Here is a 57,671-nt window from a genome sequence, read left to right on the forward strand (position 1 = left end):
GGAGCAAAACTGGTGGATATTCGCTACAACGAGCAGTACAGCTGGATTACTCCTTTGCAAAAGGATGCCGTAAAAATGTGGAGTGCGCCTACGAACAAAAAGAAAATGCCGCCCGTTACTCCATCTCCTGAAGAAAGCACCAAGTACTCATCGGTTATGAATGATATCAGAACGTATACCGATGAAATGCTGAATAAATTTATTATGGGTGCCGAGCCTATGGATAATTACGACAACTTTGTGAAAAAGCTGAAATCACTCAATATTGATGAGGCTATCAAAATTCAACAGGCAGCTTTGGATCGGTATAATAAAAGGTAACAGACGATCACATTAGTGAGCTATACAAATAACCGTCGGACGATTCCGACGGTTATTTGTTTTAAACAGCATAGCTGTTTCATTGCAGTTGTTTCAAGGACGAGCCGCACATGCAGTAAATACGGATAGGAAAACACTAACGTAGGCTTAAAGGAACCCGGGCAAACTAAGCTGTTCGGTTTTTGTCATCTGCAAAAGAACACTGGGTGCAAGGCGTTAATTGTATGGTTAAGTGAAATATTGTAGGTAAGCTGAACCCGCATTTAGATGGTCGTAAAGACGTTATTTTGAGGGCTGAAACGACGATTGTACTATATAGCGATTGTGATTAATTTTATAAGATGGGGTATGTAAACTACTTATTTGAAAAGGGGATGTAAAAATGAAAAAAACAGATTCCAGAAAAATGACGGTCACTTTCACAGTATTTTTGATAACGGTTTCATTAATTAATGCTTGCAGTAGTCCTGGAGGGAATGCGAGCACAGCTCAGCCTGCAGCAGAAAAGGAAGCAGAGAAAAAACCAGCGAAGCTGACTTACTTTATGGAAATGAGCGATGCTACTGCTGCTGTTGTGAAAAATCAAAGTGAAACCTTAGCATATCAGGAAATGGAAAAAATAACTGGGATCAAGATGGAATTTCAGCATCCTCCTAAAGGACAGGGCCAATCCGTACAAGCTTTAAATCTTATGATTGCATCTAATAATCTCACAGATATTATTCATACCAATTGGCTTAGCTTTAACGGCGGGCCGGAGAAAGCGATTAATGATGGCGTCATCATCGATCTAAAGGATCTCATTGAGAAACATGCTCCGAACCTAAGTAAGATACTAAAGGAAAATCCGGATGTTCGAAAGCAAATATCCACAGATACCGGAAAAATTTATGCATTTCCTGATTTGACCTTAAAAAAAGAGCAATTAACTTACTGGGGTCTAGGTATACGTCAAGATTGGCTTGAGAAATTAGGCTTGCAAGCGCCTACAACGATAGATGAATGGTACACGGTCATGAAGGCTTTTAAGGAAAATGACCCTAATGGAAATGGAAAACGGGATGAAATTCCGATGAATATTAACTTGAATCAGATTCGTACAGGTAATGCTGAAGATACCCTGGTAGGAGCTTGGGGCATTGGGTTTGATTTCTATCAGGAAGATGGTAAAGTCAAGTACGGAATGCTGGATCCTAAATTCAAGGAGTTTATAGCAACTCTTCAAAAATGGTATAAGGAGGGCCTACTGGATCAGGAATACGCGACTACAGATACGAAGCTGTTCGATGCCAAAATGACAGGCGACAGAATTGGTTCCAGTGTATTCCTTGCCGGAGGAGGAATAGGTAAATATAATCAATTGATGGAGACAAAAAATCCCAATTTTAAATTGGCTGGCACTGCTTATCCTACCCTGAAAAAAGGTGATGTGCCTGAGCTCGGTCACAAAATTAATTATTTTACCGGAGTGGGTGACGCTGTTTCCAAGTCGAATAAAAATCCGATCGAAACCGTCAAATGGCTTGATTATAAGTATGGACCTGAAGGTCATATGCTCTTCAACTTTGGTATAGAAGGCAAAACCTACAAGATGGAAAATGGATATCCAAAATATACGGATGAGGTAATGAAGAATCCACAAGGACTGCCGGTATCTCAGGCATTAGCGAAAATTTACGGTTTCACAGCGAAGGTTATAGATATTCGCTATAACGAGCAATACAGCTGGATAACTCCTTTGCAAAAGAATGCAGTAAAGTTGTGGAGTGAGCCGTTGAACAAGAAGAAAATGCCCCCGGTCACACCATCTCCGGAGGAAAGCACCAAGTATGCCTCCGTTATGAATGATGTAAAGACTTATACTGATGAAATGCTGAATAAATTTATTATGGGTGCAGAACCTATCGAAAATTACGACAATTTTGTCAATAAGTTGAAATCGCTTCATATTGATGAGGCTATAAAGATTCAGCAAACCGCTTTGGACCGCTACAACAAGCGTCCTTAATTGGGTAACGGTAGGACCGTCCGAGTAGTACTTAGGATAACGTTCAATCCGAAGATATGCACACTTTTAAAGAGGATAAGTTGAGCGTGGATCGTCTGTATTCCTTATACTTTAGATGTAGACCACCATATAGATAAGGAAGTGTTAACTATGTCAAAAATTTCTGAACTGGATTCCAAGAAGTACCATGAGCAAGGTTATCTGATTTACAATAAGCCTGTATTTTCCGAAGATAAGCTAAATCGTCTTCAAGCTATTTTTGAGGAGCAGCTGTTGGAGAAGGGGGACAAGTTGTCAGATGAATTGGATCGGCCGCATATCCGTGATCCCCGACTGCTCGAATTTTTGTTGAGTGATGAGGTGCTTGACCTGGTGGAACCGTTAATTGGTCCGAATATCGGATTATGGTCCAGCCATTTTATTTGTAAGGAGCCTTATAAAGGCAGAGCTACACCTTGGCATGAGGATTCTGCTTATTGGAAAGGCAGGGCGGACTCCTTTGATAATATTGTCACGTTATGGCTGGCAATCGACCGCAGTACAAAAGTAAATGGCTGCATGAGAGTCATTCCCGGAACTCACACCAACGGCTTCTCGGAGTACATTCCGGTGGATCGCACAACGAATACGTTTGCAACTCAGGTTAAAGAAGTGGATGAATCTCAAGCCGTATACTTTGAGCTAGAGCGTGGAGAATGCTCCTTGCATGATTCGAGAATTATCCACGGAGCAGAACCAAATACGAGCGCCTACCGCAGATGCGGTTACACGATGAGATATTTTGCTACAGATATAAAGGTATTAAATGAAAGAGAAGTATGGCTTGCCCGAGGCAAGGATTTGGCGGGCAACACCTACCAGAAACGCTAGGCTTGCTGCTCAGCAAAGAAAGATTCACATCGGCCATTCTGTAGGTTATGCTGAAGAAGAGAAGACAACCTGTCCTGCATACCGGAATAGGGGCGTCGCAAGGTTAAAGGAGTTGGATAAGGTATGACCTACACGAATGAGCCGACCCGATTAATGATGGATGACTTGGCTGGTAATTCCGCATCCTTTCATATGGTATTAAGCGTTTTGACGAAAGCAGTTCCGATTCACTGGCATGATTTTAATGAGCTCAGCATCATTCTCGCGGGTGAAGGCATACACCGAATTAATGGCGTGGAGCACAAGCTGGAACGTGGACATTTGATGCTTCAGACGCCGGCCGACTTTCACGAGATCATACCGAAGCCAGGAACTGTGCTGGAAAAATATAATGTGCTGTTTTCCAATGAGTTTTTGAGTACGGAGTTGTTTCAGCTTTTGTTCCAGGATGTTTATAATCATACGGCTTTTTTGCAGGAACCGGATTTAAGTGTAATAGAGGCTGATTTTCATCGGTTATGGAGAGAGTATCATTCGGATCAAGAGGGAAGAATGATCGGCATACGGAGCACATTGAATCGTATTTTACTTGATCTGCACCGCAAATGCCCGAGTATTCGTACGAATGAAGCTTCTGGATCCAATCCGTTTATTCAAAATGTACTGATCTATATTCATCATCATTTCAGAGAACAACTCACTTTAGAGGCCGTCGCCACCAAGGCTAAGCTTTCCTCCAACTATTTCAGCGAATGCTTTCACAGAGAAACAGGGATTTCCTTTCAGCAATATGTGCTGGATGTAAGACTGCAATTTGGTAGATCCTTATTGGTGTCTACGGATTTACCGATAACCGAGGTATGTCTGGCGTCCGGGTTTAATACCTTAAATTATTTTGAAAGAGCCTTTAAGAAAAAGTATGAATATACGCCAAGCAGCTTTCGGCGATTTTCAAGGAACAATACCAGATGACATTGATTCAATACTAGAATGAATCAAGATTAAAATGAGATGAAGCATTATTCAAATTGGGTTAAAATAAGTATATAGGTTATTAATGTAAGTAAGCGCATTCAAATCATGGAATATGCGGGAAACATTAAACTACAGAGGGAGTGTTTATCATGAAGGAAAACCTGCAAAAGTATGTGGACGAAAGAGGCCAAGGGGGATTGGATGTAGGCAAATCGGTAGAACTATTTCGTCGTTATGCCTATATGGAACAAAGCTGTGTGAGAGCTCTTGCCGGCTGGTTTTTAAAAATACCTGATTGGGAGATGAAGATTGAGCTTGGTTATCATCTGTATGCCCACGCCGAACGCGTGAATGAGCTAGGTACTAGATTGGAGGAGTTGCGGGGAGGCCGCCATCGCGATGCCAATATTGAACCGGGACTTGCTCGTATAGGTGAAGAACTGATCCATGCTCCGGACGAACAATGCTTTCTTGCTGGATTGTCTTGGATGCTTCATAATCTTGCGGATATATATCGGGAACATACACTCGTTGCAGATTCCAGTGCGAATGCTTTGGAAATCCGAATCCTGCTCAGATTATTGTCCGATGTTGAGAGGGAAGCCGAATCCGTAAAGAAACTTCAATTGAAATTACAAGATTCTGAAGGAGCGGCTCAGTGGTCGGCATATTTGGATGAACTTTTGCAAGAAATAGGGGGTATCGGAGGTTTAAGCTCCAGAAATGCAAGACAAATAGTCCGGCCCGAGAAAGCTATTTTTGAATGGCCGACACCAATGATATTCGACAGTCGTATCAGGGAAGCTGATCTGGGCAGCTACGAATCCAAGCTTTCACTTCCGCTGAAAGAGCGTTCAATCGGGGAGTTTCAAGTGTACTTCAACGAGTTTTATGCTGCTGCTTTACTAGCGACAATCATATATGATTCATGGAAGCTGGATGCTCCACGGCAATATTTTATGGACATTGCCCATCATTTCTGGGATGAAGTTCGCCACGCTGAGTTTGGTGCAATCCGTCTTCGCGAGCTTGGAACGGAGCCTTCAATTGTAAATATGGTGCTGTTCGAGCAGTCGCAAGGGATACCTTTACTGCATCGTCTTTGCTATCTGACTCTTGGGTTGGAGGTTTATTTTATGCCTCGCAAAAGCGTGCGGGTACGTTTCTATGAGCAGCAAGGCGACCCTCGTTCCCAGCTATTCGCGGATGTGGACTGGTCTGATGAATCCAATCATGTCCGTTATGGGAAACGGTGGGTGGACTATATGCTTAAGGACGACGCTCGCAGCATAGAAGACCTGCAAGAAGAGATCACTAAGTATTTGGAGGCTTACGCAAACAATTCTTCTGCTGGAAAAGTTCCTTGGTAATCAATCTTCCCGCTGAACAAAGAAAGCCTGGCTTCCCTGATGGGAAACCGGGCTTTGCTGCTGGTTGCTGTCAAGTGACTACCCGTTTACAGTCATCAGCTTGAACTGTCTGTAGGGAATTTCATGCTGCAGTGGTTCTTGCCGGATGAAACGTTGAATCTCCTCCAGCATCCCTGATGTATAACCAAGATAGTCGGTATCTCCCGCACAATGCGGTTGTATAATAGCATGGGTTGTGGCACGCAATGGGCTGTTCTGCGGTAATGGCTCCATTTCGAACACATCAAGTACCGCCTTGAATCTACCTGAAGCCAGCTCCTGTGCAAGGGCTTGTTCATCGATAAGCGCTCCTCTGGCGGTATTGATCAATAGAGCACCGTCCTGAATGAGAGCAAGCGAGGCGGAGTTCAGCATGTGAAAGGTTTGCTCCGTTTTCGAAGCATGCAGCGAGATGATGTCTCCCCAGGACAATGCTTCCTCCAGAGAAGGTTCGAGCTCGACCCCTTTTTCCAATGGAATTGTTTCCCGGGTAAGGTAAGGATCATAGATTTTCACAGTGACCTCAAAAGGCTTGAGAAAATCCAGCAGGAATCGGCCTACTGTACCGAGTCCGATCAAAGCTACCTTTTTTCCAATAAGGCTGCCTATAGGCCCTTTGTTCCAAAGCCCATTTTTCATGTCTCGATCATATTGGGGAATTTGTCGCAGCGAGCTGAGGATATAGGCTAGTGTTCCTTCTGCAACATACCGGGCCATAATCCGATTAGCGCTGCATACCTTAATGCCTTTGTCGTATACATGATCGGTAATAAATGGGGCCACCGAACCGGCAACGTGAGCGATCAATTGAAGCTGATCCGCTTGATGAAGTACCTTTTCACTGAATTGTGAGATTCCAGTCCAGCTGTGGGTCAAGCACACATCGATTCCAATGAGGTGCTCAGCCAGCTCATCCTCGGTTAATGTTCGTCCGGTTTCATTGAATCGCACGCTGCCGATTTGGCTGAGCTGCTTGAGAACCCCAGCCGGGAAAAATTGTTCCCGAAGTGTTCCTTCTTGAAGAGTAATTAAGATATTCATCATGGGGCCGCCTTTTTATTATTATTTATCGATTTCAGTCTAGTCTAACGGATAAGAACATATAAAGCTTGCGTATTTATGTTTATCAATTACGTTTTTTTATGATAGGATACCTGTAAACAATTTGACCCGAACGGAGGGGCACATATGCCTGAAGAACATCAGAAAACACAAGCTGCTCCTTTAATTTTGTATGAACATGCTGAATTTTTAAAGGAACCGTTTCCTTTTACACTGACTTACAGGAACGAGCAAAATTTGCCATCTAAAACCCACGCACATGATTTTTTTCAATTATGTTATGTCATTAGAGGTTCATGCCTGCATTGTATTCAGGACACGGAGGTTGTACTGTGTAAAGGCGATATCTTTTCGATTCCGCCTCATATGTACCATAGTTTGAAGACGTACCTTGATCAGGACATCGTGATTGCGCAGATTGATTTTATGCCCAGTCTCATCAATGAAAACGTTAAAAATGTGGAGCAGATGAAGCATTTGGTTGACTTTGCCTATCTTCAGCCCTGGTTAACCTCACCGGATCAGGTGCTTTCCAAGCTCAATCTTCCCATAGAAGCCCAGCTTGCCGTTGAAGGGGTGATCGAATCAATTCGACAAGAGCTTGCAGAGCAGCAGCCGTTAAATCAATTGGCTGTAAGAGCGGATTTGCTTAAGCTGCTGGTTTTGGCAGGTAGGGAGTTTGCCCGTTATTATGATGGCAGAGCCGATCACCAGATGTTTGAGCAAAGAAAACAAGCCATGTATGACTCTATCCATTTCATTGAGGAGCATTATGCCAACGATATTACGTTGAAGGAAGCGGCGAATACAGCCTTTATGTCTCCAAGCCACTTTAGTAATGTATTTAAATCGATGACGGGTAAAACATTTGTTCAATTTCTGAATGAGCAGCGTATCATCAAAGCGCAGGAACTGTTAAGAAACACGGATAAAAAAATAACGGAAATTTATTCAATAACCGGCTTTAATCATGCTGGTCATTTTATTCATATTTTCAAGCGTACAACAGGGGTTTCTCCCTCTGATTATCGCAAGTATGCAAAAAAATAAACGAACGCCCCGTATATGGAAATTCGGGGCATTTGTTTTCTTATAACGGGAACAGCAATTTTTAACATTCCGCCCCGGATAATTCGTTTGTAAACATTCTTTTGTATTCATGCGGACCGACCCGTACCGAGGATGCCGGCGCATAATGGAATTGCAGCGCTCTGCGCCGATCCGTTGAGAAATTATACGGTGTTCCGTGGTACAGCATGCCGTGAAAAAACAAAACACCACCCGGTTTCAGCGGAACAATAACGTCCCTTTCCACAGGTACCTGAATGTCACAGAGCTGCCAGTCGCGAATCGCATAATGAGGTGTAGCACCTTCCTGATGAGACCTTGGAATGACATGCATGCAGCCATTGTTGACGGTTGCCTCGTCCAAAGCAATCCACACTCCGATAACAGCCTTTGTATACGTTAAATTTCCGTAAGCCATATCCTGATGCCAGGGCTTCTCCCCGCCGCCGTGAGGAGGCTTCAAAAGAGCCATATCCTGAATGAGCACAGGCTCTTCGCCGAAAATCTGCCGAATCACGTTAATAATATCCGGATGGTAAGCAACTGCTTTAAGCCGCTCCTCTTCATTCACAAATTCAGAAACCTTACGAATGGCAAGCTCCCGTTCTTCTAGGGTATGAAGCTCCTTCTCCGGTTTTGAAAATTGCAGCTTGGCACCTTTGCGGTCAACAAAAGCAAGATCCATAATTCCATCAATGGCAGTTTTCACAACAGCCTGGTCGAGCAGAGGATCAATGGAAAGAAATCCATCTCTTTTATATTCCTGAATATGCTTATCCAGAAGCTCGTCTTTTCCCTTTAGACTTACATGCACCTTATCGTATCGATATAATTCGTTGTTAATTTGTTCAGGGGTTAATTCTACCTTACTCATTTTTCATTCCTCCTATAGAATTTATAGTAATTTCTTAATTCAAAGATATCATAAAGAGAGGCTTGAGCAGAATGGAGGCAGTGTCATATTTTTTGTACTCAAATGCTATTAGTTTTGGTATGCTATAGCTATCGCATCAAATTGCTAATAAGGAGTAATAGCTGCATGTCTGAATATAGCCCATTGCTGAACAGGTTTAACGAGGTGTATTTTACAGTGAGCGGGTCTTTTGGCAAATATCGCTGTGAGCCGACCTGGTCATGGCAGCCACCTTCTTTTCATGATTATGATGTGTGGTATGCCGTATCAGGACAAGGCCATATGCACATTAATGAAGTGGGGTACGACATTCAGCCTGGCTCCTGCTTTGTTATTCGACCTGGCGACCGAGTTACGGCAGTACAGAACCCGAATCATATGCTTACTGTACTATTTTGCCATTTCATTGTGAAGGATATCACCAAAGAGACTGTAGAAACCTTAATCCTGCCGGATAAGCGCTGTGTGAACTTTCGTGAAATGTCAGCAGTTGAGCCGCTGCTTCAGCAGTTAATTGAATTGGCGCATCGTCAGGCAGAGGATGACCCCTTTGAAATTAACCTTCTGCTCAAGCTGATTCTTACCCGTTGGAATCGGGAGTCCGAACGGCAGAGCATGCCGCATCAGAGCTATTATCATAAGCAGATTATATTGAAAATCCAAGATTCCATCCGGCTCTCTCTTACTGAAACGGTGAATTATGAATCACTGGCCAAATCGGTCGGCTTCACAGCTCGTTATGTGAGCAAGCTGATGAAGGAGTACACTGGAATTACATTAAAAGAAACGGTTACCAAGCTGCGAATGGAGCGCGCGGTTCATCTGCTTACCGAAACGACGATGTCTGTGACCGAGATCTCGAGTGCGCTTGGCTACACGGACATTTATACCTTTAGTAAGCTTTTCAAACGACATTTCGGTTATGCACCATCCAGACTCCGTTCGCTGCATCCTGCAGATACGGGTAACGACGAGTGAAAGGAGCTGCCTCATTGAACGAAATTTATATGCATGCCGCACGATTGCCTCTAATCCGAGATGTAGGGTCTACGTTAACAGGAAATGGCTGGATTCATCCGGATCGGGTGGCGGATTATCATGTTCTCATCTTTGTGATTGAGGGCGAGATGCAAGTGTTTGAAGCGGGTAAGGAATACAGAATAAGAGAAGGAGAGGTTCTCTTTCTGAAAAGCGGAATTCATCATTGGGGAGAGAACGGGACCCGTCCTGGCACTACTACACTCTGGATTCATTTCTATGATAATCTGGGTGACCCCGGGCAGGCTGAAGAGACGGAGCCTATGAACCATCAGCCCATGCTGATGCCCGCCTCTACCTTGTATTCACCTGAGCAGTATGATTTCAGCTTTGCACTTCCCAAGATGATAAAGGTGAAGAACGCTCCCTATATGAATAGAAAGCTGAAGGAGCTATACGATTTGTACAACGCTCCCCGACATTTTCACCATCTCTATTTAAGTATGGGGTCTTTGGACATTTTTCTGGATCTTGTCCGGCAATCCCAAGAGAATCAAATGCTTAGTAAATCGGATACGGTTGTACGCAGGCTGGTCAAATATTTGGATGAGCATAGTCATATGGAGTTGGATACCGATCGCATACATAACGATTTTCAATTAAACTACCAATACCTGAGCACGCTGTTCAAAACCAAAATGGGTACAAGCATGTTCAAATACCATGAAAGACTAAGAATTCACCATGCAGCGGAATTGCTGAAGAATACTTCCATGAATATTTCGGAGGTTAGCGACAAAATGGGTTATGCCAGCCCCTATTACTTCAGCCGGGTATTCAAAAAGGTGATGGGGGAATCACCCTCCGAGTATATTAAAAATATATACCGGATGTAATAATTGAAGCGAGGCAAAGCCAAATAGCCGCCTGCATAACAGGCGGTATTTATGTGCGCCTCACAGTCGCACAATCTAAGTGGTTCAAATCCACCTGGTAACTTTACCCTTTAAAGTGCCGTAGCCAAAGTAGAAGTCCTACCCCAGTAGGTGAGGATTGGCAGGGTGTCTCTCGTGAGAGGGAATCCGAAGGGCCTGCAGGCAAAGTCCAGCCCGGAATGCGGTGAACCAGAGGTGGCGGCGATGTCGGGTGACCCGCCGTAAAAACGGGGAAACCTAGAGTAGCGGTAAAGGTAGTGAAACCCCAATGAAACCGAAACGGCGATACTACTCCTTGATCGACAAAGTATACCAAACGGACAATCTGTACGAAGCATGGCTGTCGGTAAAGAAGAACCAAGGAAGCGGCGGAATCGATGGCGTGAGCATCGAGAGGTTCGAGAAGAACGTGGGTGCAAACCTGAGAGAATTACAAAGGTTACTCCAGCAGGGACGTTACAAGCCCGACCCTGTTTTGCGACACTACATTGAAAAGGATAATGGGAAATTAAGACCGCTAGGCATACCCACGATCCGGGATCGTGTATGCCAGCAAGCCGTACGCCAAGTCATTGAGCCGATCTTTGAGCAAGACTTCTACGATTACAGCTTTGGCTTTCGTCCCGGATATTCCGCGCACCAAGCGATACACACGATCAGGCGAGCCAAGCGCGGCGGATACGACTATGTGGTAGACCTTGACATCATGTCCTTTTTCGATGAAATCCCGCATGACCTGCTGATGGAAAAGGTGCATGAACGAATAACCGACGGGAAAGTGCTGACGCTCATTCGCGGATGGCTTACGGCAGGAGTCATGGAAGATGATCAGTTCCATGAAACGGAAGTCGGTTCTCCACAGGGCGGCGTCATCAGTCCGCTGCTTGCAAATCTGTACTTGAATCATTTTGACTGGGGAATGAAGGAAAAGGGCTTTGCGGTGGTTAGATATGCGGATGATGCCGTCATCCTTTGCAAAACGAAGGAGCAGGCAGAAGAAGCGTACATAGCGGCAAAGACGATACTGGAAGAAGAATTGCGGCTTCGAATGCATCCGGAGAAAACGAAAGTGGTGCATTTTGACGAAGGATTCCGTTTTCTAGGGTTTACTTCTGGAAGAGTTATCTCATCTTACCGGACGCCAAAGTGAAGAAGTACAAAGACAAAGTCCGTAAGATGACCCGCAGGCAGCAAGGAAACAACCTCCACGAAATGATCAAGAAGCTAAATGAAGTGTCGCGAGGGTTTGGGAATTACTTTGGGATTGGGAATGTGAAGAGCAAGTTTCAGCGACTAGACGAGTGGATGCGGATGAGAGTAAGAGCGTTCATGCGCAAGAAGAAGTCTACGGTTTCTAACCGGATCATTCCAAACAAAACGTTGGAAGAAGCCGGAATGGTATTTCTAACGAACCTGCTCATCACATGTTTCTAATTCAGGACTGAAATATGCAGCCCGGTGACGGGTGAAGAGGACTCACTCCTGAAGATGGGGAACTGACGAAGGAAAGCCGTGTGCGGGAAATCCGCATGCACGGTTTGACGGGGAGTCCGGGGGAGTAATCCCCCGTCTTACCCTACTATAATAACAAGGACTACTCGAAGTCTGGAATCGTGACTTCTATACCGCCATTCATAGCGGATTCATGAGCGCATATACCCGCTGCCGACCAATTGGCAGCAGTTATCGCATCAATAGCAGGCTTGCGCTCTTCGACAATGCTGCTGACAAATTCATGCACGAGATGAGGATGCGAGCCATGGTGGCCGTTACCCTGTAGAACGGATTGATGAGGATTGTCCGGGTCCAGTTCATCCTGGTGAGTAATATAGTAGGCAAGCTCAGGTGGAAGCAAATCCGCTCTGGCTGGGGGCGTGACTCTTTCAACTGAAACATCTCTTCCGCGATCCGGTTTCTTAGGACCCATCCTGAACAGAACCTGAGCCTCATCTTCCATATGCCATTCCATCGCAGCCTTATCGCCATAAATATTGAAGCTTTCCATATATCCTCTGGCTGTTTCGAATAATGACCGAGTTACCTCTGCACTCAAATCTCCCGTACTTAATTGAAATATGGCTGTTTCAATTGGAAAGGGGTTACCATATTGTGTTTTCAATTCCTCATGCATAACCCCGGAACCAAAGCAATGAACCTTTGTCGCACGAGCATTGGCGATAGCTAATAGGGGGGCTACTGCATGTGTCGCATAGTGCATAGGAGGTAATCCCATCCAATAGGAAGGCCAGTTATCCATGTTCTGGTAATGGGCTCCTCTTAAGAACTGGATACGTCCGAACTCTCCCTTTTCAAACATTTCCTTAGCAAATAAGTACTGATACGTATAAATGGTGGTTTCCATCATCATGTAATTTTTTTTGCTTTGTTTTTGTGCAGCGATGATCGCATGAATGTCTTCAATTGTTGTCGCCATAGGTACGGTACAAGCGCAATGCTTGCCTGAGTTCAGGACAGCTATCGATTGCTGGGCATGCTGGGGAATAGGGGAAACCAGATGAACGGCATCGTATTCGTCCGACTGGAGAATTTCCTCCAGATCGGTATGTCTCCTTGTAAAACCAAATTTATCGCCATACTGATTCAGCAGCTCCGCGTTGGTATCGCAAATACCTACATATTCGACATCAGGATGTGCATGATAAATGGGTGCGAATGCACCTCCGAATCTCAATCCAACAACAGCGATCCGAAGTTTTTTGTTTTTTTTGTTATCCATAATGGGTGACTTCCTTCCTCTGTAGGTTACTCAATTCACTTACTAGTATTACAAATAAAAAGGTTCATGTGAATGAATGAAAACATAGAATAGCTGTACTTTATTCTGGTAGGCAAAAAGATAAGGAAGGAACGGTCTCCCTATCTTTTTGCATCACTTTTTATTGTTCCTTCAGCAGCTTCTCAATTTCCGGAGCGAGCTCATCAGCAGCTTTACCTGCATCTAATTGATTCAATCCGACCAAATCCATCTTTTTCATGGAGGCATTTACAATTTCAGACCAATTAGTGGTAAAGGGAACCTCCTTGGAGAATTCAACGGATTGGAACCAAACCTGTTTTTCTTGCTCCGAAAGCGTTGAGAACATATCCTTCTTCCTCGATTCTGCAACGGATTTCTTGATTGGAATCCCAAAAGCATTTCGATTCACCATAATATTTTCTGATTCATCGCCGATAAAGAATTGAATCGCTTTCCAAGCGTCTGCCTCATGCTTGGAGCCTTTGAATACAACATAGGAATCCACATAGTTCGGGGTTATGGCTTTCTTGGAAGCATTTGGTCTTGCTACAGGGGCTACACCCCATTTGAAATTTGTGATTTTGCCAAATGCCGGCATCATCCACGGACCTTCAACCACCATCCCTAATCGCCCTGTCATGAATAAATCATTCGGAGGAAGCGTTTTGGTATCTGCAGGCGTAGGTGAAAGGCCATCTTTAATTAATCCCTGCAGGAACGTATAAGCCTCTTTGGTCTCCTGTGTATTTACGATTTGCTTTGTCCTTTTGTCATCGATAATGCCTCCGCCATTGGACCACAGATACTGCATAGACCTTTCGGGAGCGAGGTTGACGTAAGTGCCAAAAGTTTTATTTCCGCCGGTCCCTGTTGTTATTTTCTGGGCTGCTGCGCGGAATTCTTCCCAGGTCCAGGCTTTATTCCAATCTGCAGGCGGGTAAGCAACCCCTGCTTTATCAAAAAGATCCTTGTTATAATACATGCCCAAGGTATAAATCCCTACAGGGACACCGAACATCTTATCGTCTTTGATATATTGTGAAAAAGCTGATTCGTAATAATCGCCTAAATTTAGTGTGCTTTTGGCGTATGGATACAAGTCGACAAGTTGATTTTTGGAGGAAAACATCGGCATGTAGGCTACACCCATTCTGCCTATATCGGGTGGTGTTCCTGCAGCAAGTTCTGCAGTCATCTTTTTGGTATATCCATCCCATCCGCCAGGCACTTGCTCAAGCTTAACTTGAAGCAATGGGTCTTTTTTGTTGAAAGCATCTACGACCTCTTGCCAAACGGCCAGTTCCTCCGGACTTCCTGTAATGAGCGACATTCTTAAGGTTACCGGAGCTTTGGAGTCGGTTTTACCAGCTGCAGGCTGACTTCCAGAGCTGCAGCCTGCTAATACAATGAACAATACCAGACCCAAAATAAAGAACGATGTGACCCTTTTTTTCATTTTCTTCATCCCCTAATCATATTATTTATCCTTTTAATCCGCTCAAGGTAATGCCTTCGATAAAATACCTTTGGGCGAACAGATAAATCAGTAATACAGGTAATAGTGTGATGCAAGAGGCAGCCATCAATAAGGTCCAATCCGTGGAGTAAAGCCCCTGAAAAGAAGCTATCAGTAACGGAAGAGTGAACTTTTCACTTGTGTTTAGATAAATGAGTGGGCCAAGGAAATTGTTCCAATGATACATGTACGTAAAGATGCCTAATGCAGCCAAAGCCGGTCTGCTATTGGGGAGTACGATTGACCAATAAATTTGCCATGGATTTAGTCCGTCAATCCTGCCGGCATCCTCCAGCTCACTAGGAATGGAATGCATAAACTGGCGGAGTAAAAATACACCAAAGGCATTGGTTAGGATAGGGGGGATAATTAACGGCCAATGCGTGTCTAACCAACTGATTTGTTTAAACCACAAAAACATAGGTATCATCGTAACTTGTCCGGGAATCATCATCGTGGCTAGTAACACGAGAAAAATTAGTTTTTTTCCACGAAACTCCATTTTGGCAAAGGCATATCCAGCCATCGAGCAGCTAAAAAGCGTTCCGATCGTAACCAATATCGATATTTTGAAACTGTTCAGATAGGCTGTCCCCATAGGGAACATCGTCCAGGCTCGAAAGTAGTTATCCAACTGAACAGGATTCGGGATCCATTGCGGAGGATAGGCAAACACAGCAGCCTGCTCCTTAAGTGAGGTAGCGATCATCCAGAAAAAAGGGACAACCATAATAATGGAGCCTGCAAGAAGGATGATAAATAAGATAGTGTTCTTCCAAGTGGATGTTGAACCGGCTGTTTTATACATCGTAATTCACCCACTTGGAAAATTTAAATTGAAACAGGGTTATGACAAATATGATGAAAAACAGGACAAACGAAATAGCGGAAGCTTCACCCATCTTATAAAATTGGAAGGCAGTATTATAGATGTGCAGGACAATTACGTTAGTCGCATCCGCGGGACCACCCTTTGTCATCATATAAGGTTCGTTGAAAACCTGTAAGGCATGGATGAGCAGCATAGTAAGGACAAAGAAGGTCGTAGGTGAAATCATCGGCAGTGTTATTTTCAAGAACTGCTGCCACGCTCCGGCACCGTCGATTTTGGCTGCTTCATACAAATGACGGGGTACTCCTTGAAGTCCTGCCAGGAAAAGCACCATATTATATCCAACACTCTGCCACACCGTCATGATAACAATAGACGGCATAGCCCAGGTCAAGCTGGATAACCATCCCGGAGCAGGTAGCCCCATTGACTGTAAAGCTATGTTGATCGGCCCGAAATCCGGGTTGTACAGCCAGGTCCAAACAAGTGCTACAGCAATTGACGATGTAATGACGGGTACAAAATAAGCTGCGCGAAATACCATTCTGCCCTTGATATTCTGATTAAGCATAAGCGCTAAAATCAATGCTAACACCAGTGTTGCGGGAATATAGAGAGCAGAAAATAATAAAGTATTGCTTAGGATTTTCCAAAAAAGTGGATCGGAGAGCTGTTTCTCATAATTACGCAAACCAACCCACACTGGTGTTGAGGTAATATCCCATTTCATAAAGCTGATAGCAAATGCGAATAGGACAGGACCGATAGCGAACAATAATAACCCTAATAACTGCGGTGTTATAAAGAGATAAGCCCACAGATGATCCTTCGTATTTCGACTTAGCATACTTGTTGACACGCTTTTTCCTCCATTCTGTTTGATTGTAAGCCTTTTCACAATGTTTGCAATTTTATTATCGTCTAGGAAGGTGGCCTGCGTGAATGCACACAACATGAGAATAGATGTAATATGTTCAGATTCTATGTAAATCCATTTCACTGTAAATAACGATTGCAGATAAAAATAAACTGTAATACAATTTTAGAAACAAAGTTGAATTATATGAATATAAATTTCTATTGAGTAAACAAAGTTGCCGTAAATACAGATGTCAGCATTGTAAGACTATGCTCAGGGGGGATTTGATTGCTGAAACGAATGACTATATTCTCCAAAATTATCATTTTAATCGTTGTTCTGCTGCTGCCGGTCCTGCTGTTATATGGACGCTCAAATTATGTAAGCGTTAATGTGGTAGAACAGACCTTAAAGAATGCCAATAGAGAGCAGCTTTCGTTTTTTGTCAACCAGGTCGATGCGGCAATACAAAGGTTATCCGCCTCTGCCAACTTTTTGAATAAGGAGTTGGATATCAGTCCTTATAGGGCAGAAGTGCAGCAGACTGATCTTACTGACGCAGAGAAAAATGCTTTTAATGAGAAGCTTAAACAAAAGCTGGAAACACAAAAGCTGTTTGCCAGCTGGGATAATGAATTATCGATTTATTTTCCGGGTCGCAAGGAGGTCTTGAGCACGAATCCATCAATTAAATATGAGGAGCCTTATAGTAAAAATCCATTAACGCCGGATTGGCAGGTTGAGGAGGTTACAGTCAACGGATATAAGGAATACGCTTTCGCGTATAACGAGGTTTATCCCTACATGGCCTCGGGTAATGTGGTGGATGCCCAGCATATGATTAAGGTCCGATTTTACGAACGAAATATTCGCATCGCCCTGAATCAATTCAAAACAGATAGCATCCGCGATCCCTTTTTATTTCATCCGGATTACGGGGTCATTGGCAGTAGTAATATGAACACGGCGATCACCGAAAAGCTTGCAGAGCGTTTTCGGCACATGAAGCTTGAAACCTCAGGAATTGTGGAGCAGCGTGTAGAGGGCAAAACCTATCTGGTCACTTACATCCAGTCCAAGCAGCTTGGCTGGTATGTAGTCGATTATGTGGCACTGCAGCAAATTCTTTCTCCTATATTGGAGAGCAGGAATTATTTTTATTCATGTGTTGCCGCACTTATTTTACTTAGTATATTGGCTGTTTATTTATTATATCGGCATGTACAGGTTCCGATCCGTGAGCTTGTTCAAGGTGTCAGGCGTATTGAAAAGGGACAGTATTCCAATCGAATGCCCCTGACAACCTCAAGCGAATTTGTTTTTCTGTTCAATAGCTTTAACCGGATGGCTGCGCAAATTGAAAATTTGATTGAGTCCGTGCTGACGGAGCAAATTCGCTCCAAGGAGGCGGTTTTGAAGGAGCTCCAGGCCCAAATCAATCCGCACTTTCTGTTTAATTGTCTGGCGTTTATTATGAGTATGGCCAAGACCCGCCAGTATGAAGCGATCCTTTCCATGGCTTATAGTCTTAGCAAATATTACAGGTATACGACCCGCTCGGAAAAATCCTTTTGCAAGCTGGGTGATGAAATTACGTTTATTCGGCATTATCTGGACATTCAGCAAATGCGAATGGACCGGATTCGCTACCAAATCGATATCCAGGATTCGATGCAGGATCTTATAATCCCGCGATTGCTGCTGCAGCCTTTGGTTGAGAATGCATTAATTCACGGGATAGAGCCGGAAATGGATGCTGGTTTCATACATATTACAGCAGAACGAACGGGTAACGTTTGTCAGATTAGGATAGAGGATGATGGGGCAGGGATGAGCGAGGAGGAACAGCAAGTACTTCTCAAACGAATCAACGGACCCCTTCTGGAGGATATGGGATGCGGTGTATGGAATGTGAATCAGCGGTTAAAGCTTCAATTCGGCAAGGGGGCGAATTTGCAATACGAACCCTCACAGTATGGCGGCACATGTGCAGTAATCTGCTTAAGTAGCAGTGAGCGGGAAGAAGAACAGAAAAGGGGTGAAGCTTATGTTTAATCTGCTTATTGTGGATGATGAGAGACATCTGGTGGATAGCATGGCCGACACTATTGAATGGCAGAAATTCGGCATCGAGCAAGTATTCAAGGCCTACTCCGCTGCAGAGGCGTTGGAAACGATCAACATGAATCCCGTCAATATCGTAGTTACGGATATCAGAATGCCAGGTATGGACGGGATTGAGCTGATTGGCAGACTGTCTGCACAGTGGGCTCATATTCAAATTATTATTTTGTCCGGACACGCGGATTTCCAGTATGCGCAAACCGCTGTTAAACACAATGTAGTGGAGTATTTATTAAAGCCCGTCAATGACGCTGATATTACAGAAGCTGTTGCAAAGGTATCGGTCAAGCTGTCGGTCCAAAGGGATAGCTACCTATCCGAGCAAAAACAACAGCAGCTGTTGAATCAGAACTTGCCTCTGATGAGCTCCAATTTGTTGTACGATTTACTCAATGGCAAGCGTGTGCATACATCACTTCTTGACGATTTAAAGGGAACTTACGGTATCCCTTTTGGCAAGGGAGATGAAGTTTCAATGCTGCTCATCCGCAAGGAAGGCAAATTTGTTCAATTTGATTACAACGACCAACTGCTGATGGATTTTTCTGTACTGAATATGCTTCAGGAGCTGTTTAGCGATTGCTTTTATGTTTGGCACAGCCGGGAGGTACATGACTATTTGGCTGTGATTATAAAGCCGAAGGCAAATCCTTCCGATTATTCCATCGTGAAGGAAGAAGAGGTGTGCATACAAGCATCCCGAAAAGCGGAGCAGCTTCAGCGTGCTGTACAGTTTTATTTACAAGGGAGTATATCCATCATGATCAGTCAATTATTTGCTTTTCCTGCGGGTCTCCAGGAAGAGTATAGACGATGCGTATCCAGATTTCGTAATCATATCGGTGAGGATGAGGGAATACTGATCAGCTGGGCAGAGTCGGGATCTGAAACTAAGGAGATTCGGTCACTCCAACGACTGTATGAACCGCTAACCATTGCTCAGCTGATGGATCTTGGCAAATGGCAGGAAGCCAACGAGAAGCTGGAGGCCATTGTACAAGAGCTTCAGACGAAGTGGTCTGACTCGCATGAGCATTTGCTGGAGGTATTCCATTTGCTCACCCACAGCTTTCTCCAATTTCTCCATAGCAATGGTTTGCATTGGTCTCAATTAAACCAGGAATCATCTGAACCTATCGATGCGGCAGCACCAATTCGTTCGGCACGGCAGCTTCAGCAATGGGCTGAGCATATTCTGGAAAGGCTGGAGCGGTTAACGGAGGCATACTCGCAGGACGGAAGATCGCAGCTTGTCAAGCAAGTCAATCAATACATAGAAACCCATTTGTCGAATGACGTTTCACTCCAAATCATTGCTGATCATGTCAGATTTAACCCGGCTTATCTATCCAAAATTTACAAGCAGGAAACCGGTGAAGGTATCAGTGAGTTCACCCATCGGCTGCGCATGGATAAAGCGCTGCATTTATTAAAGCAGCCGCTATTTAAAATTTACGAAATAACGGAATTACTCGGTTATCAAAATCCGCAATATTTCAGCAAGCTGTTCAAAAGAGAATATGGCTGCACCCCCCAGGAGTTTAGAGATAAACATTATTCGAGAGAAGTGCATTAGAAAATACCATGATTGCAAAGAGAATGCCATACCGATCTCCTCATCCATACCCTATACTTAGTTTGTAAGCATAACAACAAATGAACAAGCTTAAAGGGGGAATAAATGTGGATTTAGAGGCAGCCGTGCAGCCCAAAAAAATAAGCTTTGTCGTCGGTTTTACAAAAGAGCTTATCAAGCATAAGTACGTTTATATGATGCTAGTGCCGGTTATTATTTATTACATTGTTATTCATTATTTTCCGATTTATGGATTGGTGATCGCTTTTAAGGATTTTACACCAATCAAGGGAATAATGAATAGTAAATGGGTTGGATTGAAGCATTTTGAGGCCTTTTTCAACAGTTACTATTTTGTCAGGCTGCTGAAGAATACGCTGCTTATCAGCTTTTACGATTTAATTTTCGGATTTCCGGCGCCGATTATTTTGGCTCTGGTACTGAATGAAGTCAAGAAACAAATGTTTAAGCGTTTTGTGCAAACGGTTTCCTATCTGCCACATTTTATTTCACTTATTGTCGTCGTGGGTATGATCCTTGACTTCTCTGCTCTCAATGGGGTTATCAACCAGCTGATTGTTTTGTTTGGAGGTCAACCGATTTCTTTTATGCAAAATCAGGATTGGTTCAGAACAGTCTACGTAGGGTCTAATATTTGGCAAGGCATCGGTTGGGGATCTATTATTTATTTGGCAGCTCTATCAGCGATTTCACCGGAGCTGTACGAGGCAGCAAGAGTGGACGGTGCTAATCGTTGGTCACAGATGCTGCATATCACGATCCCGGGAATTATGCCGACTATCATTATCATGCTTATCCTCAGGGTTGGAAACATGATGGATGTGGGGTACGAAAAGATCATTTTATTGTACAATCCGGCTGTTTATGAAACGGCCGATGTCATCTCTTCCTTTATTTATCGCAAAGGTCTGTTGGAGATGGATTACAGCTATAGTACAGCTGTTGGTCTGTTTAATTCGCTCATCAATTTCGCATTGCTGTTAACAGTCAACCGATTGGCGAGAAAAACAGGTACTTCCTTATGGTAAAAACTACTGCTATACCAACTGCCTTAATATCAAGTTGCTCGTAAGGGGGCGTACCATGCACACAAGATCGTTATACGGAAGACTGGTGGACCCGGTCATTTATATCGCTTTGATCGGATTGGCTCTCATTACTGTGTACCCATTTATTTATGTGCTTATTGCTTCCGTCAGTGAGCCTGTCTATGTAATGAAGCATCAAGGTTTGCTATTCTGGCCGGTGGGCTTCACTTTGAAGGCATACGGTTATGTGTTTGATAATCCGATGATTCTTACCGGCTATAGAAACACCCTATTTTATGTTCTGGTTGGAACATCCGTCAATATGCTCATGACCTCGCTTGGGGCGTATTCACTTTCCAGAAGGTATATCAAAGCTGGTAGCTTCATTATGCTGATGATTGTATTTACGATGTTCTTTAGTGGTGGCTTAATTCCTTCTTATTTGAATGTGAAAAGTTTGGGGCTGCAAGACAGCATATGGGCGCTCATTATACCATCCGCAATCAATACGTTCAATTTAATTGTGATGAGAACCGCCTTCAGGGGAGTTCCCGATAGTATGGAGGAGTCGGCCAAAATTGATGGAGCTAACGATTTTGTCATATTGTTTCGGATATTTATTCCACTCATTCTTCCTTTGTTTACGGTAATTATTTTGTTCTATCTGGTTCAACATTGGAATTCATGGTTTCCTGCGATGATTTATTTGCGAACGAGGGAGTTGTATCCCGTCCAACTCATATTGCGCGAAATTTTGATAGCCAGCAGTACGGATACGATGACAAGCGGTTCTGCAACCGCCATGGATTCGGAGCAGATCGGGGAGACTATCAAATATGCAACCATTATGGTTGTGTGCTTGCCAATTATTTGTGTGTACCCGTTTTTGCAAAAGTATTTCACGAAAGGCATCATGGTTGGAGCGGTTAAGGAATGAGTCAAAAAGCAGACCGCTGCGGAGAAGGGGTCTGCCTCCGGTCTCTGTTGAAATCGTGAAATTTGATTAGATTAAGTGGTATCTTCACGATTTCAAAGGCAAACGCTTCCCTCCTACAGCACACCCCTTCTCCTCCGCTACTCTTTTTGAATATGTTTAATTTAAGATGAGATTACGAAGTAAGTTTGCTTCACAAACTCTAAGGAGGTCATAACATGTTAAAACCAGGTAAACAAGCAGCAGCTGTAAGTACCCTATTGGCGGTGTCCCTCGTCTCAGCCGCATGCTCAACGGGCGGGTCGTCCAATCAAGCGGATGCAAATAAACCGAAGGCAGCAGAGTCTCCTGCGGCAGTAGCTTCGGCAAAGCCCAAGCTTCCGTTATTTGAAAAGCCGGTGGAGTTGACTTACTTTGTAATGCTTGATCCTAAGATTTCGGCTACAAAGAAAAACTATTCGGAGATTGAAGCATTCAGTTTGTTGGAGAAGGAAACCAACGTCAAGATCAAGTTTCTTCATCCTCCGCTGGGCAGCGAAAAAGAACAATTCAACTTAATGGTAAGCTCCAATGATCTGGCTGATTTGCTGGCTGTGCAAGCCACCTACTATAATGGCGGAGCGCAGAAGGCGTTAAATGACGGCGTCATTATTCGTCTGAATGAATTAATAGACAAGCATGCCCCTAATTTCAAAAAATATCTGAATGACCATCCTGATTTTATCAAGGATATGGTGTTGGATGATGGTACGATCTATGCTTTTCCTACATTTAAAGTAGAGAAAATCAACAGATTCACGAACGGTTTCCAGATTCGTAAGGATTGGCTCGATAAATATGGTCTACAAGTCCCAAATACAATGGATGAATGGTATAAGGTACTCAAGACCTTTAAAGAAAAGGACCCGCAGTCCACTCCGTTTTCAGCGACCGCCGCTTCCGTAACATGGCGTGAATTTATGTCGGCTTGGGCAATCAAATATGATTTTTACCAAGTGAACGGGAAAGTAAAATTCGGTCAATTGCAGCCCGAGTATAAAGAATATTTGACAACTATGAAGAAATGGTACGATGAGGGTCTGCTCGACCCGGAATTCGCCACCAATGATACAAAAAAGCTCGATTCCAAGATTACAGGTAACATCGCGGGTTCATTCAATGCTCAGCTAAATGGGGGGATGGGCCGTCTGCTTGATTTAATGAAAGACGAGCCAGGCTTTAAGCTGGTCGGAGCACCGAATCCACAGGCAAAAGACGGCAAGTTCTATAACTTAAATAGCAATACCTTATCCGCTCCGCAAGGCAATGAGGTGGTGATGATTAGCGGAAGCAGTAAAAAAGCGGCAGAGGCTGTGCAGTGGATGGATGTCGCTTACTCCGAATGGGGCCATAACTTAATGAACTTTGGGATCGAAGGAAAATCCTATAATATGGTGAATGGAGCCCCCAAACTATCCGATGCTGTAATGAAGGATCCAAAATTGTCAGTCGTTAATGCTCTTGGACAGTATTCACTGGGTAATGCAACAGGCAGATTCTGGGTGGAAGACTCACGATTAGCCGAGCAAGTGGCGACTTATCCAGAACAGCTCGAAGCCAATAAAGTATGGGCGAGCGCAGATTCCAGCTTAAACCTGCCTAATTCGTTGACACCGACTGTGGAGGAAAGCCAAAAGCTCGCCTCGATTATGGCTGATATCAACACATACAACAGCGAGATGTTTCTTAAATTTGTTTATGGTAAAGAACCACTTTCCAATTTTGACGCTTATCAACAAAGATTGAAGCAAATGAATATTGAGGAAGCGATCAAAATTCAGCAGGCCGCCCTGGATAGATACAATAAAAGAAAATAGCATAAGCAGGAGACCTCATGCCAAATTCTTGGTGTGAGGTCTTACTCCAGGCCAAAGAGTAAAAAGTCATTGCAGAATTCAGAAAACAAGTGTAATATGATGAAACCAAGTTGAATAAACAAGGTAAACAGCTATCGTTACACAGTAATCTATATCGGAGGCGAATTATGGTAACGAACAAGAAGCCCACATTTATACAAATTGGAACCGGAGGGTTCGGTGGTTACTGGTGCAGCAAGGTACTCCCTTATATTGTAAAGGAGCGAGGGTTGGCCGAGCTGGTTGCTGCCGTCGATGTGAATCCAAATGCCCATGCCAACATTATTTCCTCCTTGGCACTGGATCCGGCATTATGTTATACCGATATTCGCACAGCATTGCAGGAGCATCCATGTGATTTTGTCGTAATTGCTTTACCAGCTCATCTGCATGAATATGCGGTTGAACTTGCCTTGGAATTCAATTGTCATATTTTGATGGAAAAGCCTATTTCCGATTCCATGGAAGCGAGCTGCAGAGTTTACCGCAAGGTCAAGCAGTCAGGAAAAAAAATGGCGATTACAATCAGCCACCGTTTTGATCAGGATAAACAAACCTTGCAGCAATTAATTCATTCCAATTTGTATGGAAAACCGCATTATATCATTGGAAGATTTACAAGTAACAATCGCTCTGCAGTTAATAATCTCAAGGAATATGCCCATCATCATTACCTGATTTCATCTGCTGTCCATCAATTTGATATTATTCGCTCTTTGTCCGGGTCCAATGCCAAGACTGTATATACACAATCCTGGAATCCGGAATGGGCTCCTTTTACGGAACATAGCACTGCGCTGGTTTCCTTGGAAATGGAGAATGGCATTCGGGCGTTCTTTGAAGGCTCGAAGTCCAATGCTACCAAGCTTAATGGTTGGGAGAATGATTATTTTCGCGTCGAGTGTGAGCTGGCTACCTTGGAGCTGGATCATAGAGAGATCAATGTACGAAGTCATCTTGGGTTCCCTCATCCGGCGCTCTCTCAAATCCCGTTAATACAGCAAGAGTCATGGACGCATCCATGGTTAATGGAATTATTTATTGATTGGTTGGGTGGCGGGGAGATGCCTCCGAATAGTCTGGATGACAATCTACAATGCACAGCTCTGCAATATGCGGCAATCGAAAGCGGTTTGACCGGAAAAATCGTAGATGTGCAGCAGTTTTTAGCCTCACACTTGAAAGACGGAAGAAAGGAGATGCCAGAATGACCTATCAAAGGGACTTTAAGCGCAAGCTGAACGTTGCCATAGTCGGTGTGGGCTCGCACTGCTACCGGAATATACTGCCGGCGATGAATTATTTGCCTGTTACCATCAAGGCCTTATGTGATCGTGATGAAGCTTTGGTGAAAGCTACGGCTTTGCAGTATGGGAATTGCTCCTATTATACGGATGCGAAGGACATGTATCATAAGGAGCAGCTGGATGCTGTGTTTCTGGCAGTATCCCCTCAAGCTCACCCGAAGCTGGCTATAGAAGCCTTTGAGGCGGGTGTAAACGTATGGATGGAGAAACCTGTTGCCATGCGGGCTGCAGAGGTTGAGCAGATGATTGCACACAGAGGCGAGAATATCGCAGTTGTGGGGTTAAAAAAAGCTTTTATGCCTGCAGCAGAAAAAGCTTTGGAGGTTGTACATGCTCCGGAATATGGTGGTTTGAACTCGATTCTTGCCGTGTATGCTATGACACTTCCGGAGAATGGCAAGGAAATTTTGGAGAGCGGGAAATTCCATAATTGGCTGGGCAACGGCTGCCACCCGCTTGCGTTCATGATGGCTGTCGGTGGTAAGGTAGAGGCCGTTACGACCCATAAGCAGAAGAGTGGGAACGGCTCGCTCCTGCTTGATTTTACGAATGGAGTTGCTGGTAACTTCCACCTTGCCAGGGGGCCGCAGCCAATTGAATCCTATAGTCTTTTTGCAGATAAATGGCATATGCATATTGACAATAGTATGAAGGTAACCCTGCAAAGCGGCCATCCCGATTTCAAGTATGGGGTAACAACGGACTATATCCCACCAGGCTTTGAGTCGGGAGCCAGAGTGTGGGAGCCACAGAATTGTTTGGCTACATTGGAGAACAAATCCATTTTTACCCAAGGGTTTTATCATGAGCTGATCTATTTCTGTGAATGTGTGCTCAACAAACAAGTCCCTAAGAAGGGGACGCTGGAATTCGCATTAGAGATCATGAAGGTTTATGAGGCAGCGCTGCTGTCGGATGGTAAAACAATCTATGTATAGGAAGGAGGCTGGATGAATGGCGGTACAAACCAGATTAACGATGCTGAACACCATGGCAGGCCCTGATTTCATACAGGCGATGGACCAGTTTGCCCTCTGGGGACTGGAGGTTATCGATTTAAAGGATCACATCTACGGAAAGTCGATATCCGACCTGAATGCAGATGAAGCCGAGGCTGCTGCGGTTGTGCTGAAGGAAAGGAATTTGCAAGTGTATTCTTTTTCCTCGGAGCTGTTCTATGATGATATCGAGAAAGGTGAGGAGCATTTCCGAACCCATCATTTCAACAGGATTACCCGACTCCTGCAAGCAGCCGATACATTGAAACCAACGATGATTCGCTTGCTTGCGGCCCAATACAAGCATAGAAATACGTACTCGTTTAGCATGGATTACATTCATGAGTTCGCACCATGGCTAATTCCGCTTTATCAGGAGGCAGTCGACCGAATCCATGAGGCTGGATACCATGTAACGATTGAGAACGAATGTCATGATTGCATATGGGCCACTCCTAGTGAAATCATAAGTTTTTTTCATGAATTGAATAGGCCGAATAAGGTCCACTTTACTTACGATGTGCAAAATTTGTGGCAAATGGGAACGTATCCAAGCTTGACGGTATATGAAGCATTAAAACCGATTATTGGATTTGTGCATTTGAAAGGTGGTCAGCAGGGTGAGGAGGGTAGTTCATTAGTATGGAAATCCTCGCTGGAGGATGCCTCCTGGCCAGTAGAAGAGCTGGTCACTCAAGTCGTACGTGATCAAATCAGTCCTGTTATTTGCCTGAATCCAAGTCATGGAAAATTAAAGGAGGGCTATGTTTACGACAATCTCACAAAAAGGGATCTGTGCTATGTACAAGCACTTCTTGGTGCTCAGCAATAGTTATGTATTATCCAAAAAACTACAAACCGATTGGAGTGTTTAGTAATGGCTACAATAGTTGATTTAAGAGAACAGAATTCAGGACGTGTATTGGATATGGATTGGGGTAAAATTCAATGGTTATGCGGTCAGGAGATTGACCCGGAATCGGAAATGACCTTTGGCATGGTATACATTAATGCCGGAACATCAAATCCAAGACATATTCATCCGAATTGTGAAGAGGTAATCTTTGTATTATCAGGTGAATGCGATCACACGCTGGGAGATGAAACGTTCCATCTGGAGCCGGGTATGATGCTGCGTATTCCGCGTAATGTACCTCATAATGCGACAACCACAAGCTGGGAAGCATGCCGGATGATTATTGCCTACTCTGCACCAGATCGTCAAACGATTGGCGAGTAAATGGAATAAGGAGCTGAAATGTATGCCAAAGAAAGCTGTGTTGATTGGTGCTCTCGATACAAAAGGTTATGAATTTCAATTCATAAAAGAAACCCTGCAAAAATGTGGAGTGGAAACCTTCATTGTGGATACTGGCGTATTAGGTGATCCGATGTTGCAACCTGACATTTCAGCCGATCAGGTTGCCCAGGCAGGAGGAGCGACTATAGAGCAGCTGCGCATACAGAACGACCGCGGAACAGCTGTTACTGTAATGGGGAACGGTGCTGCTGCAATCATTAAGGAGCTGGAGAGCACTGGAATCGTAGGAGGTGTGTACGGCATGGGAGGAACGGCTGGAACGACGGTTGCCGCATATGCCATGCAAGCCCTGCCGATAGGAGTTCCAAAACTATTGGTATCTACGGTTGCTTCAGGAAATACTCGGCCTTATGTCGGAGTTAAAGATATTACGATGATGTATTCCGTTGTTGATATCGCGGGCATCAATAAATTATCTCGACGTATATTGAGCAATGCAGCTTATGCCTTAGCTGGTATGATTCTTCAGCAGGAGCAGGAAGCTGATCTTGGAAACGGGGACGATAAAATTACCCTGGGCATTACAATGTTTGGCGTGACTACACCGTGTGCGACCCGGGTCAGGGAATTGTTAGAGCAGAAAGGGTACGATATACTCGTATTTCATGCAACAGGTACCGGCGGGTTGGCAATGGAGGAGCTGATTAAAGCCGGTTATATAACGGGAGTTGCCGATATTACAACAACGGAGCTTGCCGATGAGCTGGTAGGCGGCATATTCAGTGCCGGAGCGAACCGTTTAGAGGCTGCCGGAACAGCGGGAATTCCTCAGGTCGTTTCAGTTGGAGCGCTGGATATGGTCAATTTCGGACCGCGTGAAAGTGTTCCGTCGCAATTTAAAGACCGTGTCTTTTACCAGCATAACCCGACTACCACCTTAATGCGAACGACCGTTGCTGAGAATCGGGAGTTGGGCCGTATATTAGCGTCTAAGCTTAACAAGAGCACAGCTCCAACCCTGGTCATTTTACCTAAGGCTGGCGTTTCCTTACTGGACATGGATACAAAGCCGTTCGACGGAAAAGAAGAACGACAAGCTTTATTTGACGGAATTAAACAGCATCTTAGAGCTGATATCACGTTTATAGAGCTGGAGCCGGATATCAACGACCCTTCCGTGGCCGAGGCGATAGCAGAGCATTTAATACGTATGTTGGAAGACATATCAAACCAAACAAAGGGAGAATTGAAGCATGGCGATATCCAGACAGGAAATTCTTAAACGGCTGCGTTCGCAAGTAGAGCAAGGCCGGTTCATTGTAGGAGCAGGAGCAGGCACGGGATTGTCGGCTAAATGTGCTGAAGCAGGAGGTGTAGATCTGATCATCATCTATAATTCAGGGCGTTATCGAATGGCGGGCAGGGGCTCGTTAGCTGGGTTGATGCCCTATGGCGATGCTAATCAAATTGTAGTGGATATGGGTGGCGAGGTACTGCCTATTGTGCACGATACACCTGTGCTTGCTGGGGTATGCGGTACCGATCCATTCCGATTGATGGATGTTTATTTGAAACAGCTCCAAGAGATGGGATTTTCCGGTGTGCAGAATTTCCCGACAGTTGGTCTAATCGATGGCACATTTAGACAGAATCTTGAAGAAACGGGAATGGGTTATGCTTTGGAAGTAGACATGATTCGCAAGGCCCATGAGCTTGATTTATTAACGACGCCTTATGTATTTAATGAAGAGGATGCCATAGCAATGGCCAAAGCTGGTGCAGATGTATTGGTTGCACATGTCGGTCTGACTACAAAAGGCAGTATAGGCGCCAAAACAGCATTGACTCTCGACGAATCAGCTGATCTTGTACAACGCATTTACGATGCAGGGAAAAGCATCAATCCAGACATTATTGTTATTTGTCATGGGGGGCCGATTTCGGAGCCTGAGGATTTGGAATATGTACTGGGCAAGACCGAAGGCATTGCCGGGTTCTTTGGAGCCTCCAGTATCGAGAGACTGCCAACCGAAATCGCAATTACCGAGCAGGTAAGAAAGTTTAAAAATATGGGTGCAGAGTAACGGCCTGGGTCAGACTGCTTTCATTATCATTTAAAAAGCTTCATTCCCTCTTGTTGAATTACTAGCGGGAATGAAGCTTTTTGCATGCAGGGTAGTATTCATGGATCAGCATTGGCCTTGGGTATGAACTATCTAGAATGGAGATTCTAAAACGCCTGTATACTAAGGATTTTGATAACAAATCGTGGTTTTCGCAATTTTGTTGATTATCGCCATTTTTGAAAAAATGCACGAAAAACAAGAATATCGGTATTAAAATTGAAATTTAATATTGCTGTTCGTTCCTTCTGAAATGTATAGTGAAAGCATGAAAACGCTAACACATAAATAAAGGATGGAGAGACTGAGATGCAATATTCAACAACGGATTCCAAGAGAATAGGGAAAGCACGTGCACCATCACAACTAAGCCAAGTGATCAAAAGGTACATGACGCACAAATATTTCTTCATTATGCTTATACCGGTGCTTATTTACTACATTATTTTCCATTATGCCCCGATTTACGGAGTAGTAATTGCGTTTCAGGATTTCAAAATACTAAAGGGAATTTCAGGTAGCAAGTGGGTGGGATTGGATAACTTCAAGGAATTGTTTGCTGGAATGTATTTTTTGCCAGTGCTGAAAAACACATTAATTATTAATTTTTACAAGCTTTTATTTGGTTTTCCCGCACCAATTCTGCTGGCTCTCATGATCAATGAGGTCAAGCAGGCAGCCTTCAAGAAGGTGGTTCAAACTGTCAGCTATTTGCCTTACTTTTTGTCTTGGGTTATTCTGTCAGGGATTATTATTGAGTTCCTGTCTCCAAGCCGAGGTCCGATCAACATCATTTTGACAATGCTTGACTTCAAGTCCGTATTCTTTATTGCCAGCGTGGATTGGTTCCGCTCGATATTGGTCGGCTCAGAAATATGGAAAACGGTAGGCTTCAATGCCATTATTTATTTGGCTGCAATGGCAGGGATAAATCCGGAGATGTATGAGGCGGCTGAAGTAGACGGTATTAATCGCATTCAGAAAATTTGGTTCATCACCTTGCCTTCCATAATACCCGTTATCGTGATTTTACTGATTCTTACCTCAGGGCAAATTATTAGCGACGATTTTGATCAGGTTTACAATTTGCTTAATGCCAAGGTAACCAGTGTTGGAGACGTTATTGGAACTTATACCTATAATGAGGGAATCTCCAAGATGAATTATAGTTATGCCGCAGCTGTGGGCTTGTTCAAAAATGTCGTAGCCTTGGCCGTAGTATTAGTTACCAATACGCTGGCTAAGCGTTTCAGCGACGAGACCATTTTTTAGACTATTAGTAAAGAAAGGAGCTTCAGCATGCTGCGCAAATCATATCGCTTGTCGGACACGTTGTTCATGATTTTTGTCTATATGGCATTGAGTTTATTATCTGTCGTTACCATTTTGCCTTTTATGCAAGTTATTACTCTTTCCATGAGTCCTGCCCAGGTTGTGAACAGCTACGGTTTTCACTTCATACCCACCCAATTTGATTTCTCGGGCTACCAGCAAGTGATGAAAAATCAGCTGATATGGACCGCCTATGGCAATACCATTATCCGGACCGTGTTGGCCACAGCGATAACAGTGGTCTTGACCTTTCTTGGTGCTTATCCGCTTTCGAAAAAGTCGCTGCCTCATCGGACCTTTTGGACCGGGTTCGTTGTTCTGACCATGTTTTTCTCCGGGGGGCTGATCCCCGCTTACATTTTAATAAAGAGTATAGGCTTAATGAATAGCATGTGGGCACTGATTTTACCAGGAGCGGTTAGTACCTTTTTGCTGCTGATCGTTCGAAATTTTGTACATGAGATTCCAGAGGCGTTGGAGGAATCAGCAAAAATGGATGGAGCCAATGATATCTACATTCTCCGAAAAATTATTCTTCCACTTTCCATGCCGGTTCTGGCAACGGTATCGTTATATACGGCTGTTCACCATTGGAACGCCTGGTTTGATAGCATGCTGTATATCCAGACAGAAAGTAAGCAGGTGCTTCAGCTTATATTGCGTAAAATTATTTTGGACGGAGAGCTCAGCGCCTCTGGAACGGAGACCTCGCCGGTGGCGGTCAATACGCAAACCATGAAGATGGCTACATTGGTCGTTTCCATAATTCCTATTTTGTGTGTGTATCCGTTTCTACAAAAATATTTTGTTAAAGGCACCTTGATTGGCTCTATTAAAGGTTGAGCAGTTTCGATTTGGTTATTTCCTGCCATGTGCAGGCTTAACATTGGTTTGAAATTATACACAGGAGGGTTTATATGAATAAGAAGATGATCAAGGGAGTTTCGACAGTACTTGCAAGCGCTATTCTGGCTGGACTTGTTGCCGGGTGTGCGAAGGAGGAGGCCGCACCAGTGGATACTGCCAAGACACCTGATAGCGCTGCATCCAAAGAGCCGGTTACCTTGGATTGGCTGGCTTATAACTCATTTTCAGAGCCAACTACGGACAACAAAATTGTAAAGATGGTGTCGGAGAAATTTAATGTCAACTTTAAATTCTGGTATCTGGACAGCCAAAAGTGGAATGACTCTCTGAATATAAAGCTGGCAGCGGGTGAAATGCCTGATGTTATGTTGGTTAAGCCTGGTGTAAGCCAAATTCCATCTTATGTGGCAAATGGCGTATTGGCCCCTATATCTGATGATCAGATCCGTAAGTTGGCTCCGAACTACGCCAAAACCATTGATAAATATGACCTTTGGAATGTCGTTAAATCTGATGGTAAAATCTATGCGCTGCCGAACCTTAACCTTAACGGAGAATATCCAACTGTTGTCGTATGGCGCAAGGATTGGTTGGATAAGCTGGGCATTACTAAAACACCGGAGACTCTTGCAGAATTTGAAGATGCGTTAACGAAAATACGTAATAACGATCCGGACGGTAATGGCAAGAAAGATACGTATGGTTTATCTGATTTTGCGATACCTGCTGTACTGGGAGCGTTCGGACATCCCGGTATTGCAGATGTAAAGGCTGCTGCTGTTCAGAACAGGGAAGATATACAGTATATCCAAAAGGACGGTAAAATTACATTTGCTGCTATTCAGCCAGAGATGAAGGAAGCGTTGACGCTATTAGCCAAGTGGTATAAAGCGGAGTTAATCGATCCTGAGTTTATCACCTCCGAGAACACAGGCGGCTATGGGTTTGATTCTCATGCATTTTTCAACAATCGGATTGGTTTAACGGGTAAAGGTATGTTCTATCACTGGAGAAATGTAATCGATACTACCAACCCGGATGATAAGGGTGGAGGTCAATTCGTTAATTTGAAGAAGGCTCAGCCCAACGCAGATGTAGTATTTGGCAAGGCTCCTGTGGGACCTACTGGCAAGTCCGGTACGCCTCAATGGGGAGTCAACTCCACACCGATTGGTATTACTACGAAAGCGGCCAAGGATCCGCGTAAAGTTGAAACGATACTTAAGATGATTGAATCCAGTGCATCGGACATGGAATATTACAAAACGACATTCCGTGGCTGGAAAGGCGAGGATTGGAAAGAAGAGAACGGCAAATTCATTAATTTGATTGCTTCTACCCCTCCTGCCGAGTTTCAGAAAAAGGGAGTAGCTGCATTTCATATGATTCAGGTTCCCGAATTCGATAAAAAAATGGATGCCTTCTTGTACGACTTTGGTGATAAAGTGAAACCTAAAGGTTATGTTCCTATGATCGTACCTACAGTAGAATCTCATACCAAAAATGCGACTAACCTGACTAAATTAACGATTCAAACTTACTTGAAAATCATTTTAGGCGAAGCAAGTCCTGATAGCTTTGACGACTATGTAAAAACCTTTAGAGCTAATGGCGGTGATGCCATCGAGAAAGATGTTAATGAAGCTTATAAAAAGATGACGGGTAAATAAAAGTCCATGCAGGCAAGAGCAGTCAGCTTATGTTGACTGCTTTTTATTACTCTTTGTAACTGTTTCGTTGTATAGTATAATTTAATGAATACGCTTTAAGCAGGGGGTAGCTATGGTTATATCGAATCAAGGGATACAAACCCGACATTTCTCTAGATTGTATTGGTCTAACGTCATTATTGTCATTATGATAACGATCATCCCTGTCGTGATATATTACCAGTATTTCTCTAAGGCTTACAATGAAGAATTAGAGAAATTCAATGAGCAGACCGTTATACAGATACGCCAATCTATCGACCAGCAATTTATTAAGGAAAGTATTAATACATTGAGTCGTAGTGTAGCAGATGGCGCTCAGGATTCTATACTGCTCTATCCGATGACAAACAGTATACGTAACGACTCATCCTCAGTACTTAATATTATATCTCAAATAGACAGTATACAAAGAAACCTAAGCTTTGTGAAATCAATTGATTTGTATTATAAATTAGATAATGTGCTGTTTTATGATAACAAATTTTGTTTCTTAACTGACAGTTCCTGTGATATTGGTTCAAGAAAACAATGGCTTGAGCAGTTCCAAACTACGGAAACTCAGATTGATTGGCTCCCGCCAAGGCCAATTCAAGGTAGCGATTCGGAAAAAGTGATCACACATGTCCGAAGTATTCCTTACTTTGCGTCAAAAGAAAACAAAAAAGCAATTATTGCAATCAATATTTATGAGAGTGCTCTTAGAAAGTCATTGCAATCCTTAAAGCATTCATCGGACGGTATCCTGATGATACTGGATGAACAAGGAAATGTAATTGCTCACAATCAGGAGAACAATCCGATGGATGACTTGAGAAATGACAAGAGCCTATGGCTGAACAGGGTGCTGGCCTCGAACACGAATATCATGTTCAACGAAACAATTGCCGGTAATTCCATGATGGTGTCTTCTGCTCACTCCGAATATAACAGCTGGCGTTACGTCTCGATGGCAAATAAGGATTTGTTTTATCAAAAAGCCAATGAGTTGAGAAACTGGCTTATCTCCTTATGTTTTGTTTTTTTACTGGTCAGTATTTTGACCACCTTGTATCTTAATAAACGCGCTCACCGCCCGATCCGCAGCGTATTGAGCGATATGCATCACAAGATAGAAATCAATAAGCCGATAATCCGTCATAATTTGATTATGAGCTTGCTTCATGACGACATACAGCCAAACCGCGGTCAGATGGGGGATATTCTCAATATTCAACCGGAGTGGGATCATTTTTTCTGTTTTATTATTCAAATATCCAAGAAAGAGGACTTCGAGAGTGAGCAGGCGCTTTCCTACCATCTTATAGATTTATTGCAGCTGAAGGAAGAAGAGGAATATCGCATCTGGGCAATTAAAGATTACGGAAGACGGATATTGGGTATTGTATGCTTCAGTGAATTATATAAACATGAGGCTATGAGTGTAATTGAAGATAAGATTCAATCGGTTTATGGAGTTGAATATATGCTTTCCTATGGTGATGCTCACCCCAAAGGCCAGCGACCGGTATCGACCTCTTACCGTGAAGCCGTGGAAGCGCAGAGTTACATGTTTTTACAGCCAGATGACAATACGATTTCTTATGCTGACCTGCATATAGAATCGCGTAAACGGAGCGGAAGCTCTATTGTCATTCTCGATGAGATTGAGAACTGTATTCGGGCGTGTGATGGCCGAAAGGCTGAACAGCTGCTGGTGTCGGTGACAATGGAAATGAAGGAGGGTAATTATTCGATTGAATATTGTGAAAACCTGCTCTCTGATATTGTGACAACTATAAGGAGAGTAGTGAAATCTATGGGCTTTAGCTCTACTCAGCTGTTTGGTTGTGATATTCGCGAGAAATTTAAGGATATTCGCCAAATTGATGAATTTTTCAGCTGGGCTTGCGGGCTCATCCAGATGGCTGTCTCCACGATTGAAGAGAGAAAGCAGAGTATTGATCAGCATTTGGAGTTTAAAGTAAAGAGCTACATAGAAGAGCGTTTGTATGATGATCTGAGTCTGGAGTTGGTTGCCGATCATATGAATGTTAGCGCCAATTATTTGGGCAAGCTGTTTAAGATCAGCACTGGCATTAAATTCACAGAGTATTTAACAGAACGCCGGCTCTCGGAGGCAGTGAAGCTGCTGAAGGCCAGACAGCTTTCTGTGAACGAGATTGCGGGAAAGCTCGGGTACAGCTCGACAAACCATTTCATACGTATTTTTAAAGAGAAGTATGGAGAAACCCCCAAGCAATATCAAAAATGGCTTTAAGAGGTTGTTCAAAAAAGTTCCTGTGGATAATCGAATCCCAAAAGCCTGTGGTTCAAGTACCACAGGCTTTTGGGATTCGATTGTTGGGTAAAAAACCGCAAATCAGGTAGCCTGGAAGCTATCCGGATCTAACAATTCCCATTGGGTTGGCGGTGAACCAAAATCCGGAATATCAAGAAGCTCTCCACCACGAATGGCGGATTCGTGAGCGATAAATCCGGGAGCCAGATAACGGGCTGCATTCCAGACATGGTTGGGAGGCAGTTTATGGGTATGAATTGCTTTCACAAAATCATCAACCAAAAATTGATGTGATCCAAAATGTCCATTAGGCATTTTTTCGAAGGATAGAGGCAATCGGGCTTTATTATGAACTTTGGCGAGCGAAGAGTTAAAGTCATGCTTCAGCGCCTCGTGCAAGCCGGATTCCATATGATCGAGGTTAACATAAGCATCGCTACATTTCAGATCGGCTGTTAAATCGGTTATACCACTACTCCGGTCCAGGGTAGTCCAGGACGATCCACCTGCATGCTCCTCGTAACTGCCTTGCGTGCCAAACATACTCATATACACACTGTTGGAGCCGCTCCAGCCTACACGACGAAATTCATTGATTCGCATCGATCCGCCATCCGATGTACGGACAAGTGCAGATTCGTTGCTGAAGCGGTTATCCCATAGATTGGCGCCTGTTCGGAAAATGCCATCTTCATTGTCATCCTCGTAGCCCAAGCAGGATATCTTGGTTGCCCTTGCACCTGTAACTGAAAGAATCATGCCGACTGAATGTGTAGGATAATACATGGGAGGAATACCCGCTACCTTCTTCCACTCCTTGTCCCCGGAACGTTTAAAGGCATCATAAAAACCATGTGACATATCATGCAAATATTGCGCTTCACCATAAACAAACTTCCCGAATTCACCGGCATTAAATTTGTTGCGGCATAGAATGGCGCTTGGATAGTAGTAGCTTGTCTCCCCGGTCATATAAATCAACCCGGAAGAGCTGACCTCATTCACAATGTCTGCAACCTCATCCAAGGTCCCGGCCATAGGTACTGCTGAATATACATGTTTACCTGCTCGCAGTGCCTTCAGGGTTTGGGGGCCGTGAAGGTGACGTTGGGTGAACACAGCTACCGCATCTACATCGCTTTTTAGCAAATCGTCCATGTTGGAAAAGGTGCGTTGCAGGCCGAAGACCTTGCCATATCGCTCAAGCCTATCAGGCTGATGTTCAGCGAGAAGCACCTCTTCCACATAGGGATGTGCCTGAAATAAAGGAATAAAGCATTTTGAAAAGCTGCCAGCACCAATAATTCCGATTTTTAAACCCATCCTTCATTCCTCCTGTAGTTACGTATTGCTTATCACATAGCTACATTATAAATGAATAAGCGCAGGTCGTATTCGGTCCATATCTTTCATTAGGTGTCCAATATTACGATTTTATGGGTTTAACTGCGTGCAGCCAAAATTGAAATTTAAAAACCTCTTTTGATATGGCCTTTTTCAATCGAAAATAGGTGATATAGGCGATTTGTGGTTCACCCCGATGATTTAAATATGTTTCTACTTCGATGTTAATATCCCAGTTGAGAGGATTCTGCTTCATGGAAACATACCCGCTATGACCTGTCCATTGAACCATGCCGTCAGACAGGCGTGGCTTCACACGACTTACAAATACCTCTGTCACTTCCCCAGGAGATTTAAATTCAAAGGTATCCTGTAAAACAAGCTCAATCGAATCAGGGTGTTTCATCAAAGTCCATTGTCGTTCAAATTTTGTTAATTCCGAATCTTCATAAGCTTTAGTAATATCCAGCAGGTAGGTGAACCCAGACTTTTGTTGTGTGAAATCTAACACATCGGTTGCATATTGCTTGCCATCACACTGCTGGTTACCATTAATAATCGGTACGGAATGTCCACGAGAAGCATTGTTTAAGAAGGAATACCGTTCAGGTCCAAAATATTGTTTGGTGTATAGGCCAGCGCCCAAATCACTTAATAAGCTTTCTCCGTTTAGATGCACAATAAAATGACCCAGATCGTTATGATTATGAGGCTCACCGTTATGTCCTCCCTTGGCAGAGAAGGCAGCAGGTAACCCGGCGAGCTCTACTTGCTGGGTCACCCATCCCAGCTGAGGCAAGTAATGTCCAGTTGGTTCTGAGGTTGGACTGAAAGCGGAGGGATGGCTCCATAACAAATTTCGCATGGCGTGTGGCCAACGATAACAATGGTCAGAATGGAATTCCGGTAGTTGGAAGGTCATAGCATACTTCAATCCGAATCTCTCCGACAGTCGGGTAAGCAAGCCTGGATTCAGGTCGAAAGCATCTAGAGAGTCCGAATAATTCACGTATTGATTGCCAGATAAGCGTACATGATTAGGAAAAGCCGCGATGGCATTTAACTTAGCAATATCAAATAAATTCAAATTTCCGTTAGTGAGGGCTGAGAGCATATCAGCAAAATACGTATAATATCCAAATCCATAGTGCCAATACATGACACCTTCCGAGCAGCCCCCGTCCTCGCCGTAGCCTTCCAGGAAGCTCTCCATCGCTCGAATAACCCTATCGACTATACCGGATAATCGATGGTTATCCTGTACCAATAGCAGGGCAGCCATTCCGGCAGCTCCTGCGCAGACAGCCGACCAGTTGTTAGTCGATGTTTCCCAGTGAAAAGGTACAGCCAGGTCAAAGCAGGGATGCAGCACTCTTTGCTCTACTTCGCTGCGTAATCTGAGTATCACAAGTGGATTTAATTGGGGTTCCAGCAAGTGCATGGTCTCAGCAAGTGCATTTGCAGTTTCTGCCGCGAATAGATCCACCCTTTGGTCCATCGGAACATGCGCTGCGAAGCTCATATGGGCCGGCAGGCACCAGGAATACTCATTGCAAATAGCCCATATGGTATCTTCTATGGCGGATAGGTAACGCCCTTGTTGCTCGTAGATTTCAGAGATAACCAAGCTTAACAAGCGGCCTCGCCTCTCAAAGTAATCAGCTTCATATTCCTTGCGCGTGCCTGTAGCCTCATATTGCTTAAAGCGGGTAAAGGTGATCTCCTGAATAGGTTCAACGAGGAATCTTTCAGCGTCCAGCTGTATGGTCGTTAGCCACTCTGTTAAATGAGAAGCCTGAAGTCGAGCCTGAAGCCCATGTGAATCGAAAGGAACACCATAAGGCGAGCCAAGCGTTAAATCGGGCTTCTCCATCAAAGCGTGATGAATTTCACGAAACGTATATAACATAGCTTTTCCCTCCAGAACCTTGTTGAGTGTAATTGTACCTGATTAGCAGCCATCCTCTGATCGGTGAGGCAGCAGCTGGTGATTATAGACTAAAGGACGTATGACAAGTGTGGAGCAAAATTCGCTCAAGCTGTATCCGGTTTTCTTTTTAAACATTTTGCCAAATGAATGGACGTCGCTGTAGCCGACCCGATTGGCGATCTCGCCAACAGACAGACCTGAATGGATAGCTAACTCCTTAGCCTTCTGAATGCGCACGATCAGCTGGTATTGCACGGGTGAAATGTGGAAGGTTTTGGTGAATGCGGAAATTAGATAATTTTTACTCATCCCGGAAATTTGCTCCAATTGAGTGAAATCGAGATTGTGCTGGTAGTGCTCCACAATATGGTTTTTGATCAAAATCATCCGATTCAGCTTCTTCATATGCTGATTGTTCTGGGAATTGGAGGTCAGGCTCGCCTCAATCTCCGAAAGAATAAGCATAAAAAGCGCCTGGCATCGAAGCCGGGCCTCCATCGTAGGCTTCTTGTAGTGAATAACAAGCTCGGATAGATAATTATTGACAGCAGAACCCAAATAATTACCGCATGCATGATTTCCGTTTAATGACCGATCCAAGGGGAAGGCGGCACCACCGAAATGAAACACAAGCGAAATACAAACATAAGATTGGCCTGGAAGCATCCGAATCGAATGCAGCTCTGCAGGGCGATGGATAATCATGTCTCCTTCTTGTGTAAGATGAACTGCCCCTTCTATTTCATACTCTGCACATCCCTTCACGACATACTGTAAGGCATATTCGTTTAATCGCCGATCCAGTATACCCCAATTCGCCGGAGCATGAAAGAGATGTGCAAGTGTAATATAAGGCGGGAATTGAAAATCTCTATATATGTTTTCCATGATCCTAGCTGCCTCCTAACGGATTGACCACTGTTATAGTATTATTTATCTGGTGTATCCTCAAATAAGGTTGTGCAAAATTGACTTAAGCTCATGCCGGTCTTTCTTTTGAATATCTTACCAAATGCATGAATGTTGACATAACCGACCTCAGCCGCAATCTCGCCAAAAGAAAGACCGGATTGGAGGGCAAGCTCTTTTGCTTTTTCTATTCGGATCCAGATCAGGTACTGTATCGGTGACATGCCAAAGGTTTTATGAAATTGAGAAATGATATGGTTTCGGCTCCAGCCGGTTAACCGTTCCAATTCATGATGGTGAAAGCCCTCTTTTAAGCGACTTAAAATATAATTTCGTATTTGAATTAATTTGGCTTTATTGGCATCTGCTTTTTTACCAGGTTCGCTTGCTTCTCTATCTTGGTGTGCTGCTGCCAGCTGCAGCAGGATTTGCATGAGCAGATTTTGACACAACAGCTGATGGTACATTCCAGGCTGGCGATAATACAGAACAAGCTCGGAGCATTGCTTTTCAATCAATGTACTCGTGAAGTTACCCATGAGATGCCCGTTGCCCTCTGCATCGTGTTCAATGAGGCGATGCATGGGAAAGATTACTGCCCCGAAATGAAAAACGATAGACAGGCAAACATAAGGCTCACCTGACTTGGTTTGTACAGCGTGAATTTCATTAGGTCGATGTAAGAGCAGATCCCCGCGCTTTGTTGCATATAGTCTATCCCCGATTGTGTAATCCGCAGATCCTTCGACCACATACTGAATCTGAAATTGTTTCAATATCCGCGGTTTCAAGCCCCAGCCTTCCGGAGCATGAAACATATGAGCAAGCGTAATGTAAGGTGGGAAATAATAATCCTGCAGCTCGGATAACGTCTCTGTAGGCTCCATGAAATATAGCTTGTCTTTCATAGTAAACGCCCCTCTCCAAATATATACTAGGCTTAATCGGGGTAGTTGTAAAGCCCTGATCTTCAGATCTCCTTACTGTCGGCTGGGTCAGTTTTTGTGTGCAGGCTTTCAACCATATAATGTGATATTGGTAACTACATTGTTACTTTGAGCCAAATACTTTTACCTTGAAAATAGATAAAATAGAATCAGAAGCATAAGTCACTTACCAAGCAGATGCATTTAGAACGAAAGGAAAGAGGAGGAGAATATCTTGTCGTCAGCCGATAACAAAAGAAATTACAGCCTCACAGGTCCGGAAAACAAGCTGGCTCAGGAGAAGGGACTGGTAGCGGCCGAGTGGTATACCTGTTCAATTCCGCGGCCGAGACTTAAACAGCTGATGAAACGGAAGAATGGGCCAGCGATACGCGATACGATCATTTGGTTTGGAGCTCTTGCCGTGGCTGGATATTGGGCTTATATGGCTTGGGGGACCTGGTGGGCGATTCTTGCCTTCGCGGTTTACGGAATTCTTTACGCAACTCCAGCAGATTCACGCTGGCATGAATGCGGACATGGGACCGCTTTTAAAACTCCATGGATGAATGAGGTCGTTTACCAAATCGCTTCCTTTATGGTATTGAGATCGGCTACCCCTTGGCGCTGGAGTCACTCGAGACATCATAGTGATACTTACATTGTCGGACGTGATCCCGAAATCTTAACGGAAAGGCCTCCGCTCTGGAAAATTATAATCATGGAGATCTTTCACCTTTATGGAGGGCCGATTGAACTCAAGCGCTTCATCCTTCATTGCTTCGGCAAAGTGGATAAAGAAGAGAATGAATATATACCTGTATCCGAGCATGGAAAGACATTTCTGGAAGCACGGATCTACTTGCTTATTATCTTGACCGTTCTTGCTTGCTCCATCTACTTGCATACGATACTCCCGCTTATGTTTATCGTCTTGCCGACCTTTTACGGAACGATTGTTGTCCTGCTGTTTGGCATGACGCAGCATCTTGGTCTTTATGAGGATGTATTGGATCATCGCTTAAACACACGAACAATCTATATGAATCCTGTGTTAAGGTTTCTTTACTGGAATATGAACTATCATATCGAGCATCACATGTTCCCAATGGTTCCTTACCATGCCTTACCAGCGTTGCATGATGAAATGAAGAGCGATTGTCCGCAGCCTTGCAGCAGCTTCGGTGCAGCCTTGAAGGAAGTCATTACAGCCCTTGTGAAGCAGAGGAAGGACCCTGCTTATGTGATAGTTCGTCCTCTGCCGAGCACGGCACGTCCGTATAGGTACGGCTCTCAGGAAGAATCCCTTTTCGCTAATGAGATCAACATCAATCAAACCTTACTGGGAGGGCTTACTCATGGATCTTAAAGACTGGGTTGAAGCATGTGCTGCTGATGAAATTGAGCAAGAGGATGTCATTCGGTTCGATCATGGGGACCGTACATTTGCCATCTACCGTACGGAAGATGACAAGTACTATGCGACGGACGGATATTGTACCCATGAGAAATTTCATTTGGCGGATGGTCTGGTCATGGGTACTGCAATTGAATGTCCCAAGCACAACGGTCGATTCGATCTGACTACGGGGGAAGCCAAGCGGGCGCCAGTCTGTATCAGCTTAAAAACCTATGCTGTACAAATCATAAATGGGAACGTCTACATTCATATAGATGGAGGAGGAGCACCGTGATTGAATCAGGAATGGTGATTGTCGGAGCTGGCGAGGCTGCTGCAAGTGCGGCCTTGGAGCTTCGAGCGCAAGGTTGGGAAGGCCCGATAACGATGATTGGCGAGGAACGGTGGCAGCCTTATGAAAGACCGCCGCTTTCCAAACGCATTCTGGCAGCCTCTGATGAGACGGGGCCTGTGTTTATAGCAGGAGATTCATTTCTAACAAATAATCAAATTGATTTTTTGTCTGGATGTTCAGTTGTGTTTATTGATCGCGTCAGCCGAACGGTGGTTCTTGCTGACGATACAACAATCCGCTACGAGCGTCTCTTGTTGGCAACAGGGGCTCGTCCGCGCCAACTACTTGTAGGGGGAGCAATAGTCCCGAACCTGCTATATCTGCGCACCTATGCGGATGCACAGAAGCTCCGAACCTACTTATGCCCAGGGAAAAGGATGGTCATTATTGGAGGAGGCTTCATCGGACTTGAGGCTGCTGCTAGCGCTGTAGAGCGCGGCTGCTCGGTTACTCTTATCGAAGCTGGACCTCGGATTCTGATGCGCGGTGTTTCCGAAGCCATAGCCCGAATTATAGAAGAGCGTCATTTGCAGGCCGGTGTCAAATTGAACGTGGGAACGGCTTTATCCAGTATAAGCAGCATTGAGGAAGAGCATATAGTTGTACTTGCAGACGGAACCACGATTCATTGCGACGGTATCCTTGCAGGAATAGGAGCAATCCCAAATACCTTGCTGGCTTCGGCAAGCGGTCTTGACGTTGAGAACGGTGTGGCCGTTAACGACAGATTAGCCACTAACGACCCTTTTATTTTTGCAGCCGGGGACTGCTGCTCGTTTCAGCATCCACTCTTTGGCAATAAGCGGATCAGGCTGGAGGCATGGCGCAACGCGCAGGATCAAGGACAGCACGCGGCACGCAGCATGCTGGGCGCTGCAGAGTCCTTTACTACGGTTCCCTGGTTCTGGTCAGATCAATATGAGCTGACACTGCAGGTAACCGGACTTCCTGACCATGGCAATCATGTGGTTGAGCGCGATATGGGGGATTCAGGCAAGCTATTTTTCCATCTCCATGATGATGGTCAACTGGTAGCGGTTAGTGGCATTGGATCATCTCCAACCCTTGCCAGGGAAATCAGATTGGGAGAACTGCTTATACACAAGCAGGCTCGGCCTGATCCAAATGCTTTATGTGATCCTAATGTGAAATTAAAATCGCTTCTCAAATAACGGAGGGTGTTTCTGCAGATGAAATTCACTAAATTTCCCGGTTCCGAACAGCTTGTATCTCGAATTGGATTTGGGACTATGGGACTTGGGGGCTCGTTCGGTACCTTCGACGAATCCTACCTGATCAAATCTGTGCTGCACAGTCTGGAAAGAGGTGTCACGCTAATTGACACCGCAAGAGCTTATGGGGCTTCTGAAAAACTCGTAGGGCTTACGCTAAAGCAATGGCGGGGGGAGAAACCATTTATTACTTCAAAAGTGCAGTCGCTGGGTCCGGGCTCCATTGGTTGGGGAAACCACATCCCTGTGGAGACGGCTTACCCGGAGGGCTCGCTGCGCCGTTCGACTGAACTATCACTTGAGCAGCTTGGGGTCGAGACGATTGACCTGATGCAGCTTCACCAGTACTGGCCGCAATGGGATAAAAAGGATTACTGGATGGAAGGGGTCCTCCGCCTCAAGGAAGACAGCGATCCCGAACTGGTGGAGGGCTTGTTCGATGGTGACCATGCAGGCAAGTATGAAATTTCACAGCTGTTATATTTACGTCCTGAGCTTATCGATTTCACGCAGTGTGATCGACAGCACGAGGCTTGCTCTGGCGGCAGGCTTGCTCTGGGAGAGAATGCTTTGGAAGCAACCGCCGCATATGGAGAGCATATTATGCATACCTGCTTGCAAGCGCTATCTATGTACTATGGCTCAGGCATGTAAGGAGGATAGGAGGGAGGCTCGAATTGACACGCTAATCATGCAGCAGCTTACTTATACCTCTATCGAGAAGATTTGGAAGCAGCTGCTGCAGTTCCATAAGCATTGGAGGACTCTCGGACCAGGTGCAGACCAGCTGCCAGTTTCGGACGGTTCACAATGGAAGTCCTACGAGATCGTTCAAATAAATGATGACAGTCTTGAATGAACAAGATGAAGGGTGGAGCCTCATGTGATGGATTGGCAAAATCAAACTCGCATCGCGGAATCAATTTATAAAGGCTGGAGTGCCGTGACGATGGAATCCGCTTATATTCAATTGGTCATCATTCCTGAATTAGGCGGTAAAATTGTATCCTTGCAATATAAAAACAGCCGAAAAGAGTGGCTCGCTCAAACCGTTTCAAGGGAATTGAAGAAGTTAGGTTACGGCTCTGTATTCACAGCAGCGGATATGAGCGGTTGGGATGAATGCTTTCCAACTATCGTGGCCTGCGATTATCCGATTGCAGGTGCTTTTTCAAACCTTAGGCTTCCTGATCATGGGGAATTGTGGGCTATACCATGGACTGTCGATATTCAGGATCAAGCATTGGAATGCAGGGTGAATGGAACTATGCTGCCTTACGAGTTCACTCGCAGAATGTTATTTGTTGATGACTATACCGTTCGTTTCGATTATAAGGTAACCAACAGAAGTGAGGAAACATTAACGGTATTTTGGACGGCTCATCCACAATTCGTTGCAACAGAGCATTCGCGAATCTGTTTACCTTCCGAAATTCAAGAGGTATTATGTGTCGATGGCGGACGCATGCTGGAAGCGGGAATGAGATATCCTTGGCCATCTGGCAAGGGAAATCACTCTCGACAATTGAATAGAGTGGGATCGGCAGCTGCAAAAGATTCACGGAAGTTCTACGTGGAGGGTTCGGTGCCATGTGGATGGGCCGGGATTCATGAAGCTAACAGCGGTGAATATTTGACAATGAGCTGGTCCCCAGATGAGGTTCCTTACTTAGGTATTTGGATAGATGAGGGTCAATATAACGAATATAGCGTATGTGCTTTGGAGCCCAGCAGCGGTTATTACGACAGCTTGACGGAAGCTCAGCAACAAGAAAAGGTTATGGTAATCAGTCCAAAAGCTGTGAGTAGCTGGAGTCTTAATATCCGATTGGGTTGTGGAACTCTTCATGAAATGGAAAACAATTAACCTGCAGGGAGATTTCCCCCTGCAGGTTCTGTTTGTTCATTCTACAATATTTATATAATTAAAATTGATACCGATATACAGCATAGGAATATGGTTGGTTCAAACTGAAGCTGTAGCGGTTAGCCGCATCCGGGTGAAGCTGCAGGGTCTCTATAGGCTTAGCGCCATCTCCTGACCATGCACCACCCTCGCATCTGATCAAGCATTCAAGTTGAAGCTTGCTGCCAGAAGCTTTCCAGAGGTCGAATGAATGGTTAGGGGATTCACAATTTTCGCGATAAATGATTAATAAGCCAGTTCCACTTGAGGCGCTCATTGATTGGAAGCCAGCCCAGCCAAAGCCAGAGGGCTCGCTGCCTATCGGAAGAACGGTACCGCCCAGTAGCTCGGCTTGAAGTGCGCGATAGGACGAAAGCATGATGCTGAGCAGCCTGCGATTCTTATCACTTAGCCCGCTTAACTCCATCCAGGCAAGAGGATTTGCCACCATCGTTACACCGAAGGAATAGGCAAAACCGCATTTGCCTGGTGACAACGGATCGTTGTCATACAGCTGCTGATTGCGCTCGACATTGAGGAATTCCATCTGCAGCCTGCGAGTGGGTACATACTTACTGAGCATCCATAGATTACGCAGGGTATAGTGCGGGTAATAATTAGTCCAATCCGTATAGCGATTTTCCAGGAACAGGCATCCATATTGATTACGGCCGTAATAGCCAGTCCTGATTTGAGCAGTTGTGTCCAGATTAAAGCACACGGCTGCGCCACTTTCGCTTATAGTTTGCTCCATCATGTTGTTCAAATTGACTTCACCGGCTTTGGACGTAATATTAATCCCATCCAGCTTGAAATAACTGATTCCATAGCTTTTGTGTAGCCGAAGCAAAGTAGCTGCATCCCGCTGCCAATTACTGAAATTGTTGGAGGAATCGGGTGAAAACCACAACCCTAGTTTGATTCCATGCTGTGCTGCGAAATTAACAATCGGTTCAAGCCCTCTTGGGAAGCGTTCCTGGTTCACCTGCCAGAAGTTATCCTGATAGTCATAGTACCCACTCCAGACTCCCCCTGAGATGACGGAATTTGAGGTCGCCCCTTGCTGCCAGCCATCATCGACCTGAAATATACCGATTCCCATCTGAGCCGCTGCTTCCAGCTCTGCGAGCAGGAATTCCTCGTTCACCCGTCCATCCTTCGAGCGATCTCCCCATGTGTTGCTCATCACAAAGCTGTCCAGTTTGGGCTTAAAACGGCGGATTGAGCTTTGGTACTCGTGTAGTGCCTGAAGCGCAATTATGTCTTTGCCTGAGGCAACACCTACTACAGAGCCGTAAGCCGGTACATACCGATCCGGACTCAGATCGGCTTCAGTCAGCCCGCCTCCTGTCATAAATACACGTTTTCCGATAAAACGATAATCATATCCCGGGTAATGCAGCTGGCCAAATGAGGTCGGAGACTCCTTGAGGAAGAAAAGCTTGCCCTCAGTAAACGGATTGCTTACAAATAGAAGACTGGCGGATACATCACTTTTTTCATTGACATAAAATAAACCGCTTTCCTCACTCACTAGGTTGTTATGATGGTCTGTCACATCGCGAAGGATGGCAGAGGACCAGCGTCCATGACGTTCCCTGAATGGCAGCGCGTCCACATAATCGACAGGAAGGTGGGATATGGCCTTGTTGTTGTCATCTAGCTGCAGATCAATTCCTGCTGCAGTTCCATTAGCCGCTGCGGAATGATCAGAATCGCCTGCCTCTGTGAGCTTCACTGAAACTTCGTGACGCAGGTAGGGACGCTCTGGATATAAACGGGTAACCAGCAGCACGCTGAAACAAGCATATTCCAGCTTCAAAGTGACCTTTAAATGCTCTTCGGCGACTGTGTAATCATTTTCGATGGCTGCTTCCACGTTGGAAATCAGGAGTCTCGTATCCGTTAGAAAAGGAAATCGGAACATGGGCATAGGCTGCGAGTTCTCTATCCATTGCTCGTTCGTGCTTTTGTCCAGAAGAGATTGTGAAACCGGGACACCATTGGACAAATCCCACGTTCGCTCAATTCGCGAATTGCCTACAGTGAAGAGTGGGCCTTCATAGCGGTAGAAGCAGTCTTGAAATTGGGACATACAGATAACCTCCATGTTAGTATTATAGTATTTGGTTGTGGTAAGCTATTACTAGCGTATATTTGTTTGGTAAAGTTATCAATCGAAAATAATTGTTGGAGTGGTAATATATTGTGGTTAAGTCCTTGGGGTTTCGATATGTTAAAGAAGATGATCGACATCTGATGCGTATTATCTCGATTGGTATGGAAAGCTCCCATGATGAAGGTTATTCATGGGAGGGAAGCAAACGGGAGGGAGGCGGATTTATTTTTCAGTTCACATTATCCGGAGAAGGACGGCTTCGTGTAGGTACTCAGGTGCTCAGCATACCTGCCGGGCAGGCCTTCCTTGTAAAGGTGCCAAGCGATCATTGCTATTATTACGAATCAGCAGCGGCTATTCCGTGGGAATTCATATGGCTGCGCTTCGACGGACCAGGCGTGGAGGAATTGTGCTTCAGCATCATGAACAGAACCGGGCCGGTACTGTCATTGCAGCGCAGTGCAGGTCCTATAATGCTGTTAGAGAGGCTTTACGAAGATTTGCTTCAAGAGCGGTTGGCTGAGGACAAATATTTAATCTCGCTGAGAATGTACGAATGGATGATGTCACTGCTTCGTGTCTCCGTTCAAGGCGTGGATGAGAATGGCCATATCCCCGATACCTTCCGTAAAGCGGTGGGTTATATGGATCAACATTACGCGGAATCGATTCAACTCAGTGAAGTAGCGGCCTTCGCAGGATTGTCCAAGCATCACCTGTGCCGAATGTTTCCCAAATATTATGGCTTTACCCCTATCCATTATCTGCGTCGCAAGCGGATTCAGGAATCACTTAAACTGTTAAGAGACACAGGGCTGCCTGCCCAGGAGATTGCTTTAAGAACCGGGTTCGATAATCTCGGTTATTTCGGTAAGGTTTTTCGCGCCTTAATGGGGATGACACCGACCGAATTCAGAGGGAAGCGGAATGATTTAAATGTGGATTCAATCAAGCTGTTAGGTTAAAGGATGTTACATCGGCAAAGAGATCGTAAACGTAGTACCCTCACCTAAAGCTGACTCCACCTGAATGGATCCTTTCATACTTCCATTAAATAATGCCCTTCCAGAGTTTTAAATTCACACTAATCTTCGATTTATATTGTACATGCCGATTTGCCCTTTCAGCAAACTATGAAATGACAATATCGTGATTTAGGCCCGGAGCAGCTTCATGGTTAAGATAGTACAATAAACGGTTGATTACAGTCATTGAGCAAATCCTATCTTTTCTCCATAATCAGAAGTAAGAAATGAACAAAATCATAATTACTAAGGAGGACAAAACAATGTTAAAGACAAAAATCGACAAGGAGCATTATGAACGGGAAGGTTATGTTATTTTGGAAAATCTGTTTACAGAAGAGGAAATGCTGGATTTAACACGACATATCGATATACTGGATGAGGAACATGCTGCTCAGGTACGTGAGTTAGGTCAGCAGGGTATCAGTATTCCGAATCAGATCAATTTCACCTCGCATTTGTCCCAGAAAAATCCGTATATCGAAAAATTTATCGGTCAAGAACGAATGGTCGAGGTTGCAACTACCTTGATCGGTCCGGATATCAGATTGTATCATGATCAATCCGTCTATAAGACACCGGAGGCAGATCGCGACTTCCCTTGGCATCAGGATAACGGTTATGCACCGATTGAGCCTGAGCATTATTTGACTTGCTGGCTGGCATTGGAGGATGCCACATTGGAAAATGGCTGCATTTGGATTCACCCGCGCTCGCATTTGCAAGGGCTTGTTGAGCATAAACAAACAGGTATCGGCTGGCAATGTTATTTTGGCGGGGAGCCAGGGCTGGCTGTTCCTGTGAAAAGAGGCTCTATGATCGCATTTCATTCTCTGTTATTTCACCGCAGCACGCCAAACAGAAGTCAATCCACACGTAAATCGTACATTATGCAGTATTCTGTTGACGGCGCAATCGATCCACGAACTGGCATAGAGTACACAAAAGGCCCGACAGTCGCATTGGACGGCAAACGGGTTTACCAGGCGAAGGTTTAATCATTTATAAATCATCCAAAAGGCTTTGCATCGGAAGCTAAGATGGGTTACGATGTTTCCGGAAAGGATCTATTCCGGAGAGGTTGGGTGGAGTCATGAGCAGCAGCCAAGGCTATACTTCGAGCACCGTGCAAACGGATATGCAGCTATCATTATTTGTCGCTGAGCAAGCTTCCTATGTGAAATTAAATATCGAGGACAAGGTTTACCCGCATTGGATCGTCAGTTATGTGCTGGAGGGTACTGTGGAAACGGTTACAGAAGGAGTTTCCAGTCAGCTCGGTGCTGGGTGTGTGATGATCCATCCGCCTCACGTTCCTTTCAGCGAACGGTCTCATACAAGTGGTGTCCACCTGTGGGTTGCTTTTCAGGCTGAATACACTTCGGGTTTGGACTTGTTCCGGCTGTATCCGGTTCCTCTCGTCTTTCGTCTCCAGTCATCCGAGTTATACTGTGAAACGTTTCAAAAGCTGTTGGTCGTCTGGGGGAATGGCAGCTTACCTTTCCGGGACCTGCTTGTTACCGCATATGTGTATGAGCTGCTCAGCGAGCTTCTGAAGCAGTGGGACCTGGCCAACCGACCGTTGAGAGAAAAAGAAGCGCGAACGGAGCAGGATCGGTTTACTGTAGTTATTCGTTATATGATGGAAAAGTACGCACAGAAGTTGTCCCGTGAGCAACTGGCTGTACTGGTGCACCTGCATCCGGTTTATTTTGACCGGATTTTTCTGGAGACTTATCAAGTAACCCCGATGCAGATGCTGAGGGACATCCGGCTTCGCCAGTCAAAAAAGCTGCTGGAATGCACAACCGGAACGATGCAGTCGATCGCAATGGCATGCGGTTTTGGGGATGCGCCTTATTTTAATCGGATCTTCCGTAAGATGTGTGGACAGACACCGGGGGAGTACCGCGAGCAGATGCGGCTGGCACGTGAGCATTACATGAACAAAAGAGTGTGAGGATGATGCAAATGGGTAAGCGTGTGACCGGACATGTGTTATTTTGTGTTAACAATTTTGGTAAACACACGGATACGAAAGCTTGGATCCTCCAATACAGGGATTTCGGCTGGAACGTGGAAGTCGGCGGCTGTATGGGACTCTGTAGGGAATGCCGCTCGGGTCCAATGTGTATGGAAAATGAATCTTGGGAGCCAAAGAAGCTGGGAGAGTTTGTATCGCAGTCAGCGGAAGCGATGCCAAAATCAGGTTATAACACTTCATAATAAGAAGTCGGGAGTAGGACCGGGATGCTCGTAAACCGCCGACTGCTCATGCGCAATATTTTATACACTTAACATCATCGTGTTACTTGATACAAAACCCAAAATCGGTCGGGACTCAGATTGACGAGCTCGGCCCTTTTTTACATTCCAGTCCTTTTCATCTTGCTCATGTATCAGCCTAACGCGCTTGTCAAAGGGTTATGCCCTTATGATGCTCCCTGAAAGCCCCGGGGGACATGCCGGAGAATTTCTTGAAGGCCACGCCCATGTATTCTGGATGCTTATAACCGAGATGTTCCGCTATGACAGGCAGTGTCCAGTCGGTTTCTGATAAAAGCCGCATCAGGAGCTTCATCCTTACCTGGATGATTTCCTCATGGGGAGTCCGATCAAGCGCATTCATAAACCTGTGGTCGAGCGATCGGCGGGAGAGTGGAATATGACGCAGTACATCCTCGACCTTCAAATCCTCATACGCATGCTCACGGATGAACTGGATAGCACTCGATACGTAAGGGTCCTCAACGGCAATAACATCGGTCGACATTCGGGTTATCACCTGTACAGGCTCTATGAAATAGGTCTGAGGGGCGATTGTTTCTCCGGACATCATCCTATCCAACAAGGAAGCTGCCAAATAACCGCTTTTTACCGTATCCGGCTGTATGCTGGATAAAGGAGGGGATGAAAGGTTACAGAGCAAATCGTCATTATCTACGCCAATGATGGCAACCTGCTCGGGTACGGTAACGCCAGCGAGTCGGCATGCTTCCAGAAGCGACTGGGCTGTGATATCATAACAAGCCATAATGCCAATGGGCTTGGGCAGCTGTTGGAGCCACTCCGCCATCAACAGCCGTTCATCCATCACTGTGGATTTGGACTGATGCTGAAAGGTATGGACGGTGTATCCTTTTTTTTGCTGCAAATAATGCTCGAAATGCTTGCCACGCTCAACAGACCAGCGAAATCCGGGGTCTCCGCAATAAGCGTAATGCTTCAAGCCCCGACTTGATAGATGCTCGGCAGCCCAGATCGCAATGGTCTCATTATGGGTCTCAACACATGGCAAATATTCGAGCAGTCGGGAAGCGCTCAAATCAACAGTAGGCACATTTAACATTCGAATGTATTCCGCAATCTCCTTATTTTCAATACGGGCTAATATACCGTCACCTTTCCAATTATTCAACCAGGATAGATCTGTTCCAAGTCGGCTGTGTTCTCCTAAATATATGGACCAAGGTCGATGTGTACGGATATAAGATTTGATGCCGGCAAGCAGCCCGCGTGCGTATTCATTTGAAGTTTCGATGAGCAGAGCGACATGCTTTTGCGGCTTCTCAATTGCTGCCTCCCTACGTATGTGTACAGATGTGAAATTACTCATACTACAACCTCCAGTCATAACCTACTTTCTTTATATATAAGCCTTTAATTTCAATAAGTCAAATGTAAAAAATCTAAGGAAGTGTACAAAAAAACTCATCGACCGGCTGATCGGAATTAGACTAATATAAGGTTAGTAATTGAAGGTTGGGAGGATATCCATGGATAAAAAAGTAAGAATCGCCATAGCAGGTCTAGGCTTTGGTGCTGAATTTATTCCTATCTATCAGCAGCATCCAGATGCACAGCTGGTGGCCGTGTGCCAGAGATCGGAGGAGAAGCTGAAGCAGGTTGCTGATCATTTTGGCATATCGAAGCGATACAATAATTATGAAGCTATGCTGAAGGATCCCGATATCGATGCCATACATATCAATACACCTATTCCCGATCATGCTGAGCAGAGCATAGCCGCCCTTCGTGCCGGCAAGCATGTGGCTTGTACAGTTCCAATGGCAACCTCCATCGAGGACTGCCATCGAATCGTGGAAGCCCAGCAGCAGTCGGGGAAGTATTATATGATGATGGAAACAGCGGTTTATACAAGAGAGTTTTTTTATGCCAAAGAACTGCTCGATACAGGTAAGCTTGGAAGGATACAATTTCTGCGGGGAGCCCATCAACAGGATATGACCGGGTGGCCGGGATATTGGGAGGGACTGCCTCCCATGTATTATGCGACCCATGCCGTAAGCCCGCTGCTGGCGCTTGCCAATCGTGATGCGGACACGGTCAGCTGCCTGGGATCGGGAAGGATTGATGAGCAGCTAGCGGCTAAATACGGCTCGCCGTTTGCTGTTGAATCCGCCTTGTTTCAGCTGCGTGATTCGGAGCTGGCAATGGAAGTAACACGTTCGCTATTCAATACCTCCAGAGAGTATATCGAAAGCTTTGATGTATATGGAGAACGAATGAGCTTCGAATGGCAGCAGTTGGAACACGAGATACCGGTTGTCTTTAACGGAGAGGTGGGCCAAAGGGTGAAGATACCTGATTATGGGAGTCGGTTGCCAGAGGAGATTCGCAGTTTCACTACCAAAGGTATTTATGACGACACCGGGAATCAGCATCTTTCCTTCACCCAGGGCAGTGGACACGGAGGCTCCCATCCGCATTTGGCGCATGAGTTTGTACGGAGTATCCTTGAGAACCGGGCACCCTTTCCCGATGTGTTCACTTCGGCGAATTGGACCAGTGCCGGTCTATGCGCTCATGAATCGGCTATGAAACAGGGAGTTCAGGTAAAGCTTCCGAATTTTAGAAAGTCAGGTATCTAATATGAGAAACAGGAGTGGTAAGCACATTGTCAACCGCTATTAAACCATTTTTGTATGTGGAGAATCACCCTGATAGCTTGCTGATCTACCGGAAGGGTCAATCGGAGCCAATTCTCGTTCAAAATGCGCTAAGTCATTCAAGGCCCTATATTCATCCTATAGTGGCTCCGGATGGCGCAGGTGTACTCACGGAGAATGAGCCTACTCATCATCCATGGCAGCATGGGCTTTATGTGGGACTCAATGCTGTGAACGGTATCGGATTTTGGAGCGAAGGTCTTGGAGGCAGCAAGGAGCTGGACGGAACCTTTCATCCTCGTCCTCTGGAGTCCGCGCAGGTCACGGAAAATCGGGCATCATGGAACGTTCGTGCCGAGTGGCGGGACCCACGAGGAGAGCCGATGCTGCAAGAACAGCAGAATTGGTCCTTAACAGATTTGGGTGATCGGTACGAGCTGGATCTGAGCTGGCAGCTCATAGCAGATATAGATCTCACCTTCGGGCAGCATGCCTATGGAGGCTTGTTTATTCGTATGCCTTACCGTCAAGAGAGGGGTGGGGAGGTGTGCAACAGCGAGGGGAATCGCAATTTGGAAGCAGAGGCAAAGCGGGCTCGCTGGGTCGCCGTGAGCATGCCAATAGAAGGACGGGATAATTCAGCTGGTGTTGCCATCCTGGACCATAGCTCCAATCCCGAGCATCCGGTTCCGTGGCGGGTGGATAGAGAGCTGGGGATTAGTCCGAGCTGCTGCATCGCAGGTGAATGGAAGCTGTCCAAGGGAGAGAGCACCTCATTTAAGCATCGCATTGTCGTGTTTGGTGGTGAAGCTCAACCAGCGTTAATTGAAGAATCATGGAATTTATTCTGCGGGAGGGTATAATAAAATGAGCAACATCCTATTGGTACACCCGGATTTTGAGCAGGTGTGGCCTTATACAGCAGACCGTTTGCATCAGCTGCTGCAACGGCTTGGAGAGGTCCAGTTAATACGGCTCCCACAAGAATCGACAGCACTGCTCTCGGAAGTGATCCCACATCCTGAAGACGTTACACGACTGGTTTCACTAGCCGTTCCTGTCACGACAGGGTGTATGGACAAATTCACTAACCTGCAGGAAACCTTCATTAGTACTAGACCTTATGCGAGCGATAGACCGCAGGAGGTCATTGATTTGCTCAAGGAAAGAGGCGTCCGTGTCTATAATCAACCATCCGAGGGTTACTGGGGACAGTCTGTTTCGGAGTTTGGCTTGGCGTTGACGTTATGTGCATTAAGGCGGATTCCGCAGACCCATCACGAAATGATTACAAGCCAGCAGCCTTGGTGTCATCCGCTCGAACAGTTTGGCGACGACCCACGATTCGTCAACGGCACAGTGGCAGGCAAACGGGTCCGGATCGTCGGAGCGGGCAATATCGCGAGTCGCTATGCCAGCTTTGTCAGTATGCTGGGCGCCGATGTCGCGGCCTGGGATCCTTTCGCTCCAGAGCCTGCCTTTCACCGTGCAGGAAGCAGGAAAGAATGGTACTTGGAGAGACTTGTACAGGATGCGGACATTTTTGTTCCCATGGTTCCATTAACCGAAAGCACGAAAGGATTGATTACCGCAGAGCATATCGGCATGCTGCCCAAGGGCTGTATCGTAGTATTGGCGACGCGTGCAGAAATTTGCGATATGCAGGAGCTAAGAAGAAGAGTTCTTGCTGACGAAATAAGTCTTGCCGCCGACGTGTTTGATGTAGAGCCGTTATCTTTGGATGACCCTTTGCTCGGCAGGCACAATGTCGTTCATACGCCTCATAATGCGGGGAGAACGAAGGAAGCCAACTATAAGTGGGCAGAGATGCTGGCAGAACAGTTTAAGTAAAAAGTATCCCAATCTGAGCAAGAGTACGTTCGAATGGTGCTTCGTTAGAAAAAAGCTTGGACTATCGATTAAGATAGCTCAAGCTTTTTTTGTCTTCTTGGAAAAGCATTAATATCACCATTAAACATGGTTGCTATTGGCAAAATACTCACGAGTATCTTTGCGCGATTGAGGGGTTAATACGCGATCAAGCTCTTCATTCAACCAAGTGAGTGACTTGTTGCGCAGGACATTGCGCATACTCTCTTCAGCTTCGAGCATAGCTAAGTTAATCACACAGGGAGAAGCTAGAGTGCATGCTGCATAGTCCTCATCACGGCATAGATAGCTATTATTTTTGATATTTTTACATTGAAAAATGGGGGTAGCACCTTCTACAGCTTCAACGACATCCCAAAAAGAAATATCCGAAGGAGACTTGGCTAATTTATAGCCTCCTTTGACACCAGGGACAGAGCTAACGATACCTGCTTTTGTTAATTTACTAAAAATTTTTGAAAGGTAGGTCTCGGGAACACCTTGAAAAGCGGAAAGCTCTTTAATGCCAATGGTAGAATCGGGAGGAGTATCAATTAAATATATCAAGCAATGCAGTCCATATTCTACGCCAATACTATACTGCATCCAAACACCTGCTCTCTAGATATAAAAGTTGTTATAAATCATCTTAGGTGGATTTAAAGTCCTTGTCAAATATGGGTATGGGCATTTTCAGCTAATGAACTCATAAGTTTTTTGGTTGACAGCCATAAATTAAAGAGTTATATTGTGGTCAAGATAAATCGTCGATTAGTATTGTCGACGTTATGCTTATAGAGACAAGATCAAATTTATTATTCAAGGAGGAGATTGCTAGGAAGGTCAGATTAAACCATATCCATGCAAGCCCAAGTGCTTTGCAGGCAATGATGAAGCTGAAAGGTTTTATTAAGACAAGTGGGTTAGATGCAGTATAACAGGGATACTCTGTTGGAAAAGCTTGAAATTTGCGATCAAATTACTGGCAGAATAACAAAAAATTAAGGAGTGTAATGACATATGGAAATGAGACTGGATTATATCAAGGTGGAACCCGAAGCTTTACAAACACTTTTAAAATTGGAAGGGTATGTGAAGAAGAGTGGTATTGACCACAAACTGTTGGAGCTGATTAAAATTCGTGCCTCGCAAATTAATGGCTGTGCCTATTGCCTTGATATGCATACGAAAGATGCGCGTACAATGGGGGAGACGGAGCAGCGCTTGTATATGCTTAATGCATGGCGGGAAGCTCCGTTCTATACGGAAGCGGAGCGGGCCGCAATAGCATTAACGGAAGCTGTGACCCGAATTTCGGATGCTGGTGTGCCACAGGAATTGTATGAGCAGGTCCGCAAACATTTTGACGAGGGCCAATTTGTCAAATTAATTATGGCGATTAACGCGATCAATAGTTGGAATCGAATAGCGATTTCAACGGGTATGGTACCTGGAGAATATCAGCCGGCTGCACGTAAATAACAGATTTTGAAGGCTAAGTCCCCGTATATCGCCTATGTACGGGGATTGACTTTTGTCAAAGACCTGCAATAGCTCTGGTCCCTATTGCTCTATAGACCAATGTTCACCTTTGTAAGATGAGACGAAGTAAGGATTAACTATCTCCCATTAAGGGATATAATCACTAAACCCATTGAGCCTCTGGTTTTGACGAAATTCACTGGGGGATACCTGAAAATATTTTTTGAAGATGCTGGCAAAATAGGTTGAATCCTCGAAGCCTACGGCTTGGGCGATCTCGATCATTTTCATATCCGTATTTCGAA

Annotated in this window: 53 protein-coding genes (2 of these 53 cut by a window edge); 39 read left to right on the forward strand and 14 right to left on the reverse strand. The window is 44.9% G+C overall.

What is annotated here, in order from left to right:
- The 5 genes from NST47_RS19190 to NST47_RS19210 form a co-directional block, all read left to right on the forward strand.
- A protein-coding gene (locus tag NST47_RS19190; RefSeq protein ID WP_341156542.1) for an ABC transporter substrate-binding protein crosses the window boundary here: on the forward strand, positions 1-321 show its 3' end. It extends 1,302 nt beyond the left edge of the window; the window shows 321 of its 1,623 coding nt (coding positions 1,303-1,623); the start codon falls outside the window, past its left edge; the stop codon is at positions 319-321.
- A gap of 382 nt (positions 322-703) precedes the next feature.
- Positions 704-2,329, forward strand: coding sequence for an ABC transporter substrate-binding protein (locus tag NST47_RS19195; RefSeq protein ID WP_341156543.1), 1,626 nt, complete (start codon positions 704-706; stop codon positions 2,327-2,329).
- Between the two features lie 150 nt (positions 2,330-2,479).
- Positions 2,480-3,199: a phytanoyl-CoA dioxygenase family protein gene (locus tag NST47_RS19200; protein WP_341156544.1), complete on the forward strand. Its 720-nt coding sequence runs from the start codon at positions 2,480-2,482 to the stop codon at positions 3,197-3,199.
- 123 nt (positions 3,200-3,322) lie between these two features.
- The gene (locus NST47_RS19205; protein WP_341156545.1) at positions 3,323-4,171 is read left to right on the forward strand and encodes a helix-turn-helix transcriptional regulator; all 849 of its coding nucleotides are present in this window, start codon (positions 3,323-3,325) and stop codon (positions 4,169-4,171) included.
- Positions 4,172-4,323: 152 nt separating this feature from the next.
- Positions 4,324-5,544 (forward strand): DUF455 family protein, encoded by a 1,221-nt coding sequence (locus NST47_RS19210; protein WP_341156546.1) that lies wholly within the window; start codon positions 4,324-4,326, stop codon positions 5,542-5,544.
- Positions 5,545-5,622: 78 nt separating this feature from the next.
- On the opposite strand, the gene NST47_RS19215 is transcribed toward NST47_RS19210, so the two are convergent.
- Positions 5,623-6,624, reverse strand: a complete 1,002-nt coding sequence (locus NST47_RS19215) for a hydroxyacid dehydrogenase (protein ID WP_341156547.1) — start codon at positions 6,622-6,624, stop codon at positions 5,623-5,625.
- Positions 6,625-6,771: 147 nt separating this feature from the next.
- Between NST47_RS19215 and NST47_RS19220 the strand changes: the two genes are divergently transcribed.
- A complete protein-coding gene (locus NST47_RS19220; protein WP_341156548.1) occupies positions 6,772-7,695 on the forward strand; it encodes an AraC family transcriptional regulator in 924 nt (307 codons plus the stop codon).
- 61 nt (positions 7,696-7,756) lie between these two features.
- On the opposite strand, the gene NST47_RS19225 is transcribed toward NST47_RS19220, so the two are convergent.
- Entirely contained in the window at positions 7,757-8,587 is an 831-nt protein-coding gene (locus tag NST47_RS19225; RefSeq protein ID WP_341156549.1) for a phytanoyl-CoA dioxygenase family protein, read from the reverse strand.
- Between the two features lie 165 nt (positions 8,588-8,752).
- Between NST47_RS19225 and NST47_RS19230 the strand changes: the two genes are divergently transcribed.
- The 4 genes from NST47_RS19230 (at position 8,753) to NST47_RS19245 (ending at position 11,973) form a co-directional block, all read left to right on the forward strand.
- Positions 8,753-9,604, forward strand: a complete 852-nt coding sequence (locus NST47_RS19230) for a helix-turn-helix domain-containing protein (protein WP_341156550.1) — start codon at positions 8,753-8,755, stop codon at positions 9,602-9,604.
- A gap of 14 nt (positions 9,605-9,618) precedes the next feature.
- Complete coding sequence (locus NST47_RS19235; protein WP_341156551.1) at positions 9,619-10,500, forward strand: AraC family transcriptional regulator; 882 nt, start codon at positions 9,619-9,621, stop codon at positions 10,498-10,500.
- Positions 10,501-10,807: 307 nt separating this feature from the next.
- Positions 10,808-11,689: a group II intron reverse transcriptase/maturase gene (gene ltrA, locus NST47_RS19240; RefSeq protein WP_341156552.1), complete on the forward strand. Its 882-nt coding sequence runs from the start codon at positions 10,808-10,810 to the stop codon at positions 11,687-11,689.
- Positions 11,686-11,973 (forward strand): group II intron maturase-specific domain-containing protein, encoded by a 288-nt coding sequence (locus NST47_RS19245; protein ID WP_341156553.1) that lies wholly within the window; start codon positions 11,686-11,688, stop codon positions 11,971-11,973. Before ltrA ends, NST47_RS19245 begins: the two co-directional genes overlap by 4 nt.
- A 160-nt stretch (positions 11,974-12,133) precedes the next feature.
- On the opposite strand, the gene NST47_RS19250 is transcribed toward NST47_RS19245, so the two are convergent.
- The 4 genes from NST47_RS19250 to NST47_RS19265 form a co-directional block, all read right to left on the reverse strand.
- Positions 12,134-13,276: a Gfo/Idh/MocA family protein gene (locus NST47_RS19250; protein ID WP_341156554.1), complete on the reverse strand. Its 1,143-nt coding sequence runs from the start codon at positions 13,274-13,276 to the stop codon at positions 12,134-12,136.
- A 160-nt stretch (positions 13,277-13,436) separates the two neighbouring features.
- Complete coding sequence (locus NST47_RS19255; protein ID WP_341156555.1) at positions 13,437-14,753, reverse strand: ABC transporter substrate-binding protein; 1,317 nt, start codon at positions 14,751-14,753, stop codon at positions 13,437-13,439.
- A gap of 25 nt (positions 14,754-14,778) precedes the next feature.
- On the reverse strand, positions 14,779-15,621 hold the full coding sequence (locus NST47_RS19260) for a carbohydrate ABC transporter permease (RefSeq protein ID WP_341156556.1): 843 nt from the start codon (positions 15,619-15,621) through the stop codon (positions 14,779-14,781).
- Positions 15,614-16,504 carry a carbohydrate ABC transporter permease gene (locus NST47_RS19265; protein ID WP_341156557.1) on the reverse strand — a complete coding sequence of 297 codons (891 nt, stop codon included), beginning with the start codon at positions 16,502-16,504 and terminating at the stop codon, positions 15,614-15,616. The genes NST47_RS19260 and NST47_RS19265 overlap by 8 nt, the downstream gene beginning before the upstream one ends.
- Before the next feature lie 288 nt (positions 16,505-16,792).
- Between NST47_RS19265 and NST47_RS19270 the strand changes: the two genes are divergently transcribed.
- The 15 genes from NST47_RS19270 to NST47_RS19340 all read left to right on the forward strand — a co-directional run bounded on the left by NST47_RS19270 (position 16,793) and on the right by NST47_RS19340 (position 35,939).
- On the forward strand, positions 16,793-18,559 hold the full coding sequence (locus NST47_RS19270; RefSeq protein ID WP_341156558.1) for a sensor histidine kinase: 1,767 nt from the start codon (positions 16,793-16,795) through the stop codon (positions 18,557-18,559).
- On the forward strand, positions 18,552-20,204 hold the full coding sequence (locus tag NST47_RS19275; protein ID WP_341156559.1) for a response regulator: 1,653 nt from the start codon (positions 18,552-18,554) through the stop codon (positions 20,202-20,204). The genes NST47_RS19270 and NST47_RS19275 overlap by 8 nt, the downstream gene beginning before the upstream one ends.
- Before the next feature lie 194 nt (positions 20,205-20,398).
- Positions 20,399-21,253, forward strand: a complete 855-nt coding sequence (locus NST47_RS19280) for an ABC transporter permease (RefSeq protein WP_341159703.1) — start codon at positions 20,399-20,401, stop codon at positions 21,251-21,253.
- Between the two features lie 55 nt (positions 21,254-21,308).
- Positions 21,309-22,190, forward strand: a complete 882-nt coding sequence (locus NST47_RS19285; RefSeq protein ID WP_341156560.1) for a carbohydrate ABC transporter permease — start codon at positions 21,309-21,311, stop codon at positions 22,188-22,190.
- 215 nt (positions 22,191-22,405) lie between these two features.
- A complete protein-coding gene (locus tag NST47_RS19290; protein WP_341156561.1) occupies positions 22,406-24,043 on the forward strand; it encodes an ABC transporter substrate-binding protein in 1,638 nt (545 codons plus the stop codon).
- Between the two features lie 167 nt (positions 24,044-24,210).
- Entirely contained in the window at positions 24,211-25,293 is a 1,083-nt protein-coding gene (locus NST47_RS19295) for a Gfo/Idh/MocA family protein (protein WP_341156562.1), read from the forward strand.
- The gene (locus NST47_RS19300) at positions 25,290-26,327 is read left to right on the forward strand and encodes a Gfo/Idh/MocA family protein (RefSeq protein WP_341156563.1); all 1,038 of its coding nucleotides are present in this window, start codon (positions 25,290-25,292) and stop codon (positions 26,325-26,327) included. Before NST47_RS19295 ends, NST47_RS19300 begins: the two co-directional genes overlap by 4 nt.
- A 16-nt stretch (positions 26,328-26,343) precedes the next feature.
- The gene (locus tag NST47_RS19305; RefSeq protein ID WP_341156564.1) at positions 26,344-27,219 is read left to right on the forward strand and encodes a sugar phosphate isomerase/epimerase family protein; all 876 of its coding nucleotides are present in this window, start codon (positions 26,344-26,346) and stop codon (positions 27,217-27,219) included.
- 45 nt (positions 27,220-27,264) lie between these two features.
- Positions 27,265-27,627, forward strand: coding sequence for a cupin domain-containing protein (locus NST47_RS19310; protein ID WP_341156565.1), 363 nt, complete (start codon positions 27,265-27,267; stop codon positions 27,625-27,627).
- Positions 27,628-27,649: 22 nt separating this feature from the next.
- Positions 27,650-28,930 carry a Tm-1-like ATP-binding domain-containing protein gene (locus NST47_RS19315; RefSeq protein ID WP_341156566.1) on the forward strand — a complete coding sequence of 427 codons (1,281 nt, stop codon included), beginning with the start codon at positions 27,650-27,652 and terminating at the stop codon, positions 28,928-28,930.
- The gene (locus tag NST47_RS19320) at positions 28,902-29,732 is read left to right on the forward strand and encodes a phosphoenolpyruvate hydrolase family protein (RefSeq protein ID WP_341156567.1); all 831 of its coding nucleotides are present in this window, start codon (positions 28,902-28,904) and stop codon (positions 29,730-29,732) included. Before NST47_RS19315 ends, NST47_RS19320 begins: the two co-directional genes overlap by 29 nt.
- A gap of 348 nt (positions 29,733-30,080) precedes the next feature.
- Positions 30,081-31,043, forward strand: a complete 963-nt coding sequence (locus NST47_RS19325; RefSeq protein WP_341156568.1) for an ABC transporter permease — start codon at positions 30,081-30,083, stop codon at positions 31,041-31,043.
- A gap of 27 nt (positions 31,044-31,070) precedes the next feature.
- A complete protein-coding gene (locus NST47_RS19330) occupies positions 31,071-31,946 on the forward strand; it encodes a carbohydrate ABC transporter permease (RefSeq protein ID WP_341156569.1) in 876 nt (291 codons plus the stop codon).
- A 74-nt stretch (positions 31,947-32,020) separates the two neighbouring features.
- The gene (locus NST47_RS19335) at positions 32,021-33,640 is read left to right on the forward strand and encodes an extracellular solute-binding protein (RefSeq protein ID WP_341156570.1); all 1,620 of its coding nucleotides are present in this window, start codon (positions 32,021-32,023) and stop codon (positions 33,638-33,640) included.
- Between the two features lie 112 nt (positions 33,641-33,752).
- Positions 33,753-35,939: an AraC family transcriptional regulator gene (locus NST47_RS19340; protein ID WP_341156571.1), complete on the forward strand. Its 2,187-nt coding sequence runs from the start codon at positions 33,753-33,755 to the stop codon at positions 35,937-35,939.
- 102 nt (positions 35,940-36,041) lie between these two features.
- Here NST47_RS19340 and NST47_RS19345 read toward each other — a convergent pair whose 3' ends face one another.
- The 4 genes from NST47_RS19345 to NST47_RS19360 all read right to left on the reverse strand — a co-directional run bounded on the left by NST47_RS19345 (position 36,042) and on the right by NST47_RS19360 (position 41,051).
- Positions 36,042-37,283, reverse strand: a complete 1,242-nt coding sequence (locus tag NST47_RS19345) for a Gfo/Idh/MocA family protein (RefSeq protein ID WP_341156572.1) — start codon at positions 37,281-37,283, stop codon at positions 36,042-36,044.
- Positions 37,284-37,386: 103 nt separating this feature from the next.
- Positions 37,387-39,213: a heparinase II/III domain-containing protein gene (locus NST47_RS19350; protein ID WP_341156573.1), complete on the reverse strand. Its 1,827-nt coding sequence runs from the start codon at positions 39,211-39,213 to the stop codon at positions 37,387-37,389.
- Between the two features lie 42 nt (positions 39,214-39,255).
- Positions 39,256-40,122 carry an AraC family transcriptional regulator gene (locus NST47_RS19355; protein WP_341156574.1) on the reverse strand — a complete coding sequence of 289 codons (867 nt, stop codon included), beginning with the start codon at positions 40,120-40,122 and terminating at the stop codon, positions 39,256-39,258.
- A gap of 41 nt (positions 40,123-40,163) precedes the next feature.
- Positions 40,164-41,051: an AraC family transcriptional regulator gene (locus NST47_RS19360; protein ID WP_341156575.1), complete on the reverse strand. Its 888-nt coding sequence runs from the start codon at positions 41,049-41,051 to the stop codon at positions 40,164-40,166.
- A 253-nt stretch (positions 41,052-41,304) separates the two neighbouring features.
- Between NST47_RS19360 and NST47_RS19365 the strand changes: the two genes are divergently transcribed.
- From NST47_RS19365 to NST47_RS19390, 6 genes are read left to right on the forward strand one after another with little or no spacing between them, the layout of a single operon-like run.
- The gene (locus tag NST47_RS19365) at positions 41,305-42,438 is read left to right on the forward strand and encodes a fatty acid desaturase family protein (protein ID WP_341156576.1); all 1,134 of its coding nucleotides are present in this window, start codon (positions 41,305-41,307) and stop codon (positions 42,436-42,438) included.
- Positions 42,428-42,763, forward strand: coding sequence for a MocE family 2Fe-2S type ferredoxin (locus NST47_RS19370; protein WP_341156577.1), 336 nt, complete (start codon positions 42,428-42,430; stop codon positions 42,761-42,763). Before NST47_RS19365 ends, NST47_RS19370 begins: the two co-directional genes overlap by 11 nt.
- Positions 42,760-43,995 carry an NAD(P)/FAD-dependent oxidoreductase gene (locus NST47_RS19375; protein WP_341156578.1) on the forward strand — a complete coding sequence of 412 codons (1,236 nt, stop codon included), beginning with the start codon at positions 42,760-42,762 and terminating at the stop codon, positions 43,993-43,995. Before NST47_RS19370 ends, NST47_RS19375 begins: the two co-directional genes overlap by 4 nt.
- 18 nt (positions 43,996-44,013) lie before the next feature.
- Entirely contained in the window at positions 44,014-44,709 is a 696-nt protein-coding gene (locus tag NST47_RS19380; RefSeq protein WP_341156579.1) for an aldo/keto reductase, read from the forward strand.
- 37 nt (positions 44,710-44,746) lie between these two features.
- The gene (locus tag NST47_RS19385; RefSeq protein ID WP_341156580.1) at positions 44,747-44,914 is read left to right on the forward strand and encodes a hypothetical protein; all 168 of its coding nucleotides are present in this window, start codon (positions 44,747-44,749) and stop codon (positions 44,912-44,914) included.
- Positions 44,915-44,941: 27 nt separating this feature from the next.
- The gene (locus tag NST47_RS19390; RefSeq protein ID WP_341156581.1) at positions 44,942-45,922 is read left to right on the forward strand and encodes a hypothetical protein; all 981 of its coding nucleotides are present in this window, start codon (positions 44,942-44,944) and stop codon (positions 45,920-45,922) included.
- A gap of 58 nt (positions 45,923-45,980) precedes the next feature.
- On the opposite strand, the gene NST47_RS19395 is transcribed toward NST47_RS19390, so the two are convergent.
- A complete protein-coding gene (locus tag NST47_RS19395; RefSeq protein ID WP_341156582.1) occupies positions 45,981-48,056 on the reverse strand; it encodes an alpha-galactosidase in 2,076 nt (691 codons plus the stop codon).
- 113 nt (positions 48,057-48,169) lie between these two features.
- On the opposite strand from NST47_RS19395, the gene NST47_RS19400 reads away from it, so the two are divergent.
- The 4 genes from NST47_RS19400 (at position 48,170) to NST47_RS19415 (ending at position 51,331) form a co-directional block, all read left to right on the forward strand.
- Positions 48,170-49,045: an AraC family transcriptional regulator gene (locus NST47_RS19400; protein ID WP_341156583.1), complete on the forward strand. Its 876-nt coding sequence runs from the start codon at positions 48,170-48,172 to the stop codon at positions 49,043-49,045.
- A gap of 323 nt (positions 49,046-49,368) precedes the next feature.
- On the forward strand, positions 49,369-50,103 hold the full coding sequence (locus NST47_RS19405) for a phytanoyl-CoA dioxygenase family protein (RefSeq protein ID WP_341156584.1): 735 nt from the start codon (positions 49,369-49,371) through the stop codon (positions 50,101-50,103).
- A gap of 95 nt (positions 50,104-50,198) precedes the next feature.
- Positions 50,199-51,065 carry an AraC family transcriptional regulator gene (locus tag NST47_RS19410; RefSeq protein ID WP_341156585.1) on the forward strand — a complete coding sequence of 289 codons (867 nt, stop codon included), beginning with the start codon at positions 50,199-50,201 and terminating at the stop codon, positions 51,063-51,065.
- Positions 51,066-51,076: 11 nt separating this feature from the next.
- Positions 51,077-51,331, forward strand: a complete 255-nt coding sequence (locus NST47_RS19415; protein WP_341156586.1) for a hypothetical protein — start codon at positions 51,077-51,079, stop codon at positions 51,329-51,331.
- Positions 51,332-51,521: 190 nt separating this feature from the next.
- On the opposite strand, the gene NST47_RS19420 is transcribed toward NST47_RS19415, so the two are convergent.
- Entirely contained in the window at positions 51,522-52,721 is a 1,200-nt protein-coding gene (locus NST47_RS19420) for a XylR family transcriptional regulator (RefSeq protein WP_341156587.1), read from the reverse strand.
- 160 nt (positions 52,722-52,881) lie between these two features.
- Here NST47_RS19420 and NST47_RS19425 point away from each other — a divergent pair, with 160 nt between their 5' ends.
- Genes NST47_RS19425 through NST47_RS19435 form a run of 3 tightly spaced genes read left to right on the forward strand, consistent with a single transcriptional unit; the run spans position 52,882 to position 55,866 of the window.
- Positions 52,882-53,997, forward strand: coding sequence for a Gfo/Idh/MocA family protein (locus tag NST47_RS19425; RefSeq protein ID WP_341156588.1), 1,116 nt, complete (start codon positions 52,882-52,884; stop codon positions 53,995-53,997).
- Between the two features lie 26 nt (positions 53,998-54,023).
- Positions 54,024-54,878: a DUF6807 domain-containing protein gene (locus tag NST47_RS19430; RefSeq protein WP_341156589.1), complete on the forward strand. Its 855-nt coding sequence runs from the start codon at positions 54,024-54,026 to the stop codon at positions 54,876-54,878.
- A 4-nt stretch (positions 54,879-54,882) separates the two neighbouring features.
- Positions 54,883-55,866 (forward strand): NAD(P)-dependent oxidoreductase, encoded by a 984-nt coding sequence (locus tag NST47_RS19435; RefSeq protein ID WP_341156590.1) that lies wholly within the window; start codon positions 54,883-54,885, stop codon positions 55,864-55,866.
- Positions 55,867-55,986: 120 nt separating this feature from the next.
- Here the strand turns inward: NST47_RS19435 and NST47_RS19440 are convergent, their stop codons facing one another.
- On the reverse strand, positions 55,987-56,490 hold the full coding sequence (locus tag NST47_RS19440) for an RrF2 family transcriptional regulator (RefSeq protein ID WP_341156591.1): 504 nt from the start codon (positions 56,488-56,490) through the stop codon (positions 55,987-55,989).
- Positions 56,491-56,904: 414 nt separating this feature from the next.
- Here NST47_RS19440 and NST47_RS19445 point away from each other — a divergent pair, with 414 nt between their 5' ends.
- Entirely contained in the window at positions 56,905-57,366 is a 462-nt protein-coding gene (locus NST47_RS19445) for a carboxymuconolactone decarboxylase family protein (protein WP_341156592.1), read from the forward strand.
- Positions 57,367-57,513: 147 nt separating this feature from the next.
- Here the strand turns inward: NST47_RS19445 and NST47_RS19450 are convergent, their stop codons facing one another.
- Positions 57,514-57,671, reverse strand: the end of a protein-coding gene (locus tag NST47_RS19450; RefSeq protein ID WP_341156593.1) for a response regulator. It continues 1,384 nt past the right edge of the window; only the last 158 of its 1,542 coding nucleotides appear in the window; its start codon lies beyond the right edge, outside the window; its stop codon occupies positions 57,514-57,516.

This window comes from Paenibacillus sp. FSL H8-0034 (assembly GCF_038000305.1).
Taxonomy (GTDB): Bacteria; Bacillota; Bacilli; order Paenibacillales; family NBRC-103111; genus Paenibacillus_S.

Excerpts from the sequence above, each read along its gene's own strand:
- NST47_RS19410 (WP_341156585.1), top strand. The coding sequence starts at position 50,199 with ATGAGCAGCAGCCAAGGCTATACTTCGAGCACCGTGCAAACGGATATG.
- NST47_RS19260 (WP_341156556.1), bottom strand. The coding sequence starts at position 15,621 with ATGTATAAAACAGCCGGTTCAACATCCACTTGGAAGAACACTATCTTA.
- NST47_RS19295 (WP_341156562.1), top strand. The coding sequence starts at position 24,211 with ATGGTAACGAACAAGAAGCCCACATTTATACAAATTGGAACCGGAGGG.
- NST47_RS19290 (WP_341156561.1), top strand. The coding sequence starts at position 22,406 with ATGTTAAAACCAGGTAAACAAGCAGCAGCTGTAAGTACCCTATTGGCG.
- NST47_RS19310 (WP_341156565.1), top strand. The coding sequence starts at position 27,265 with ATGGCTACAATAGTTGATTTAAGAGAACAGAATTCAGGACGTGTATTG.
- NST47_RS19390 (WP_341156581.1), top strand. The coding sequence starts at position 44,942 with ATGGATTGGCAAAATCAAACTCGCATCGCGGAATCAATTTATAAAGGC.
- NST47_RS19305 (WP_341156564.1), top strand. The coding sequence starts at position 26,344 with ATGGCGGTACAAACCAGATTAACGATGCTGAACACCATGGCAGGCCCT.
- ltrA (WP_341156552.1), top strand. The coding sequence starts at position 10,808 with ATGAAACCGAAACGGCGATACTACTCCTTGATCGACAAAGTATACCAA.
- NST47_RS19250 (WP_341156554.1), bottom strand. The coding sequence starts at position 13,276 with ATGGATAACAAAAAAAACAAAAAACTTCGGATCGCTGTTGTTGGATTG.
- NST47_RS19325 (WP_341156568.1), top strand. The coding sequence starts at position 30,081 with ATGCAATATTCAACAACGGATTCCAAGAGAATAGGGAAAGCACGTGCA.
- NST47_RS19330 (WP_341156569.1), top strand. The coding sequence starts at position 31,071 with ATGCTGCGCAAATCATATCGCTTGTCGGACACGTTGTTCATGATTTTT.
- NST47_RS19300 (WP_341156563.1), top strand. The coding sequence starts at position 25,290 with ATGACCTATCAAAGGGACTTTAAGCGCAAGCTGAACGTTGCCATAGTC.
- NST47_RS19445 (WP_341156592.1), top strand. The coding sequence starts at position 56,905 with ATGGAAATGAGACTGGATTATATCAAGGTGGAACCCGAAGCTTTACAA.
- NST47_RS19425 (WP_341156588.1), top strand. The coding sequence starts at position 52,882 with ATGGATAAAAAAGTAAGAATCGCCATAGCAGGTCTAGGCTTTGGTGCT.
- NST47_RS19210 (WP_341156546.1), top strand. The coding sequence starts at position 4,324 with ATGAAGGAAAACCTGCAAAAGTATGTGGACGAAAGAGGCCAAGGGGGA.
- NST47_RS19315 (WP_341156566.1), top strand. The coding sequence starts at position 27,650 with ATGCCAAAGAAAGCTGTGTTGATTGGTGCTCTCGATACAAAAGGTTAT.
- NST47_RS19385 (WP_341156580.1), top strand. The coding sequence starts at position 44,747 with ATGCAGCAGCTTACTTATACCTCTATCGAGAAGATTTGGAAGCAGCTG.
- NST47_RS19205 (WP_341156545.1), top strand. The coding sequence starts at position 3,323 with ATGACCTACACGAATGAGCCGACCCGATTAATGATGGATGACTTGGCT.
- NST47_RS19335 (WP_341156570.1), top strand. The coding sequence starts at position 32,021 with ATGAATAAGAAGATGATCAAGGGAGTTTCGACAGTACTTGCAAGCGCT.
- NST47_RS19280 (WP_341159703.1), top strand. The coding sequence starts at position 20,399 with ATGATGCTAGTGCCGGTTATTATTTATTACATTGTTATTCATTATTTT.
- NST47_RS19345 (WP_341156572.1), bottom strand. The coding sequence starts at position 37,283 with ATGGGTTTAAAAATCGGAATTATTGGTGCTGGCAGCTTTTCAAAATGC.
- NST47_RS19230 (WP_341156550.1), top strand. The coding sequence starts at position 8,753 with ATGTCTGAATATAGCCCATTGCTGAACAGGTTTAACGAGGTGTATTTT.
- NST47_RS19225 (WP_341156549.1), bottom strand. The coding sequence starts at position 8,587 with ATGAGTAAGGTAGAATTAACCCCTGAACAAATTAACAACGAATTATAT.
- NST47_RS19380 (WP_341156579.1), top strand. The coding sequence starts at position 44,014 with ATGAAATTCACTAAATTTCCCGGTTCCGAACAGCTTGTATCTCGAATT.
- NST47_RS19200 (WP_341156544.1), top strand. The coding sequence starts at position 2,480 with ATGTCAAAAATTTCTGAACTGGATTCCAAGAAGTACCATGAGCAAGGT.
- NST47_RS19360 (WP_341156575.1), bottom strand. The coding sequence starts at position 41,051 with ATGAAAGACAAGCTATATTTCATGGAGCCTACAGAGACGTTATCCGAG.
- NST47_RS19340 (WP_341156571.1), top strand. The coding sequence starts at position 33,753 with ATGGTTATATCGAATCAAGGGATACAAACCCGACATTTCTCTAGATTG.
- NST47_RS19215 (WP_341156547.1), bottom strand. The coding sequence starts at position 6,624 with ATGAATATCTTAATTACTCTTCAAGAAGGAACACTTCGGGAACAATTT.
- NST47_RS19350 (WP_341156573.1), bottom strand. The coding sequence starts at position 39,213 with ATGTTATATACGTTTCGTGAAATTCATCACGCTTTGATGGAGAAGCCC.
- NST47_RS19220 (WP_341156548.1), top strand. The coding sequence starts at position 6,772 with ATGCCTGAAGAACATCAGAAAACACAAGCTGCTCCTTTAATTTTGTAT.
- NST47_RS19255 (WP_341156555.1), bottom strand. The coding sequence starts at position 14,753 with ATGAAAAAAAGGGTCACATCGTTCTTTATTTTGGGTCTGGTATTGTTC.
- NST47_RS19395 (WP_341156582.1), bottom strand. The coding sequence starts at position 48,056 with ATGTCCCAATTTCAAGACTGCTTCTACCGCTATGAAGGCCCACTCTTC.
- NST47_RS19370 (WP_341156577.1), top strand. The coding sequence starts at position 42,428 with ATGGATCTTAAAGACTGGGTTGAAGCATGTGCTGCTGATGAAATTGAG.
- NST47_RS19415 (WP_341156586.1), top strand. The coding sequence starts at position 51,077 with ATGGGTAAGCGTGTGACCGGACATGTGTTATTTTGTGTTAACAATTTT.
- NST47_RS19420 (WP_341156587.1), bottom strand. The coding sequence starts at position 52,721 with ATGAGTAATTTCACATCTGTACACATACGTAGGGAGGCAGCAATTGAG.
- NST47_RS19440 (WP_341156591.1), bottom strand. The coding sequence starts at position 56,490 with ATGCAGTATAGTATTGGCGTAGAATATGGACTGCATTGCTTGATATAT.
- NST47_RS19405 (WP_341156584.1), top strand. The coding sequence starts at position 49,369 with ATGTTAAAGACAAAAATCGACAAGGAGCATTATGAACGGGAAGGTTAT.
- NST47_RS19320 (WP_341156567.1), top strand. The coding sequence starts at position 28,902 with ATGGCGATATCCAGACAGGAAATTCTTAAACGGCTGCGTTCGCAAGTA.
- NST47_RS19285 (WP_341156560.1), top strand. The coding sequence starts at position 21,309 with ATGCACACAAGATCGTTATACGGAAGACTGGTGGACCCGGTCATTTAT.
- NST47_RS19195 (WP_341156543.1), top strand. The coding sequence starts at position 704 with ATGAAAAAAACAGATTCCAGAAAAATGACGGTCACTTTCACAGTATTT.
- NST47_RS19435 (WP_341156590.1), top strand. The coding sequence starts at position 54,883 with ATGAGCAACATCCTATTGGTACACCCGGATTTTGAGCAGGTGTGGCCT.
- NST47_RS19275 (WP_341156559.1), top strand. The coding sequence starts at position 18,552 with ATGTTTAATCTGCTTATTGTGGATGATGAGAGACATCTGGTGGATAGC.
- NST47_RS19355 (WP_341156574.1), bottom strand. The coding sequence starts at position 40,122 with ATGGAAAACATATATAGAGATTTTCAATTCCCGCCTTATATTACACTT.